The 51,204-nt window shown below is 72.4% G+C and carries 51 protein-coding genes; 19 read left to right on the top strand and 32 right to left on the bottom strand.

The window, feature by feature from the left end:
• Nucleotides 1-107 precede the first annotated feature (107 nt).
• Nucleotides 108-476, bottom strand: coding sequence for an ATP-binding protein (locus ACFVUH_RS35555; RefSeq protein ID WP_387917675.1), 369 nt, complete (start codon nt 474-476; stop codon nt 108-110).
• A 312-nt stretch (nt 477-788) separates the two neighbouring features.
• On the opposite strand from ACFVUH_RS35555, the gene ACFVUH_RS35550 reads away from it, so the two are divergent.
• The gene (locus ACFVUH_RS35550) at nt 789-1,649 is read left to right on the top strand and encodes a helix-turn-helix domain-containing protein (RefSeq protein WP_387917674.1); all 861 of its coding nucleotides are present in this window, start codon (nt 789-791) and stop codon (nt 1,647-1,649) included.
• Nucleotides 1,650-1,660: 11 nt separating this feature from the next.
• Nucleotides 1,661-1,855, top strand: a complete 195-nt coding sequence (locus tag ACFVUH_RS35545) for a DUF397 domain-containing protein (RefSeq protein ID WP_387917672.1) — start codon at nt 1,661-1,663, stop codon at nt 1,853-1,855.
• A gap of 158 nt (nt 1,856-2,013) precedes the next feature.
• On the opposite strand, the gene ACFVUH_RS35540 is transcribed toward ACFVUH_RS35545, so the two are convergent.
• Nucleotides 2,014-3,684, bottom strand: a complete 1,671-nt coding sequence (locus ACFVUH_RS35540) for an HtaA domain-containing protein (protein WP_387917671.1) — start codon at nt 3,682-3,684, stop codon at nt 2,014-2,016.
• Nucleotides 3,685-3,732: 48 nt separating this feature from the next.
• A complete protein-coding gene (locus tag ACFVUH_RS35535) occupies nt 3,733-5,283 on the bottom strand; it encodes an HtaA domain-containing protein (RefSeq protein ID WP_387917669.1) in 1,551 nt (516 codons plus the stop codon).
• Between the two features lie 87 nt (nt 5,284-5,370).
• Between ACFVUH_RS35535 and ACFVUH_RS35530 the strand changes: the two genes are divergently transcribed.
• The 3 genes from ACFVUH_RS35530 to ACFVUH_RS35520 are packed head-to-tail and all read left to right on the top strand — an operon-like array spanning nt 5,371 to nt 8,359.
• Complete coding sequence (locus tag ACFVUH_RS35530) at nt 5,371-6,468, top strand: hemin ABC transporter substrate-binding protein (RefSeq protein ID WP_387917667.1); 1,098 nt, start codon at nt 5,371-5,373, stop codon at nt 6,466-6,468.
• Nucleotides 6,465-7,535, top strand: coding sequence for a FecCD family ABC transporter permease (locus ACFVUH_RS35525; RefSeq protein WP_387917665.1), 1,071 nt, complete (start codon nt 6,465-6,467; stop codon nt 7,533-7,535). The genes ACFVUH_RS35530 and ACFVUH_RS35525 overlap by 4 nt, the downstream gene beginning before the upstream one ends.
• Nucleotides 7,532-8,359, top strand: coding sequence for a heme ABC transporter ATP-binding protein (locus ACFVUH_RS35520; protein ID WP_355357434.1), 828 nt, complete (start codon nt 7,532-7,534; stop codon nt 8,357-8,359). The genes ACFVUH_RS35525 and ACFVUH_RS35520 overlap by 4 nt, the downstream gene beginning before the upstream one ends.
• Here the strand turns inward: ACFVUH_RS35520 and ACFVUH_RS35515 are convergent.
• From ACFVUH_RS35515 to ACFVUH_RS35505, 3 genes are all read right to left on the bottom strand, one after another.
• Nucleotides 8,356-8,574, bottom strand: coding sequence for a dodecin (locus tag ACFVUH_RS35515; protein ID WP_387917663.1), 219 nt, complete (start codon nt 8,572-8,574; stop codon nt 8,356-8,358). The genes ACFVUH_RS35520 and ACFVUH_RS35515 overlap by 4 nt on opposite strands.
• A gap of 92 nt (nt 8,575-8,666) precedes the next feature.
• On the bottom strand, nt 8,667-9,626 hold the full coding sequence (locus tag ACFVUH_RS35510) for an asparaginase (protein WP_355357428.1): 960 nt from the start codon (nt 9,624-9,626) through the stop codon (nt 8,667-8,669).
• A gap of 78 nt (nt 9,627-9,704) precedes the next feature.
• Nucleotides 9,705-10,295 carry an ABC transporter substrate-binding protein gene (locus tag ACFVUH_RS35505; RefSeq protein WP_355357425.1) on the bottom strand — a complete coding sequence of 197 codons (591 nt, stop codon included), beginning with the start codon at nt 10,293-10,295 and terminating at the stop codon, nt 9,705-9,707.
• A 521-nt stretch (nt 10,296-10,816) separates the two neighbouring features.
• On the opposite strand from ACFVUH_RS35505, the gene dtd reads away from it, so the two are divergent.
• Both dtd and ACFVUH_RS35495 read left to right on the top strand, forming a co-directional pair.
• On the top strand, nt 10,817-11,257 hold the full coding sequence (gene dtd, locus ACFVUH_RS35500; RefSeq protein WP_355357422.1) for a D-aminoacyl-tRNA deacylase: 441 nt from the start codon (nt 10,817-10,819) through the stop codon (nt 11,255-11,257).
• A gap of 267 nt (nt 11,258-11,524) precedes the next feature.
• Nucleotides 11,525-12,703 carry a Cmx/CmrA family chloramphenicol efflux MFS transporter gene (locus ACFVUH_RS35495; protein ID WP_387917660.1) on the top strand — a complete coding sequence of 393 codons (1,179 nt, stop codon included), beginning with the start codon at nt 11,525-11,527 and terminating at the stop codon, nt 12,701-12,703.
• 272 nt (nt 12,704-12,975) lie between these two features.
• Here ACFVUH_RS35495 and ACFVUH_RS35490 read toward each other — a convergent pair whose 3' ends face one another.
• The 3 genes from ACFVUH_RS35490 to ACFVUH_RS35480 form a co-directional block, all read right to left on the bottom strand.
• Entirely contained in the window at nt 12,976-13,938 is a 963-nt protein-coding gene (locus ACFVUH_RS35490; RefSeq protein ID WP_355358854.1) for a folate-binding protein, read from the bottom strand.
• A 19-nt stretch (nt 13,939-13,957) separates the two neighbouring features.
• On the bottom strand, nt 13,958-14,422 hold the full coding sequence (locus ACFVUH_RS35485) for a Fur family transcriptional regulator (RefSeq protein ID WP_355357416.1): 465 nt from the start codon (nt 14,420-14,422) through the stop codon (nt 13,958-13,960).
• A 109-nt stretch (nt 14,423-14,531) separates the two neighbouring features.
• The gene (locus ACFVUH_RS35480) at nt 14,532-15,116 is read right to left on the bottom strand and encodes an FABP family protein (protein WP_387917658.1); all 585 of its coding nucleotides are present in this window, start codon (nt 15,114-15,116) and stop codon (nt 14,532-14,534) included.
• Nucleotides 15,117-15,390: 274 nt separating this feature from the next.
• Between ACFVUH_RS35480 and ACFVUH_RS35475 the strand changes: the two genes are divergently transcribed.
• The gene (locus tag ACFVUH_RS35475) at nt 15,391-15,756 is read left to right on the top strand and encodes a DsrE family protein (RefSeq protein WP_355357410.1); all 366 of its coding nucleotides are present in this window, start codon (nt 15,391-15,393) and stop codon (nt 15,754-15,756) included.
• Between the two features lie 3 nt (nt 15,757-15,759).
• Here ACFVUH_RS35475 and ACFVUH_RS35470 read toward each other — a convergent pair whose 3' ends face one another.
• The 7 genes from ACFVUH_RS35470 to ACFVUH_RS35440 all read right to left on the bottom strand — a co-directional run bounded on the left by ACFVUH_RS35470 (nt 15,760) and on the right by ACFVUH_RS35440 (nt 20,612).
• Complete coding sequence (locus ACFVUH_RS35470; RefSeq protein ID WP_355357407.1) at nt 15,760-16,032, bottom strand: DUF3099 domain-containing protein; 273 nt, start codon at nt 16,030-16,032, stop codon at nt 15,760-15,762.
• Between the two features lie 69 nt (nt 16,033-16,101).
• A complete protein-coding gene (locus ACFVUH_RS35465) occupies nt 16,102-16,392 on the bottom strand; it encodes a DUF1416 domain-containing protein (RefSeq protein WP_344343425.1) in 291 nt (96 codons plus the stop codon).
• A 40-nt stretch (nt 16,393-16,432) separates the two neighbouring features.
• Nucleotides 16,433-17,266, bottom strand: a complete 834-nt coding sequence (locus tag ACFVUH_RS35460; protein ID WP_380681995.1) for a sulfurtransferase — start codon at nt 17,264-17,266, stop codon at nt 16,433-16,435.
• Nucleotides 17,267-17,517: 251 nt separating this feature from the next.
• The gene (locus ACFVUH_RS35455; RefSeq protein ID WP_355358848.1) at nt 17,518-17,598 is read right to left on the bottom strand and encodes an Ms5788A family Cys-rich leader peptide; all 81 of its coding nucleotides are present in this window, start codon (nt 17,596-17,598) and stop codon (nt 17,518-17,520) included.
• Between the two features lie 236 nt (nt 17,599-17,834).
• Nucleotides 17,835-18,551, bottom strand: coding sequence for a DUF2993 domain-containing protein (locus ACFVUH_RS35450; RefSeq protein ID WP_387917656.1), 717 nt, complete (start codon nt 18,549-18,551; stop codon nt 17,835-17,837).
• A gap of 175 nt (nt 18,552-18,726) precedes the next feature.
• The gene (locus ACFVUH_RS35445; RefSeq protein ID WP_387917655.1) at nt 18,727-20,307 is read right to left on the bottom strand and encodes a hypothetical protein; all 1,581 of its coding nucleotides are present in this window, start codon (nt 20,305-20,307) and stop codon (nt 18,727-18,729) included.
• A gap of 5 nt (nt 20,308-20,312) precedes the next feature.
• Nucleotides 20,313-20,612, bottom strand: a complete 300-nt coding sequence (locus tag ACFVUH_RS35440) for a MoaD/ThiS family protein (RefSeq protein ID WP_355357397.1) — start codon at nt 20,610-20,612, stop codon at nt 20,313-20,315.
• 681 nt (nt 20,613-21,293) lie between these two features.
• Between ACFVUH_RS35440 and ACFVUH_RS35435 the strand changes: the two genes are divergently transcribed.
• The 5 genes from ACFVUH_RS35435 to ACFVUH_RS35415 all read left to right on the top strand — a co-directional run bounded on the left by ACFVUH_RS35435 (nt 21,294) and on the right by ACFVUH_RS35415 (nt 26,830).
• Nucleotides 21,294-22,037: a response regulator transcription factor gene (locus tag ACFVUH_RS35435; RefSeq protein ID WP_387917653.1), complete on the top strand. Its 744-nt coding sequence runs from the start codon at nt 21,294-21,296 to the stop codon at nt 22,035-22,037.
• A 146-nt stretch (nt 22,038-22,183) separates the two neighbouring features.
• Nucleotides 22,184-23,230, top strand: coding sequence for a LacI family DNA-binding transcriptional regulator (locus ACFVUH_RS35430; protein WP_355357391.1), 1,047 nt, complete (start codon nt 22,184-22,186; stop codon nt 23,228-23,230).
• A 94-nt stretch (nt 23,231-23,324) separates the two neighbouring features.
• On the top strand, nt 23,325-24,500 hold the full coding sequence (locus ACFVUH_RS35425) for a S1C family serine protease (RefSeq protein WP_387917651.1): 1,176 nt from the start codon (nt 23,325-23,327) through the stop codon (nt 24,498-24,500).
• A 57-nt stretch (nt 24,501-24,557) separates the two neighbouring features.
• The gene (locus ACFVUH_RS35420) at nt 24,558-25,334 is read left to right on the top strand and encodes a response regulator transcription factor (protein ID WP_380681986.1); all 777 of its coding nucleotides are present in this window, start codon (nt 24,558-24,560) and stop codon (nt 25,332-25,334) included.
• On the top strand, nt 25,331-26,830 hold the full coding sequence (locus ACFVUH_RS35415; RefSeq protein ID WP_387917649.1) for a sensor histidine kinase: 1,500 nt from the start codon (nt 25,331-25,333) through the stop codon (nt 26,828-26,830). The genes ACFVUH_RS35420 and ACFVUH_RS35415 overlap by 4 nt, the downstream gene beginning before the upstream one ends.
• Nucleotides 26,831-26,896: 66 nt before the next feature.
• Here ACFVUH_RS35415 and ACFVUH_RS35410 read toward each other — a convergent pair whose 3' ends face one another.
• The 6 genes from ACFVUH_RS35410 to ACFVUH_RS35385 all read right to left on the bottom strand — a co-directional run bounded on the left by ACFVUH_RS35410 (nt 26,897) and on the right by ACFVUH_RS35385 (nt 34,601).
• Nucleotides 26,897-28,687 carry a bifunctional metallophosphatase/5'-nucleotidase gene (locus ACFVUH_RS35410; protein ID WP_355357379.1) on the bottom strand — a complete coding sequence of 597 codons (1,791 nt, stop codon included), beginning with the start codon at nt 28,685-28,687 and terminating at the stop codon, nt 26,897-26,899.
• A 179-nt stretch (nt 28,688-28,866) separates the two neighbouring features.
• On the bottom strand, nt 28,867-30,216 hold the full coding sequence (locus ACFVUH_RS35405) for an ATP-binding protein (RefSeq protein WP_355357376.1): 1,350 nt from the start codon (nt 30,214-30,216) through the stop codon (nt 28,867-28,869).
• Between the two features lie 38 nt (nt 30,217-30,254).
• A complete protein-coding gene (locus ACFVUH_RS35400; RefSeq protein ID WP_355357373.1) occupies nt 30,255-31,829 on the bottom strand; it encodes an SCO6880 family protein in 1,575 nt (524 codons plus the stop codon).
• Between the two features lie 7 nt (nt 31,830-31,836).
• Nucleotides 31,837-33,186 carry a hypothetical protein gene (locus ACFVUH_RS35395; RefSeq protein ID WP_387917646.1) on the bottom strand — a complete coding sequence of 450 codons (1,350 nt, stop codon included), beginning with the start codon at nt 33,184-33,186 and terminating at the stop codon, nt 31,837-31,839.
• 1 nt (nt 33,187) lies between these two features.
• Nucleotides 33,188-33,991, bottom strand: coding sequence for a hypothetical protein (locus ACFVUH_RS35390; protein ID WP_355357367.1), 804 nt, complete (start codon nt 33,989-33,991; stop codon nt 33,188-33,190).
• Nucleotides 33,992-34,250: 259 nt separating this feature from the next.
• Nucleotides 34,251-34,601, bottom strand: coding sequence for a hypothetical protein (locus ACFVUH_RS35385; protein WP_355357364.1), 351 nt, complete (start codon nt 34,599-34,601; stop codon nt 34,251-34,253).
• Between the two features lie 248 nt (nt 34,602-34,849).
• Here ACFVUH_RS35385 and ACFVUH_RS35380 point away from each other — a divergent pair, with 248 nt between their 5' ends.
• Both ACFVUH_RS35380 and ACFVUH_RS35375 read left to right on the top strand, forming a co-directional pair.
• Entirely contained in the window at nt 34,850-36,058 is a 1,209-nt protein-coding gene (locus tag ACFVUH_RS35380) for an NlpC/P60 family protein (RefSeq protein WP_387917644.1), read from the top strand.
• Nucleotides 36,059-36,254: 196 nt separating this feature from the next.
• Nucleotides 36,255-36,974, top strand: a complete 720-nt coding sequence (locus tag ACFVUH_RS35375; RefSeq protein WP_355357361.1) for a phosphatase PAP2 family protein — start codon at nt 36,255-36,257, stop codon at nt 36,972-36,974.
• Between the two features lie 71 nt (nt 36,975-37,045).
• Here the strand turns inward: ACFVUH_RS35375 and ACFVUH_RS35370 are convergent, their stop codons facing one another.
• Nucleotides 37,046-37,237 (bottom strand): hypothetical protein, encoded by a 192-nt coding sequence (locus ACFVUH_RS35370; RefSeq protein WP_355357358.1) that lies wholly within the window; start codon nt 37,235-37,237, stop codon nt 37,046-37,048.
• 165 nt (nt 37,238-37,402) lie between these two features.
• Here ACFVUH_RS35370 and ACFVUH_RS35365 point away from each other — a divergent pair, with 165 nt between their 5' ends.
• Both ACFVUH_RS35365 and ACFVUH_RS35360 read left to right on the top strand, forming a co-directional pair.
• Nucleotides 37,403-38,335: a hypothetical protein gene (locus ACFVUH_RS35365; protein WP_387917642.1), complete on the top strand. Its 933-nt coding sequence runs from the start codon at nt 37,403-37,405 to the stop codon at nt 38,333-38,335.
• Between the two features lie 182 nt (nt 38,336-38,517).
• Nucleotides 38,518-38,730 (top strand): hypothetical protein, encoded by a 213-nt coding sequence (locus tag ACFVUH_RS35360; RefSeq protein ID WP_355357352.1) that lies wholly within the window; start codon nt 38,518-38,520, stop codon nt 38,728-38,730.
• A gap of 28 nt (nt 38,731-38,758) precedes the next feature.
• Here the strand turns inward: ACFVUH_RS35360 and ACFVUH_RS35355 are convergent, their stop codons facing one another.
• Complete coding sequence (locus tag ACFVUH_RS35355) at nt 38,759-39,157, bottom strand: metal-sensitive transcriptional regulator (protein WP_387917638.1); 399 nt, start codon at nt 39,155-39,157, stop codon at nt 38,759-38,761.
• Between the two features lie 348 nt (nt 39,158-39,505).
• Between ACFVUH_RS35355 and ACFVUH_RS35350 the strand changes: the two genes are divergently transcribed.
• Complete coding sequence (locus tag ACFVUH_RS35350; RefSeq protein WP_030312623.1) at nt 39,506-40,126, top strand: DUF47 domain-containing protein; 621 nt, start codon at nt 39,506-39,508, stop codon at nt 40,124-40,126.
• 5 nt (nt 40,127-40,131) lie between these two features.
• Nucleotides 40,132-41,130, top strand: a complete 999-nt coding sequence (locus ACFVUH_RS35345) for an inorganic phosphate transporter (RefSeq protein ID WP_355357346.1) — start codon at nt 40,132-40,134, stop codon at nt 41,128-41,130.
• 177 nt (nt 41,131-41,307) lie between these two features.
• Here ACFVUH_RS35345 and pstB read toward each other — a convergent pair whose 3' ends face one another.
• From pstB to mshD, 8 genes are all read right to left on the bottom strand, one after another.
• Nucleotides 41,308-42,084 (bottom strand): phosphate ABC transporter ATP-binding protein PstB, encoded by a 777-nt coding sequence (gene pstB, locus ACFVUH_RS35340; protein ID WP_355357343.1) that lies wholly within the window; start codon nt 42,082-42,084, stop codon nt 41,308-41,310.
• A gap of 45 nt (nt 42,085-42,129) precedes the next feature.
• On the bottom strand, nt 42,130-43,206 hold the full coding sequence (gene pstA, locus ACFVUH_RS35335; RefSeq protein WP_355357341.1) for a phosphate ABC transporter permease PstA: 1,077 nt from the start codon (nt 43,204-43,206) through the stop codon (nt 42,130-42,132).
• The gene (pstC, locus tag ACFVUH_RS35330) at nt 43,203-44,174 is read right to left on the bottom strand and encodes a phosphate ABC transporter permease subunit PstC (protein WP_355357339.1); all 972 of its coding nucleotides are present in this window, start codon (nt 44,172-44,174) and stop codon (nt 43,203-43,205) included. The genes pstA and pstC overlap by 4 nt, the downstream gene beginning before the upstream one ends.
• Nucleotides 44,175-44,321: 147 nt before the next feature.
• Nucleotides 44,322-45,461, bottom strand: a complete 1,140-nt coding sequence (pstS, locus tag ACFVUH_RS35325) for a phosphate ABC transporter substrate-binding protein PstS (protein ID WP_355357337.1) — start codon at nt 45,459-45,461, stop codon at nt 44,322-44,324.
• A gap of 244 nt (nt 45,462-45,705) precedes the next feature.
• Nucleotides 45,706-46,164, bottom strand: coding sequence for an NUDIX hydrolase (locus ACFVUH_RS35320; RefSeq protein ID WP_387917635.1), 459 nt, complete (start codon nt 46,162-46,164; stop codon nt 45,706-45,708).
• A gap of 64 nt (nt 46,165-46,228) precedes the next feature.
• Complete coding sequence (locus tag ACFVUH_RS35315) at nt 46,229-47,314, bottom strand: CHAD domain-containing protein (protein ID WP_387917634.1); 1,086 nt, start codon at nt 47,312-47,314, stop codon at nt 46,229-46,231.
• 255 nt (nt 47,315-47,569) lie between these two features.
• Entirely contained in the window at nt 47,570-49,747 is a 2,178-nt protein-coding gene (locus tag ACFVUH_RS35310; protein ID WP_387917632.1) for an RNA degradosome polyphosphate kinase, read from the bottom strand.
• Nucleotides 49,748-50,083: 336 nt separating this feature from the next.
• The gene (gene mshD, locus ACFVUH_RS35305) at nt 50,084-51,091 is read right to left on the bottom strand and encodes a mycothiol synthase (RefSeq protein WP_387917630.1); all 1,008 of its coding nucleotides are present in this window, start codon (nt 51,089-51,091) and stop codon (nt 50,084-50,086) included.
• Between the last annotated feature and the right edge of the window lie 113 nt (nt 51,092-51,204).

Raw genomic sequence — 51,204 nt, 5'->3', positions numbered from 1 at the left:
CCGGATGCCGAAGGGCTCGCCGCGCTCGTGGAGTTCGCGGAGGAGGGAGGCGATCTCGGGTTCGGTGTAGGTGCGGAGGTACGGGTCGTGCGGGGGGATGGGGAGGTTCACGCGGCGGCGTCCAGCTCGAACCAGATGACCTTGCCGGTCTTGGTGGGGTGGGCGCCGAAGCGGTGGGTGAGGGCGCGGATGAGGTGGAGGCCGCGCCCGGAGGTCGCGTAGGGGTCGGTGCTCGTGCGGGGTTCGGGCGGCAGGTCGGGGCTGTCGTCGCAGACGGCGACGCGGAGGGTGGCGGGCCGGAGGAAGACGAGGACGGACGGCGCCGGGGAGCCCGCGTGCTGCCAGGCGTTGATGTACAGCTCGTGGAAGGCGAGTTCGGCGTCGGCGATGATGTCCGGCGGCCAGCCGGCGGAGCGGAGGTTGGCGCGCAGTTCGGCGCGGAAGGTGGAGCAGTCGGGCGGGTTGAGGGCACGCATGGGAGACCTCCATGGGGAGAGGCAGGGAGGGAGGGGAGGAGAGAACGTCGACGGATGCGTCGCCGTGAACGAGGCCAGCCCGGACCTGGCTGCTCTGCGGTGCGAAATGGGCAGCATGCGCCTACTGCCCTGGAAATTGGCATTACTGACGATCCGCCATGTGATCGACGCAACACTGACGTTAGGTCATTAGGTTCCACGCGTGCAACACGATCCGGGAAGATGAGCCGGTAGGGGCGAGAGGCCTCACCCGCGCGAGTGGCATCCCGAGCCCTTACAGCGGGAGACTGCTCCGACACGGAAGGACACCCCTTGGCACTCAGGACCCACATCAGTGAGAGGCAGCGGCGCTTCGGTGCTGAACTGAGGCGCCTCCGCGAGGGCGCCGGGCTGGCAGTCAAAGATGCCGGCGCACTCGTCGGCATGGGAGGCCCGCAACTCAGCCACATCGAGGCCGGTCGCACGGGGCTGGATCCGGATCGGTTGACCGTTCTGCTGGATGCCTATGGCCACACGGATGAGACCTATGCCGCGGCTCTGCACAGGATGGGACTCAGCAACGGGAAGGGCTGGTGGAGTGCCTTCAAGGGGTTCGTTCACACCTCGGCCCTCGATCTGGCCGAGTCCGAGTCGACCGCTGTTTCTCTCTCCAGCTACGAAACTCTGCTGATCCCCGGGCTGCTTCAGGTCCCGCACTACAGCGAGGTCATCCTCAGCGGCGATGAGAAGAAGATGGAATTCCGTCGCAGCCGCCAGCAGACCATAAGCAGCGACGGGTCCCTCCCCCTTCACGCTGTGATCCACGAAGCGGCCCTACATTCCCGGTTCGGCGGCCCCAGGGTCATGAGGGAACAGCTCGACTATCTGGTCGAGGTGAGCGAACTCCCCCACGTCACGATCCAGATCCTGCCCTTCCGCTGTACCGAGTACGTCTCCACGGACACGTCTTTCATGATTGTGCACGGTCCGCACTCCGACCTGGACACCGTGCTGATGGAGCACCCCGGCGGCTCCACCTACCATGGCGATCCAGAGTCGCTCGTCGCCTATCACTCAAAGTTCGAACGCCTCAAGTCCCTTGCGCTTCCGGAACTGGAAGCATCTCGCGCTCTACGATCCCGAGCCGACCACGACTCCTGGGGACTGATTCAGCACATCCGCTACGCCCTCTAAGGAAAGCGCACATGTCACAGCTCGATTGGCAGAAGTCCAGCTTCAGTGGCGACCAAGCCAACTGCGTCGAGATCCGCACAGGGGCCGCCGGCCTGGTCGAACTCCGGGAATCCGACGACGGCGGCATCGTCCTCCCTACAAACCCGGCCGCCTTCGCCGATCTCCTCAACGCCATCAAGACCGGCGAACTCGACCACCACGCATAGCCTCGGCCTTCCCGTCGCGCAGGAAGTCGGCGGGCCCGACTTCCTGCGCAACCACAGTGGCCCTCGCTCTGATCGAGCGAGGGCCACCGGATGACGTTGTTCAGCGTGCCGGAGTAGGAAGTCGGATCCGCCGACTTCCTACTCCACAGCCTTCCGCATCAGACCTCGGTGGACTTGCGGTGGCGGGCCAGGGCGGTGGCGCCGCCGCCGAGGAGGAGCAGGCCGCCGGCGGTGGCCAGGAGGGGGGCCACCGGGGTGGAGGAACCGGTGGAGGCCAGCACGCCGGTGCTGCCACCGGTGGTGGTCAGGGAGGCGCCGCCGACGGTCCCGGATCCGGTGCCGGTGGAGCCGGTCGTACCGGTCGTGCCGGTGGTGGTACCGCCCGCAGTTCCGTTGCTCGGCTGGGTGGTGGGCAGCTGGGCGTTCTTGTCGAAGGCCAGCGAAACGGTGACCGGGTCGAGGGCGTCACCCTCCTTGTAGTTGACGAAGGCCGGGACGCCCTCGGCGGTCAGCGTGGCCGGGACGGCGTTGAGCGTGACGACACCGTTCACCGGGGTGAGGTTCGCCTTCGACACGTCCAGCTTGGCGATCCGCGCGCCGGACAGCGACGTCGTCTTCCCGTCCAGGGACTTGGCGTTGACGTCGGCCGTCAGGTAGGCGCCGTCCTTGGAGATGCTCAGGCCGAGCTTGGAGAGGGCGGTGTCGAGCTGGTAGCCACCCCCCGCGGCCGGGTGGCCGAGGAAGCGCACCGAACCGGCGAAGCCCGCCGACAGGGTGTGGCTCTTGGTGTTGTAGCTGCCGTTCGCCCCGCCGAAGCGGTAGTCGGCCGCACCGCCGCCGAACTCGACCTTGCCGTTGGCCACCGGGCTCTGCAGGTATTTGCGGAAGCTCTCCTTGACCGACCAGTCCAGCGTGCCGTTGACGACGGCGAGTTCACCGTTGCCGCTCGGCGCGGCGGACAGGGTACCGGTGGCGGACGGGGACGAGGTCGCGGACGGCGAGGAGGTGGCCGTCGGGGTCTGGGTGGCGGACGGCGAAGCGGTGGCGGTGGCGGTGGCGGTGGCCGTGGGCTCGGCGGTCGCGGTGGCCGACGGGGAGGCGGTGGCCGTGGTGGACGGCTCGGCGGTCGGGGTCGGAGTCGCCGTCGCCGTCGCCGTCGCCGTCGGGGTGGCCGTAGACGTGGCCGTAGCAGTCGGCGTCGCCGTCGGGGACGGGGTGGCCGGGCTCTGCTGGAGCAGCAGCGCCAGCGGGTCCATGTCCGCGCCGGCCTGGTAGAAGCCCGCGAACGCCTTCGCGCCCTCCTCCGTCAGCTTCGCCGCCGTCGGCACGCCCGTCGTGGTGTCCCGGCCGACGGTGAACGTCACCAGCGGCACATCGTCCCGCTTGGTGACCTCCGCCGCGCCCATCGACTCCTTGGAGGCGGTGTCGGCCGTGAGCGTGCCGGCCGTCCCCGACGTGGTGATCTTCAGGTCGCTGAGTGCCACGTCCAGCGCCCCGTGGTGGGCCGTGAAGTGCACGCCGCCGGTGAAGGAGGAGCTGAGCGCGTGGGTGGTGAGGTCGTACTTGGCGCTCGCCAGGCCGAAGTGGAAGGTGCCGTCGGCGTTGCGGGTCGCACCGTCGGTCAGCTCGATCGCGCCGCCCTGAGAGGCCGGGCTCTCGATGTAGTTGCGGAAGCTGGCCTTCACGCCCCAGTCCAGCGCGCCGGTGTCGTAGGTGACGCTGCTCGGCGCGCCGGCGCCGAAGGCCAGGGCCGGGGCGCCGAAGGCGGTCAGGCCGAGGCCGGCGGTGACGGCGGCCAGGGCGGCCAGCCGGGTGCGGTTGCGGGACATGGGGGGAACTCCGATCGATGAACGGGGGAAGGAGGTGGGGAGGGGGGGTCAGGCGCGACGGCGGCGGAAGAGAACCACCCCACCGGCCGCGGCCAGCGCAGCGGCGAGCAGGCCGCCGGCCACCACGGCCGCCGTCGGCACACCGTCCGAGCCACCGCCGTCGACCGTGGCCGCGACCGGCGTGACGGACGGGCTCGGCGCGACGGCCGGGGCGCTGCCGATGTCCGGCAGCGGCGGGAGGGCGGCGGCCGGGTCGAGGGCGACGGCGAAGCTCAGCGGGTCCATCACGGTGCCCGCCGGGTACAGCCCGCCGAAGGCCTTGCCGCCCGGCTCGGTGAGCGTGAGCGGGAGTTCGACGGCCTTGAGCAGCCCGCCCTCGGAGGTGAGGCCGGCCGGGTCGAAGGTCGCCAGCTCGACGCCGGTGAGCTGCTGGGCGGCGCCGTCCGGCGTACGGCCGGAGACGTCGGCGCGCAGCACGCCCTTGCCGTCGGCGACGGCGATGCCCGGGTTGGCCAGGGTGAGGTCCAGGGCGTAGGCGTCGCCGCTCTTCAGGCCGGTGAAGCGGACGCTGCCGGTGAACGCGGCGCTCAGCGCGCCGCTCGCCGGGTCGTAGCTGCCCTTGGCGGGCGTCCAGCGGAAGAACGCGCCGCCGTCCGCCGCGCCGCCGGTGGTCTCCCAACGGCCCTGGGCGATGGCGCCGGTGACGTAGTCGCGGAAGGTGCGACGCACCCCCCAGTCGAGCGCGCCGTTGCCGAACTCGGTGGCGGCGGCGGCCGGAGCGGTGGTCGGGGCCGGGGTGTCGGCCGGGGCCGGGGTGTCGGCCGGGGCCGGGGTGTCGGCCGGGGCCGCCGGGGCGGCCGACGACGGCGCGGCGCTCGGCGAAGCGGTGGCGGAGGCGGAGGCGGTGGCAGTGGCGCTTGGAGTAGCGGTCGCGGTGGCACTCGGCGCCGCCGAGGTCGGCTGAGCCGCCGGGAGGTTGACCGACAGGTTGACCGGGTCGAGCGCCGTCCCGGCGGTGTAGAACCCGCTGAAGGCCTTGGCCCCCGCGTCGGTCAGCGTCGCCGGGACGTTGTTGAGCGTCAGGGTGCCGGCCGCGCCGCGCAGGTCGACGCCGGCCAGCGAGAGGTCGGCGATCTTGGCCTGGCTCGCGTTGCTGACCTGACCGGTCTCCCGGGACTTGCTGCTGACGTCCGCGTACAGCCCGGCCGAACCGCCCGGGGCGGCCCGGAAGGTGAGCCGTCCGATGCTCAGGTCGAGTGCGTTGGCGCCGCTCTCCTGGTGCCCGGTGAACCGGACCCCGCCGGAAAACGAGGCGCTCAGCGCGCCGCTCGCCGGGTCGTACGTGCCGGTGGCGGAGTGGAACCGGAAGCCGCTGCCGGCGACCGTGGCCGCGCCGCCGGTGAGCGCCCAACTCCCCTGGGCGATGGGCCCGGTGACGTACGTCAGGAAGGACTGCTTGATCCCCCAGTCGAGCCGCCCGCCGGACACCCGCCCCTCGGCCGCGACCGCCTGTCCGGGCAGCAGGGCGACCGTCAACAGGGCCGCCAGGGCGGCCACCAGGCCGGCGGTCAGACGGCGGAGCCGATGGGGCAGAGGCACGCGGATCACTCCTCGGCGCGACAGGGGAAAGCGGGGTCGGCACATCACCGACCCCCTTGCGAGTTTTAGGTAAGGCTAACCTAATATATGAGTCAAGAGCCCCGCCGGGCACCCCCGCACCCCACCCACCGGCGGCGACAACTCCCGACGAAGGGAACGACGTTGAGCAGCAGTACCACCCGACATCGGGCCGCGCGCGGCCCCGCGATCCTGCTGCTCCTCCTCGGCCTGCTGTTCGCCCTGACGGCCTGCGGCTTCTCGACCAGCACGGGCGAGGCCACCGGCACCGGCACACAGGCCCCGGACACCGTCGAGCCGCTGCCCGACGCGCCCGCCCCGCAGCTCCCCGCCACCGCGGCCTCCGCCGACGGCCGGACCACCACCGTCACCAGCGCCGAACGGATCATCCCGCTCAACGGCAGCCTGGCCGAGATCGTCTTCAGCCTCGGCCTCGGCCCCAAGGTCGTCGCCCGGGACGTCTCCACCACCTTCGAGCAGGCCACCGCCCTGCCCGTGATCACCCAGGCCCACGACGTCTCCGCCGAAGGCGTGCTCTCCCTGCACCCGACCGTCGTGCTCGCCGACCGCTCCACCGGCCCGGCCGAGGCGATCGCGCAGATCCGCGCGGCCGGCGTCCCGCTGCTCGTCCTGGACGACGCCAAGCGGCTGGAGGACGTCGGCCCGCGCATCGACACCGTCGCCGCCGCCCTCGGAGTCCCCGACGCCGGGCGGCAGTTGAAGGAGCGCACCGAGCAGCGGATCACCGAGGCGACGGCCGCCCTGCCCGCCGTCGGACAGCGCCCCAAGGTCGCCTTCCTCTACCTTCGCGGCAGCGCCTCCGTCTATCTGCTCGGCGGCCCCGCCTCCGGCGCCGGCTCGCTGATCGAGGCGGTCGGCGGCGAGGACGCCGGCACCGCCGCCGGGCTCAGCGGCGACTTCACCCCGCTCACCAGCGAGGCCCTGGTCAAGGCCGCCCCCGACGCGATCCTGGTGATGAGCAAGGGGCTCGACTCCGTCGGCGGCGTCGACGGCCTGCTCAAGCTGCCCGGCGTCGCCCAGACCCCGGCCGGGCTCGACCGCCGGATCGTCTCCGTCGAGGACGGCCAGCTGCTCAGCTACGGGCCGCGCACCCCGCAGGTGATCCGCGAGATCGCCGAACAGCTCTACCCGAAGGCCGCCCGATGACCGCCGCCGTCACCGGCAAGAGCCTTCCCGTGGCCAGGCGCACCAGCCGCACCGCCCTGCTCACCACCGGCCTCGCCGTCGCCCTGCTGCTGTTCGCCCTGCTCGCGGCCGGCATCGGCGCCTACCGCATCCCGCTCGGCGACATCCTCGCCTCCTTCGGCCACCGGCTCGGCCTCGGCGGCCACGCCCTCGACCGCGTCCCCGAGTCGGTGCTCTGGAACGTCCGGCTCCCCCGGGTGGTGCTCGCCCTGCTGGTCGGCGGCTCGCTCGGCTGCGCGGGCGCGCTGATGCAGGGCGTCTTCGGCAACCCGCTCGCCGAACCGGCCGTCATCGGCGTCTCCTCCGGCGGCGCGGTCGGCGCGGTCGGCTGCATCGTGCTCGGCCTGGACGCGCTCGGCACCTGGACGGTGACCGCCTCCGCCTTCGCCACCGGCCTGCTGACCGTCTTCGCGGTCTACGCGATGTCCCGCTCCGGCGGCCGCACCGAGGTGGTCACCCTGATCCTCACCGGCGTCGCGGTGAACGCCTTCTGCGGCGCCCTGATCGGCCTGTTCCTGTTCACCGCCGACTCCGCGGCGATCAGCCAGGTCACCTTCTGGCAGCTCGGCTCGCTCTCCCAGGCCACCTGGGGCAAGGTGCTCGCCGTCCTCCCGTTCGCCCTGGTCGGCCTCGCCGTCGCGCCCCGCTACGCGCGCTCGCTGGACCTGCTGGCGCTCGGCGAACGGCCGGCCCGGCACCTCGGCGTGGACGTCGAGCGGATGCGGCTGGTGCTGATCACCGTGGTCGCCCTGCTCACCGCCGCCGCCGTCGCGGTCAGCGGCATCATCGGCTTCGTCGGCCTGGTCGTCCCGCACCTGCTGCGGATGGTCGCCGGCCCCGGCCACCGCTTCCTGCTGCCCGCCTCCGCGCTCGGCGGCGCCCTCGTGCTGGTCGCCGCCGACCTCGCCGCGCGCACCCTGGCCGAACCGGCCGAACTCCCGCTCGGCGTGCTCACCGCGCTGATCGGCAGCCCGTTCTTCTTCTGGCTGCTGCGCCGCACCAGGACCAAGCAGGGAGGCTGGGCATGAGGATCGGCGCCCTGCGCAACCGGCCCGAGGTACCCGCACGGCCCGCCCCGGGCACCGAACTGCTCACCGCCGAGGCCGTCCGGCTGACCGTCGGCGGGCGCGAGCTGCTGGCCGGGGCCGACGTCCGGGTCACCGCCGGCGAGGTGGTCGCCCTGCTCGGACCGAACGGTGCCGGCAAGTCCACCCTGCTCTCCGTGCTGGCCGGCGACCTCACGCCGACCGCCGGCGAGGTCCGGCTGGACGGCCGCCCGCTGGCCGGCTACCGGCCCGCCGACCTCGCCCGCCGCCGCGCGCTGCTGCCGCAGGCGGCCGCGCTGTCCTTCCCGTTCCCCGCCGACGAGGTGGTCCGGATGGGCCGCGCCCCCTGGGCCGGCACCGCGGCCGCCGCCGAGGACGGGCGGGTGGTCGACGAGGCGATGGCCGCGACCGAGTCCGCCGCCTTCGCCGGGCGGCCGTTCACCGCGCTCTCCGGCGGCGAACGGGCCCGGGTGGCGCTGGCCCGGGTGCTCGCCCAGCGCACCGCCCTGCTGCTGCTCGACGAACCCACCGCCGCGCTCGACCTGCGCCACCAGGAACTGGTGCTGCGCCTGGCCCGCACCCGGGCCGCCGCGGGGGACGGCGTGGTCGTCGTCCTGCACGACCTGTCGCTCGCCGCGGCCTACGCCGACCGGGTGGTGCTGCTGACCGACGGCGCGACGGTCGCCGACGGGCCGGTGGCCGAGGTGCTGCGCGCGCCGCTGCTCAGCGAGGTGTACGGGCACCCGGTCGAGGTGCTGCCGCACCCGCGCACGGGGGTGCCGCTGGTGCTGCCGGAGCGTGCCTAAGCGTCGTCGTCCTCCAGCCGGAAGCCGACTTTCATGCACACCTGGTAGTGCTTGATCCGCCCCTCGGCGAGGTGGCCGCGGACCTGCGAGACCTCGAACCAGTCGAGGTGGCGCAGCGTCCGGGAGGCACGCTCGATGCCGTTGCGGATCGCGGCGTCGACGCTCTCCGTCGAGGACCCGACGATCTCGGTCACCCGGTACACGTGCTCGCTCATGGCGGACTCCTCAGCTGTGCGACGGCCCCCGGTCCACCGTGCACCGGGGGCCGTCGCTCCGCATGCGGAGGAGGGCGGACCGCTGGAACCCGCTAGAACGCGGCGCGCACCTCGCCGACCGGGACGCCGCCGCCGAGCAGCGGGGCGGCGGCGATCCGCTCCAGCGTGGAATCGCCGGTGGTCACCCCGAGGCGGCGCAGCGCGGCGGCCAGGACGGGGCCGCGGGCGCGCTCGGCGCCGTCCTCGATCTTGAAGGCGAGCGCCCGGCCGTCCGGCAGCGCCACCACCTGGACGGCCTCCGCGCCCATCTTGGCGAGCGCGCCGGGCACCGCCCGCATCAGCCGGGTGTCGGCCCGGCGGGTGCCGGCCACGTACTCGGGGTGCGCGCGCATCGCGTCGGCGACCCGGCGCTGCGGGGTGCCGGGCTCGGCCAGCAGCAGGGCGCGGTAGCCGCGGGCCAGGGCGGTCAGGCCGACGGCCAGCAGCGGCGCGCCGCAGCCGTCCACCCCGGCGTGCGCGGCCGGCTCGCCGACGGCCTCCTCCAGGGCCTCGCGGGCCAGTCGCTGGATCGGGTGCTCCGGGTCGAGGTAGCTGTCGGTGGGCCAGCCGTTGGCCGCGCAGGCGGCGAGCCAGCCGGCGTGCTTGCCGGAGCAGTCCATCAGGATCGGCTCGCGGTCACCGCCCCAGCGCAGGTGCAGTTCGGCCTCCAGGTCGTCGAGCGGGAGGTCGGCCGGGGTGCGCAGGGCGGACTCGTCCAGTCCGGCACCGGCGAGGATCCGCCGCACGCCGTCGAGGTGAAACGATTCGGCGGAGTGGCTGGAAGCCGCCAGCGCCAGCAGCTCCCCCTCGATCGCGAGCCCGGCCCGCAGCGTGGCCACGGCCTGGAACGGCTTGGCGCAGGAGCGCGGGAAGACCGGCGCGTCCGGCTCGCCCAGCGCGAACTCGACGGAGCCGTCAGCGGCCAGCAGCACCAGCGAACCTCGGTGCCGGCCCTCGGTGAAACCCGAGCGGACGACTTCGGCGAGCACGGGCAGGGAGACGGAATTGGACATGGCGAAAGCCTTCCGGAGGTGAGGGTGAACCGGGGGCGAGCCGGGCCCGTCCCCCACCCCCGGCGCCCCCCGCACCTGTCAGAGCGGACCGCCTGCGAGCAGGTCGTCGACCCGTGCTTCCCCATCACGGTACCTGCGGGTGATTTCGGCGTTGCAGCCGTCCGCCGTCCGCAGCAGCCGCTGCCGTCGCCCGGACACCTCCCGCTCGTGCGCCCGCAGCCGCTCCAGCGCCGCCAGCAGTTCCTCGGCCGGGTGCGCGGCCAGGTCGGCCAGCTGGACGTCGCCCATCAGCGCGTCCGCCTCCAGCTGGGACTGCTGCCCGCGCGGCGGCCCCAGCGTGACGTGCCGGGCCGAGCGGCGGACGGTGGACGGGGCGTCGGTCAGGATCGCCGGCAGCAGCTCCAGCAGGGCGCCGGCCTGCTCCGCCGCGTCCGTGGGCCGGGCCGGGCCGCCGGCTCCGGGCCGGCGGTCCAACTCGGCCAGCAGGATGTCCATCCGGCCGTGCAGCAGCCGCCGCAGGTAGGAGAGGTCGGCCTCCTGGTCCAGGGTCTCCCGGCGCAGGGTCCGCAGCTGATCCAGGCCCAGGCGTCCGAGGTCCGGCTCGGGGCCGGCCCCGGGCCCCTCGGGCAGCCGCCCGTACCGGTCCTGCGCCGTGCTGATCGCGTCCATCAACCAACCACCTGCCGTCGTCCCGATCCCACCCGCTCGCGGCGCCCCGTCGCCTGCCGCCGGTCCGGCCCGCCAACCCCCGCGCGCGCCGCCGGCGCGTTCCCGTCCGGAGGCACGCCCGGACGACCGCGAAGGTCCCCGCCCCCCGGCCGTGGCCACCCGGCGGGGCGACACGACCGGAACGCCTGACCCACCGGCTCGGCCGCCCGGCCGAACCGGGCCCGGCGCGGCGGACCTCGGCGCCCCGGACCTCGGGCGCGGCCGGCTCCCCGCCCAGGTGCGGCGGAGCGGCGGACACGCCCTCGTACGGTCCCCCAGCGTGCCACCCCGCCCGGCGCCGCCGCACCGCCCGTGCACCCGAACGGCCCCCTGGCGAAGAGGGGTGGCTGATACGACCGAAGCTTTTCGCCGGGAGAACGCTGCCATGGCGCACGCAGGCGCACGCAACCCGGCGTGCGCCAGGCCTTCGAGCGCCCATGGGGGCCTGCTCACGCCCCGGACGGCTCCGGCAGAATGGCGGCATGCGAGCAGTGGTGCAGCGAGTGACCGAGGCCAGGGTGACGGTGGCCGGGGAGACCGTCGGCGCGATCGAGGAGCCCGGACTCTGCGTCCTGGTCGGCGTCACCCATGACGACACCCCCGCCAAGGCGGCCCAACTGGCCCGCAAGCTCTGGACGCTGCGGCTGCTGCCGGCCGACGACGAGGGCGTGGAGCGGTCCTGCTCCGACGTCGGGGCACCGCTGCTGGTGATCAGCCAGTTCACGCTCTACGGCGACGCCCGCAAGGGCCGCCGCCCCACCTGGAACGCCGCCGCACCCGGCCCGGTCGCCGAGCCGCTGGTGGACGAGGTGGTCGCCCAGCTGCGCGCGCTCGGCGCCAAGGTCGAGACCGGCCGCTTCGGCGCCGACATGAAGGTCGCCCTGGTGAACGACGGCCCGTTCACCGTCCTCGTCGAGGTCTAGCCAGGTGTTGCGGGTCATGCCGTCGATGACACACCGGCGGCTGTGAAACCGATGGCCTCGACGGGCATCGGTCAGGTACCGTGCGGGCCATGCCGAGTCCTGAGTCAGACAGGGTGGGGGCTTTCGGTCACGCCGTCAGCCCCCTGAACCACTGAGTTCGTAGTCTGCCGTCCCGCCGCGTTCTGCGGCCGGACGAGTGCGCCCCTGGGTGCTGACCGCGGTGACGAGACGACCTTCTCGTGCTTCTCCTCACCTCGGAGCCACTCGATGCCCCTCCCGCTGTATCTGCTCGCCGTGGCGGTCTTCGCCATGGGCACCTCGGAATTCATGCTCGCCGGCCTCCTGCCGGACATCGCCTCGGACCTCGACGTGACAGTCGGGACAGCAGGCATCCTCACCTCGGCATTCGCGATCGGAATGACCGTCGGCGCCCCGCTCATGGCCGGGCTCGCCCGCAACCGGCCCGGACGGTCCAGCCTTCCGGGGTTCGTCCTCGCGTTCCTGGCAGCCCACGTCGTGGGCGCTGCCACCTCGAGCTTCCCGGTCCTGGTCGCGACCCGGGTGGCCGCAGCACTCGCGTACGCGGGGTTCCTCGCCGTGGCTCTGACGGCTGCCACCACGCTGGTCCCGCCCGACAGGAAGGGACGCGCGCTCGCCGTACTGTTGTCGGGCACCACGGTGGCCACGGTCGCCGGTGTCCCAGCGGGGTCGGTGCTCGGCACATTGTTCGGCTGGCGGGCCACCTTCTGGGCCATCGCCGCTCTCTGTCTGCCCGCGGCCATCGGCATCGTCCGAGGGATCCCGGCGCGACGTGTGCAGAAGGTCGCTGCCGACGGGCCGGCCCTGCGATCGGAACTCGCGCAGCTCAAGAGGCCGCGGTTGCTCCTGATCATGCTGCTCGGCGCCATGGTGAACGCGGCGACCTTCGCCGGCTTCACCTTCCTCGCCCCCGTCGTGACCGACACCGCCGGGCTGGGCGAGCTGTGGATCTCCGTCGTCCTGGTGCTCTTCGGTGCGGGTTCCTTCGCCGGGGTCACCGTTGCCGGCCGATTGTCCGACCAGCACCCCGGTCCGGTCGTCGCGGTCGGCGGTCCGCTGCTGCTCGTCGGCTGGCCGGCCCTGGCCCTGCTGGCCGACAGGCCGGTTGCTCTGCTCGCCCTCGTGTTCGTCCAGGGCGCGCTGTCGTTCGCGCTGGGTAGCACGCTGATCACGCGGGTGCTCTACGAGGCGGCAGCAGCACCCACCATGGCCGGCTCCTACGCGACCGCCGCGCTCAACGTGGGCGCTGTTGTCGGACCCCTCGTCGCCGCGACGACCCTCAGCACGGCGGCCGGGGACCTCGGGCCGCTCTGGGCGAGCGGACTCCTCGTCCTGGTTGCGCTACCTGTCGCGTTCCCCCTGCGCGGTGTGATCGCAGCGGATCGGAGCAGCGAGGTGCTCCCGTGACGCACGCGAACGCCCCGTTGAGCATCGAGGGACGGCGAAGGCTCGTCGAACGCTGCCGTACCCGGCCGACCGCCCACATCGCCACCGGGGCCGGCGTCTCCCGGGCTTGCCCGTCCACGTGGAAGAACCCCGCAGGATCGCGCTCGAACCGGCGAAGGCCGGACGCGTCCCCGACGGCGGAAACCGTCCTCCCGTCCCACGCCTCCGCGCGAGCGTCACCGACGTCATGAACGTCATGAACGTCATGGCCGGCAACGGCCAGGACCTCCGCTTCACTGCGGGACGATCACGTCCTGCGTCCCCGGCACCGTGCCGGCCAGCAGCACCGCGTCCACCGGAACGTTGCGCTTCACGACGGCCAGCGCGATCGGCCCCAGCTCGTGGTGGCGCGCCGAGGAGGTGACGATGCCGAGCGCCCGCCCCTCCGGGTCGGAGGCGAGCCGCACCTGCGTCCCGTGCGGGGGCAGCACCTCCTCGGTGCCGTCCAGGTGCAGGAAGACCAGCCGGCGCGGGGGCCGACCCAGGTTGTGCACCCGGGCCACCGTCTCCTGGCCCCGGTAGCAGCCCTTCTGCAGGTGGACGGCGGTGCTCAGCCAGTCCACCTCGTGCGGGATGGTCCGGTGGTCGGTCTCGAAGCCGAGCCGCGGCCGGTGGCCCTCGATCCGCAGCGCCTCGTACGCCCAGACGCCCGCCGCCGGACCGTAGCCCGCGGTCAGCTCCGCCAGCCGGGCGCGGGGCAGGAAGAGGTCCCGCCCGTACGGCAGTTCGCGGACGGCCGCCGCGCCCTCGGCGGAGGCGGTGGAGCCGGCCGGCAGGTGGACCACCGCGTAGTCGGCGGTCGCGTCGGCCACCTCGACCCGGTAGAGGAACTTCATGCTCTCCAGGTAGCCGACCAGCGCCTGCTGGGTGCCCGGCTCGACGTGTGCCCAGATGGTGGTGCCGTCGTCGACCAGGTAGAGGGCGTGCTCGACGTGCCCGTTGGGCGAGAGCACCAGCGCCTCGGTGGCCTGCTGCGGCGGCAGCGCGCTGACGTGCTGGGTGACCAGCAGGTGCAGCCAGCTCAGCCGGTCCGCGCCGGTCACGGTGATCACGCCGCGGTGCGAGAGGTCCACGAAACCGCTGCCCTGGGAGAGGTTCCGTTGTTCACGGAAGAGGTCGCCGTAGTGGGCGGCGACACCCTCGTCGGTTCCCTCGGCGGGGACGGCTCCGGACAGCGCAAGCAGCGGGCTCTTCAGACCGGTCATACCGGCTAGCTTACGACCGCTCCGCGGCGGGCCCGGCGGCGCAGTCGGCGCAGCGGCCGAAGATGGCGAAATGCTTGAGGTCGGTGTCGAAGCCGTGCTGGGCGCGGAGGCTGTCGATCAGCGGCTGGGCGATCTCGGTGCCGGTCTCGGTGACCTTCTCGCAGTCCCGGCAGACCAGGTGCAGATGGTGGTGGCGGCCGGCCAGGTGGTAGGTCGGGGCGCCGTGGCCGAGGTGGGCGTGCGAGACCAGGCCCAGCTCCTCCAACAGCTCCAGGGTCCGGTAGACGGTGGAGATGTTGACGCCGCTGGCGGTCTGCCGGACGTGGCAGAGGATGTCGTCCGGGGTGGCGTGGTCGAGCGCGTCGACCGCCTCCAGCACGAGCTGGCGCTGCGGGGTGAGCCGGTACCCGCGCTCGCGCAGGTCGGCCTTCCAGTCGCCGGAGAGCTGCCAGTCGGTGGTGCCGGTGTCCGCCACGGTCCTGTCCCTGCCAAACGTCGGGGGTCCTGAACCAAGTGTAGGGACCGGCCGGGGGCCGGTCCCTACCCGTGCGCGCCCCTGCGGGCGGCCGTGCCTGCTCGAAGGGCTACTTGAAGAAGGCGATGCCGTCGTCCGGCAGGTCGTTGATGTCCTTGATCAGCTGGGCCGGCGAGAGCACCTTCCGCAGCTGGGCCGACATGTACGGGCGCAGCGGGACGTTCGGGGCGGCCTTCTCACCCACCCAGAGCAGCTCCTCGTTGACGAAGCCGTAGAGCCGCTTGCCGCCCGAGTACTCCGGCGAGCCCTCGATCCGGGCCACCGCGTCGGTGGAGACGTCGATCTGCGGCTTGCCGTCGGCCAGCTCGCCGTACCAGATCTCCACCGTGCCGTCGTCACGGACGGACGAGATCTCGACCCCGCGGGCGCCGCTGGTGCCGTGCTGGTTGCTGGTGATGCGCCAGAAGGCGTGCTCGTTCTCCAGCGGACGGACCTTCTCGCCCTCGCTGTTCAGCACCCAGGTGCGGGAACGGAACTCCAGGAAGGGCCGTCCGTCGTGGCGGATGACGATCTCCTGGCCGAAGTTGCACTTCTCGGTGCCGGGGAAGTCATGGACGCCCGCGCCCTCCCAGGTGCCGAGGAGGAAGGCGAGCGGGACGACGTCCTTGTGGAGGTCAGAGGGGATCTCGATCATGTTCCTGGTCGCTGTCGTCGGTGCGGGAGTACTTCAACCGTACGGCAGCGGGGTCAGCGCTGGCCCTGGTAGAGCTTCATCACGGAGAAGATGGCGAACCAGGTGATCAGCACGGCCATGAGGGCCAGCAGACCGTCGAAGAAGATTTCCAGACCGGACACGGGTGGCTCCCATTGCGGCGACAGTGTGGTGGATTTTGCTGCCGCTCACTCTATCCGGCGGGTGGGGGAGGGTCTCGGTGAGCCCCACCACGTCGGCGATCTAGGGTGTCGGCATGTCTTCGAAGAAGCTCGTCATCAAGGTCACCGCGGGGGCCGACGCCCCCGAGCGGTGCTCGCAGGCGTTCACGGTGGCGGCGGTCGCCGTCGCCAGTGGCGTCGAGGTGTCGCTCTGGCTGACCGGGGAGTCGTCCTGGTTCGCCCTGCCCGGGCGGGCGGCGGAGTTCGAGCTGCCGCACGCGGCGCCGCTGCCCGACCTGCTGGAGTCGGTGCTGGCCGGGGGCACGCTCACGCTCTGCACCCAGTGCGCGGCGCGGCGCGGGATCGAGGAGAAGGACCTCATCGAGGGTGCCCGGATCGCGGGCGCGCAGGTCTTCGTCAGCGAGATCATGGCCGACGGCGTGCAGGCGCTCGTCTACTAGGCCCTAAGGGCTGTCCTCGTGGTCGGGGCGGTCCCGGTCGTGGCCGGGCTCGTCCCACTTCGGGTCCTCCCAGCGCGGGTCGTCCCACCAGTCGTCCTCGGGGTCGCGCCGGTTGGCGAACACCGCCGCCGCCGGCGGGATGACCATCGCGACCACGCACAGGGCCACGGCCGCCGGGACGGAGACGAACCGGACCGCTCCCCAGGCCAGCACGAAGAGGCCCAGGCAGACGGCCATCATGACGTAGTAGTAGCGGCGCCGCCGACGGGACTGCACGCTTCCACGGTATGCCCGAGGGCCCCCGCTCGGCAGGGGCCCTCGGTACTGCTGTTCCGGCGTCGCCGGTCAGACGGCGATGGCGACCTCGGTCAGGTTGCCCTGGGAGGCGACCACCTGGCGGTCCACGGTCTGGCCCGGGATGAGCGCGCGCAGGGTCCACTTGCCCGGGCGGGCGAAGAACCGGAACTGGCCGGTCGCCGAGGTGGGGACCTCGGCCGTGAACTCGTTGTTCTCGTCGAGCAGTCGGACGTAGCCGTTGACCGGCTCGCCGTCGCGGGTCACCGAACCCTGGATGATCGTCTCGTTCGCCACGTCAACTCCTGCCAGGTCCGGGCCGCCGGCCTTCGCACCGCACATTGTCTTGTTTCCCTTCTGCCTTACGGGTGGAGCCGGTGGCTCAGTTGCCGAGCTCGATCGGCACGCCGACGAGGCTGCCGTACTCGGTCCACGAGCCGTCGTAGTTCTTCACGTTCTCCTGGCCGAGCAGCTCGTGCAGGACGAACCAGGTGAGCGCGGAGCGCTCGCCGATGCGGCAGTAGGCGATGGTGTCCGTCGCCAGGTCGACGCCCTCGGCCTCGTACAGGGCCTTGAGCTCGTCGTCGCTCTTGAAGGTGCCGTCGTCGTTGGCGTTCTTGGCCCACGGGATGTTGCGCGCGGTCGGCACGTGGCCGGGGCGCTGCGACTGCTCCTGCGGGAGGTGGGCCGGGGCGAGCAGCTTGCCGGAGAACTCGTCGGGCGAGCGGACGTCGACCAGGTTGAGGTTCCCGATGGCGGCGATCACGTCGTCGCGGAAGGCGCGGATCGAGGAGTCGGCGGCCTGCGCCGTGTACTCGGTCGCGGCGCGCTGCGGCACCTCGGCGACCAGGTCGCGGGAGTCCAGCTCCCACTTCTTGCGGCCGCCGTCGAGCAGGCGGACGTCGCCGTGGCCGTACAGCTTGAAGTACCAGTAGGCGTAGGAGGCGAACCAGTTGTTGTTGCCGCCGTAGAGGACGACGGTGTCGTCGTTGGCGATGCCCTTGGCGCTGAGCAGCGCCTCGAAGCCGGCCTGGTCGATGAAGTCGCGGCGGACCGGGTCCTGGAGGTCGTCCTTCCAGTCGATCCGGACCGCGTTGCGGATGTGGTTCTTGTCGTACGCGGAGGTGTCCTCGTCGACCTCGACGATCACGACCTTCGGGTCGTCCAGGTGGGCCTGGACCCAGTCGGCGTCGACCAGGACGTCGCTGCGGCTCATGGTGATGTTCTCCATCCGGGGGCGGTTGGCGGAAGGTGCTCGCTGCTTCGGGGTGCTGCTGCTCAGCGGTGGTGCGGGTCGCCCGTCGGCCATCGGTCCGAATTCCTGTCCGAATAATGGGACAGGAGCCGGTGTGCGGCGCGACCGGGCGGTGTGTGGCGGAGTACGGCGGGAACGCCCGGCCAGAGGGGCCGGCTGCGGTCACCGGAAGAAATCGGCGGCGGGGGCAACTGCCCTGCCTGGACGCCGAGTTAAGGCATTCGACACAGACAGGCGGCCACGCGGCACAGGTCTACCGCCCGCCGCTTGGTGAGGTCCGTCTGTCGCTTCATGCGAACGATGCTAGGGACACCCGACGCCCGCTGTCACCAGCGTATCGAATGGCGAGACCAGGTGGCTCACATCATGGGATTTGACCATTTCATGGGCGTCGGGAACCGGCCGGGACCCGGGCCGTGGGCGCCCGGAGGGGGGCCGGGAGGCGGGAACGACACCGCTCCGCGGCCGACGCTGGACAGCGCGTCTCGCGGAGCGGAACGACGGAACGGTTGGCGGGGAGGTGTTCGGGTCAGCCGATGAGCTTGATGCCCTTGCCGTCGAAGCCCAGCCGGAGGCCGTCCTCCTGCGGCGTGACCGAGGACAGGTTCAGCCCGGCGGGCAGCGTGGAGAGGGTGAAGCTGATCAGGGCGAGGGTCTGGTCGGACACCCCGGCCAGCAGCGAGGCCATCGAACTCAGCTTGAACCCGTCCACCGTCACGGTGTCGCCCTTGCTGTGCACCGCGGCGTCGCCGATCGGGAACGGCCCCAGCGAGGCCTTGACCTTGCCCGGACCGCCGTAGGAGAGGCTCAGCCGGGTGCCGGCGCCCAGCGAGAGCCGGCCCGCGTTCGGCACCAGCTCCGAGGCCGGCGGCAGCAGACCGGACAGGTCCGCGTAGGTGATCAGCGCGGAGCCGGTCCCGCTGTCCACGGTGGCGCTGCTCATGTTGCCGCTCACCTCGACACCGGAGAGCTCGGCCCGGAACGCGTGCAGGGACACCTTGTCCTTGCCCTCGCCGACGGTCAGCGCGTCCGAGGAGATCCGCACGTCGTCCAGCTTCTTCGAGACGACCTGGGTGAGGAACGGGAAGCCCTCGATCGAGACGTCCGGCTTCCGGCTCATCCGGCCGCTCTTCAGGATCTGGTCGGCCGCCTCGTCCTCGGCGACGCCGACGGCGATCCGGTCGGCGCCCACCAGCACGCCGGAGAGCACCACCACGCCGATCGTCGCCTTCAGCCAGCCGCGCATCGCTCTCCCCCGTCGTCGCCGGTCGCTGTCGTCCGTCGTTGTCGTTCGTGGTTCGTGGTTCGTGGTGCTCATCGCGGCCGGCCGTGCGGATCGGGCCGTTCCGGTGCGGCCGCTCCCGCACGACCGTACGACGTCCCGCCCCGGAGCATGGTTCCGGGACGGGACGTCGCGGCGGTCAGCCGAGCAGCGCGGTGGCGATCCAGACCAGCGGTGCGGACACCGCCAGCGGCAGGGCCACGCCCGCCGTCATGTGCACGAACCTGGACGGGAAGTCGTACGCGGCCACCCGGCGTCCGATCAGCGCACCGAGACCGGCCGCCACGCCCAGGAACGGCGGCGCGCCGACCGCGAAGCCCAGACCGACCGCCGCGGCCAGGCCCAGCAGCGGGCCCAGCCAGCGCGGTCCCGGCAGCGGCGCAGCCGCCAGCAGGGTCGCCAGCGCGACCGCGCCGACCGCCGCCGGCACCCAGTCCGCCAGCAGCAGCGCGGTGCAGAGCACCGTCACCACGGTGGCGGAGCCGAGCACGGTGAGCGCGTAGAAGCGCTCCTTCGGATCGGCCGGCCGGAACGTCTGCAGCACCAGGACCAGCAGGAAGAACCCGCCGAGCGTGCCCACCACCGCGGCCGTGCCGCCGTCCGCGTCGGCCAGCAGCACCGAGACGTCGGCCACCACACCGGACAGCGCGGCCAGCGCGATGCCCTGGCGGGCCGGCCACATGCCGTTCAGCCGGAACCAGCCGGCCGCCGTCAGGCCCTGGAGCAGGACGAGCACCAGGGCGAGCGGCACCTGGCCGAGCGCCGCGCCGCCGGCCAGCAGGGCGGCGGCGCCGGCGGTGATCAGGGCCGGCTGGAGGCCCGGGTCGTGGATCGGCGAACCGGTCCGCACGGGCGCGGCCGGGGCCGCCGCCTGAACCGGGGACGGCTGGGCGACGGGGGCCATGGGGGTCGCGGGCGGGAACGGCGGCGTGCCCAGGGACGGCGCCGGGCCGGGGAACGGCGCGGCGGGACCGGCGGGCGCCGCGTGCGCGTTCTGCGCCGCCCGGGCGGCCCGCGCGGCGCGGGCCGCGGCCGGGTCGGTCAGCACGGGGGCCGGGGGCTCCGGGCGCTTGAGCGTCATGGTCGGCTGGTCCAGGCCCTGTCCGTGGTCCGGGGACTGGACCGGCGGGTAGGCCTGGGCCTGGGCTTGCGCCGGCGCGGACGCGGGCGCCGGGGGATCCGTCCGACGGTGCGACCGGCCGCGCCGCGGCCCGGTGTAGGGCCGCGCCGGCCCCTGGACCGCATCCGGGGCCGGAGCCTGGGCCGGGGCGTGTGCCTGGGCCTGGGCCGGCGGCATCGGGCCCGACGCCGACACGGGCGGGAGCAGCGCGGTGGGAGCGTCGTCCAGCGACGGCACCGGCGGGAGCAGCGTCGTCGCGGCGTCGTCCGTACCCGGTCCGGCGCCGTACGGCGGCTGCCCGTACGCCTGCCCGCCGTACGCCTGCCCGCCGTACGGCGCCTGGCCCGCGCCGGGGGCGTACGGCTGCGCCGCGTGCCCCTGCTGCGCATAGGGATCCGGCGCGTACGCCTGCTGCGGGGCGTACGGATACGGCGGCTGCCCGGGCTGGTAACCCTGCGGCGGCTGCTGAGGCTGCTGCTGCGGCTGGTACGGCGGCTGCCCGTACGGGTACTGCGGCGGGTACGGCGGCTGCGGCTGCTGGGCCTGCTGGGGCTGGGCCTGCTGGGGCTGCCCCTCGGGGGTTCCGTTCATCCCGGTCATGCCGCTCACCCGCCCGCGAACGGGGGGAGGACCTCGATCGTCCCGCCCTCGGTGAGCGCCACGGTCGCGCGGTCACGGCCGCCCACCGGCGAGCCGTCCACCAGGTAGGAGCAGTGACCGAGCAGCCGGACCAGCTTCGGCCGGTCCGCGTGCCGCTCCTCGGCCCGCGCCAGCGCCTCGGCCAGGGTCGCCGCCAGGTACGGCTCCTCGGCCAGCCCGGCCTCCGACTTCGCCGCCGCCCAGTAGCGGATCGTCCCGCTCACCCGAACGGCGGCCGCCGGGTCGTGCCCGGTGGTCGCGCCCATGGCAACCCCTTCTCGTCGTCCTCGCCCGGGCCCGGGTGTCCCGGCCGGGTCCACCACCGGTGCGCCCGCGCCTCGCCCGAAAGGTGTACGCGCGCGGTGCCGCCGATGTGTCCCCCATGATGTCGTGTTCGCCCGCGCGAGCGGCAATCGCCCTGGCCCGGCGCCCGGCGGCGCCGTCGCGAAGCTGTGGCCGGGCTCACCCGGGGCGCGCCCGAAAAGGCCGGACCGCCGGATTCGAGCCCTCCCGGCGCGGTGGGCCGGTCGGCTATCCTCGATCCGTGAGGGATCCGGGCAGAGTCGCCCCCGGATCCTTTTGTGCTTTCAGGACGCCAGTACGGACGTCCGTGCGAATCGTCGGCCCACCCCCGGCGTGCCGCAGGGACCGCCCCGCCACACACGGCACAACGAGGTGCCGGGACGAGGCCGGGGCGTCGGACAACCCCGGCTCCGGGCCGCCGCCCGGGACGGGCCAGGACCGGAAGGTTCGCGGATGAGCAGGGCAGAAACGGTGCACCGGGGGTCACAGGACCCCCTGGGCGTGCGCCGTCCGGCCGCGCGCGCCGCCGGATCCCCCGCGTCCCCCCTGGCCTCCGTCTCCTCCCCCTCATCAGCACCTGCGCCATCCGGCCGTGGCGGCGACCGGAACGCGACCGCGACGACCCGGAAAGGGGACTACCGGGTATGAGTTCTCTGCTCCTCCTCACCAACGCGCTGCAGCCCTCCGCGGAGGTCCTGCCCGCGCTCGGCCTGCTGCTGCACAACGTCCGGGTGGCCCCCGCCGAGGGCGCCGCCCTGGTCGACACGCCCAGCGCCGACGTCATCCTGGTGGACGGCAGGCGTGACCTGCCGCAGATCCGCAGCCTCTGCCAGCTGCTGCGCTCCACCGGCATCGGCTGCCCGCTGATCCTGGTGGTCACCGAGGGCGGCCTGGCCGCCGTCACCGCCGAATGGGGCATCGACGACGTCCTGCTCGACACCGCCGGCCCCGCCGAGGTCGAGGCCCGGCTGCGGCTCGCCCTCGGCCGGCTCCAGGTGTCCACCGACGACAGCCCGATGGAGATCCGCAACGGCGACCTCTCGGTCGACGAGGCCACCTACTCGGCCAAGCTCAAGGGCCGGGTGCTCGACCTCACCTTCAAGGAGTTCGAGCTGCTCAAGTACCTCGCCCAGCACCCCGGCCGGGTCTTCACCCGGGCGCAGCTGCTCCAGGAGGTCTGGGGCTACGACTACTTCGGCGGCACCCGGACGGTCGACGTGCACGTCCGTCGGCTGCGCGCCAAGCTCGGCGTCGAGCACGAGGGCCTGATCGGCACCGTGCGCAACGTCGGCTACCGCTTCGTCGTCCCCGACAAGGGGGACAAGGGCGAGCGGGCCGAGCGGAACGATCCGCCGGCCCGGCGCTCCCCGGCCGCCCTGGAGGCCTGACCGGTCGGCCGGACGGGGCCGCGCCGCCCCGCCCCGCCCGGCCTGTCCGGGTTCGTCCCGACCCGTCCGGGGTGCCCCGCGCGCCACGCCCGCCCGACGCGGGTCCCCCGCTGCCCGGCCGCATGCCACACGCGTAGACTCCCCCCGTGGCCAAAGTGACGCGCGACGACGTAGCCCGACTGGCTGGTACCTCGACCGCGGTCGTCAGCTACGTGATCAACAACGGACCGCGCCCGGTCGCGCCCGCCACCCGGGAGAAGGTGCTCGCCGCGATCGAGCAGCTCGGCTACCGGCCGAACAGCGTCGCGCAGGCGATGGCCTCCCGCCGCACCAACCTGATCGGCATGGTCGTCCCGGACGCCCGCCAGCCGTTCTTCGCCGAGATGGCGCACGCCGTCGAACGGGCCGCCTCCGAACGCGGCAAGCTCGTCCTGATCGGCAACTCCGACTACGTCGACGACCGCGAGGTCCACTACGTCCGCGCCTTCCTCGGCATGCGGGTCTCCGGCCTGATCCTGGTCAGCCAGGGCCCCTCCCAGCGGGCCGCCGAGGAGTTCGCCGCCATGGAGGGCGCCAAGGTGGTGCTGCTGCACCGCCGGCCCGAGGCGATCGACGACGTCGCGGTGGTCACCGACGACGTGGCCGGCGCCGAGACGGTCGTCCGCCACCTGCTGGAGGTGCACGGGCACCCGTACGTGGCCTGCTTCGGCGGCCCGGTGGAGTCCCCCGCGCCCGGCGACCCGGTCATCGACCACGTCGAGGGCTGGCAGCGCGCCATGGACGCGCACGGCCTGCCCACCGAACCGCACCTGATCGACGCGCCGTTCCACCGCTACGGCGCCTTCGACGTCGCGCTCGACCTGCTGCGCTCCGGGAACCGCCCGCCGGCGATCTTCTGCTCCACCGACGACCAGGCCATCGGCGTGCTGCGGGCCGCCCGCGAACTGGGCCTGCGGGTGCCGGAGGACCTCGCGGTGGCCGGGTTCGACGACGTGCCGGAGGCCGCGCTCGCCGACCCGCCGCTGACCACCGTCGCCTCCGACCGCGACGCGATGGCCCGGGCCGCGGTGGACCTGGTGCTGGACGACTCGCTGATGGTGCCCGGCTCGGACACCGAACGGGTCCGCACCTTCCCGTCGCGCCTGGTCGTACGGCGTTCCTGCGGCTGCTCGCCGGACGGCGCCGACTCGTAGCCTGACCAGGCTTTATGAGAAGTCAACGGGCTTCTCGGGGCGTTCTGAGCGGACTCTCATCGGATTCTCATCCACCGGGCGGACGTTGGTCGCCATGAGCGATCACCAGCAGTGGCAGCACCGCACCGACGGCGAGCAGTACGACGGCCCGTACGGGTACCCGCAGCCCCGGATCATCCCGGGCACCGTCCTCGACAGCACCACGCAGGACCGCACCGCGCAGGACCACGCCGGGTACGACGGCACCGGGTACGACGGCACCGGGTTCGGCACCGCCGCCCACCCCGCCGCCGGCACCCCGCCCCCTCCCCCGGCCCCGCCGGTCCCGCCCGAGGCGGGCACGGCACCCACTCCCGGCAGCCCCGGCCACCGCGCCCGGCGCGGCCTGCTGCGCGGCCGGCTCGCCCTGGTCACCGCCGTCGCCGCGATCGCCGCCGTCCTCGGCGGCGTCACCGGCGGCCTCGTCGCCGCCCGGGACCACGACTCCACCGCCCGCACCGGCACCATCGCCAGCCCGGTCGCCGCCCGCTCCGACGGCAGCGCCGACGTCGCCGCCGTCGCGGCTGCCGTCTCCCCCAGCGTCGTCCAGATCACCGTGAAGACCGCGAACGGCACCGCCACCGGCACCGGCGTGGTACTCACGGCGGACGGGCAGATCCTCACCAACTACCACGTGGTCTCCGGCGCGGCCGGCGGCGGCCAGATCACCGTCACCTTCCACGACGGCTCCACCGCCCGGGCCGCGCTCACCGGCACCGACAAGGGCCTGGACGCCGCCGTGATCACCGCCGGCGGCTCCCACAAGCTCACCCCCGCCGTCCTCGGCAATTCCTCCGCCGTCGCGGTCGGCGACCCCGTCGTCGCCATCGGCAACCCCGAGGGCCTCACCGGCACCGTCACCTCCGGCATCATCAGCGCCGAGCACCGCGAGGTCACCGTCCAGCTCGACGAGGGCACCACCGGCGGCAACGGCGGCTTCGGCCTCCCCAACCTGCCCGGACTGCGCGGCACCGCCCCGCAGGGCGGCGGCGAGACCGCCACCTACCAGGCCTTCCAGACCGACGCCGCGCTCAACCCCGGCAACTCCGGCGGCCCGCTCATCAACGCGAGCGGGCAGGTCATCGCCGTCAACTCGGCCATGTACTCGCCGAGCGGGTCCAGCGCCACGGCCGGCGGCAGCGGAGCCGGCAGCGTCGGCCTCGGCTTCGCCATCCCGATCGACGACATCAAGCAGGTGCTGCCGAAGCTGCAGTCCGGCCAGAACATCTGACCACGTCCGACAATTGACCCGAGCAGGCCCTCCCGCCACCAGAAAGGGCAACCGCCGATGACCCCGTCCGCCGACGACCGCACCCCCGCCGAGCCCGGGCACCAGACCAGCGCCCGGCTCCTCGTGGTCGACGACGAACCCGCGCTCCGGGACGCCCTGGAGAGCAGCCTCGCCTTCGAGGGCTACGAGGTCGCCACCGCCACCGACGGCTACGAGGCGCTGGAGTCCGTCGAACGCGAACGGCCGGACCTCGTCCTGCTCGACATCATGATGCCCAGGATGGACGGCCTCACCGCCGTCCGCCGGATGCGCTCGCGCGGCGACACCGTCCCGGTGCTGATGCTCACCGCCCGGGACGCCGTCGGCGACCGGGTCACCGGCCTCGACGTCGGCGCCGACGACTACCTCGCCAAGCCCTTCGAACTCGACGAGCTGCTCGCCCGGGTGCGCGCCCTGCTGCGGCGCAACGCGCTCGCCACCGAGGCCGCCGCCCGGGCGGCCGCCGTCGAGGAGGAGACCGACGTCCTCGCCTTCGCGGACCTGCGGATGAACACCGCCACCCGCGAGGTCACCCGGGCCGGCCGCCCTGTCGAACTGACCCGCACCGAGTTCATGCTGCTGGAGATGTTCCTCGCCCACCCCCGCCAGGTGCTCACCCGCGAGCAGATCCTCAAGGCGGTCTGGGGCTTCGACTTCGAGCCCTCGTCCAACTCGCTGGACGTGTACGTGATGTACCTGCGCCGCAAGACCGAGCAGGGCGGCCTGCCCCGGCTCATCCAGACCGTCCGCGGAGTCGGCTACGCGCTCCGCCCCGCCGCCGGCACCACCGCGTGAGCCCCACCGTCCCGCCGCCCCCGCTCACCCCGCCCCGCATCCCGCGCCGCGGCCGCCTCACCACCTGGTACCGCGCCCGCTCGCTGCGCACCCGCCTCACCTTCCTCACGGCGGCGGCGGTGGCGGTGGCGATCGCGCTCTCGGCGCTGGCGTGCTGGTTCATCGTGGAGCGCAAGCAGTACGACCTGGTCAAGCAGGACCTCGCTGGAGCACCTCCGCTGCCGCCGGTTCCGCCGCCGCTCACCAAACCGATTTGCGCCAAAACCCCCCGGGAGGCGCTGGCCAAGGTGGCGGCCACGCCGGCCGTCACCGCCGACCCGCCCCGTTTCGACTCCCAGGTGGTCACCACCGACTGGAGCACGGTCTGTCTGCGGATCAACTCGACCAGGGCCATCGAACTGCGCCCGAGCGACCGGGCCATCCTCACCCTCGACGCCGGCGAGTCCCGTACCCGCACGGGCAACTACACCGATGGCACCCCCGCGATGGTCAAGGTCGCCTGGTACTACGACCGCGACACCGGCCAGCCTGTCGTGGTGATGAACGCCCTCTCCACGAAGCCCGTCGAGCAGTCCCTGAACCAGCTCGCCTTCATCCTCGGCGGCGTCGCGCTCGGCGGCATCATCCTCGCCGGTGTCGCCGGCCGGCTCGTCGCCCGCTCCGCGCTCAAGCCCGTCGACCAGCTGACCGACGCCGTCGAGCACATCGCCCGCACCGAGGAGGTCGGCACCACCATCCCCGTGCAGGGCGAGGACGAGATCGCCCGGCTCTCCACCTCGTTCAACTCCATGAGCACCGCGCTCGCCAACTCCCGCGAACGGCAGACCCGCCTGATCGCCGACGCCGGACACGAGCTGCGCACCCCGCTCACCTCCCTGCGCACCAACGTCGACCTGCTGATCCGCAGCGACGACACCGGCCGTCCGCTCCCGCCCGCCACCCGCACCAAGCTGCTCGGCAACATGAAGGCCCAGATGCAGGAGCTCACCGTCCTGATCGGCGACCTGCTCCAGCTGTCCCGCCCGGACTCCCCCAAACCGGTCCGCACGCTCGCCGTGGTCGCCCTGCACGAGATCGCCGAACGGGCCGTGGAGCGCGCCAAGCTGCGCGGTCCGGGGCTGGTCTTCGAGACGGCCACCGCGCCCTGGTACGTGCACGCCGACGCGGCCGCCCTGGAGCGCGCGGTGATCAACCTGCTGGACAACGCGGTGAAGTACAGCCCGCCCGGCGGCACCGTCGAGGTCCGGCTCGACGCGGGCGTGCTGACCGTCCGCGACCACGGTCCCGGCATCCCCCCGGACGAGCTCCCGTACGTCTTCGACCGCTTCTGGCGCTCCCCCTCCTCGCGCCAGCTCCCGGGCTCGGGCCTCGGGCTGTCGATCGTGGCGCAGAGCGTCCGGGAGGCCGGCGGCGAGGTGTCGCTCGGCCCCGCCCGGGACGGCGGCCCGGGCACCCTCGCCACCGTCCGTCTGCCCGGCGGCCCCGCCCCCGCATAACCGGAAGGGGCGGGGCGCCCCGACAGCGCCCCGCCCCTGGTCGGCTCACGGCCGGCGACCCTCGGCTCAGCCGGTGGTGCCGCCCGCGGTGATGATCTTGATCCGGTCCTGCGCCGGGGCCTTCAGCGGCGCGGCGGCCGAGCTGTTGGCACCCAGGTAGGCGGCGAAGACGTCCAGGTCGGAGGCGCCGACGAGCTTGTCGGTGCCGGCCGCGAAGGCCGGGAAGCCGTCGCCGCCGCCGGCCAGGAACTCGTTGGCCGCGACCCGGTACTTGGCGGCCGGGTCGACCGGCGCGCCGTTGAGGCGGATCGAGTCGACGACGATCCGGTCCGCGCCCTTGTTGCGCATGTCCAGCGTGTAGCTGAGCGACTTGGACGGCTGGAGGATCTTCGGCGAGGCCTCGTTGGAGCCGCTGACCTGCTGCTGCAGCAGCTGGATCAGCTGGGCACCGGTCAGCGTCTTGACCTGCATCATGTTGGTGAACGGCTGGACGGTGAACGCCTCGCCGTAGGTCACCACGCCGTCGCCCTCGGCGCCGCTCGCCTTGTAGACGAGGTCGGCGCGGATGCCGCCGGGGTTCATGAAGGCGACCTGCGCGCCGCCCTTGTCGGCGGGCGCGAGGCCGACCTGCTGGGCGTCGGCGATGACGTCGCCGAGCGGCTTCTCCAGGTCGCTGTTGCCACGGCCGTTGATGTCCGAGGCGATGTAGCCGATCGGGCGGTTGGCGATCGGCGCGGCCAGCTTCGAGTAGTGGTCGATCAGCTGGGTCAGGTCCGGGGCCTTCTCGACCGTCCGGCGCACGATGTGGTTCTCCGCCTTGACCGACGGGCGCACGATGGTGCCGCTGGCCTTGTCGAGCTTCAGGTCGATCTCGGTGTACAGCCGGCCGAAGGAGGCGGCGCTGGTCACCGAGCGCGGCACGCCCTGCGGGTCCGGGATGGTGCAGGCGTACGCGTTGTGGGTGTGGCCGGTGACGATGGCGCCGACCGCCGGGTCGATCTTCTTGGCGATGTCGACGATCGGGCCGGAGATGCCCTGGCCGGCCGCGCCGCAGTCGTAGTTGTAGGTGCTGCTGGCCGGCAGGCCGCCCTCGTGGATCAGCGCGACGATCGAGTTGACGCCCTTGGCCTTCAGCTCGGCCGCGTACTTGTTGATCGTGTCGACCTCGCCCGCGAACTTCAGGCCCTTGACGCCCTCGGCGGTGACGATGTTCGGCGTGCCCTCCAGGGTGACGCCGATGAAGCCGATCTTGACGCCCTGGGACTTGGTCACCCAGTACGGGGCCAGCACCGGCTTGCCGGTCTTCTCGCTGGTGACGTTGGCCGACAGGTAGTTGAAGTTGGCGCCCGCGAACTTGCGCCCCTCCTCGTAGCAGCCGTCGGTCGGGTGGCAGCCGCCGTTCTGCAGGCGCAGCAGCTCGGCCGAGCCCTCGTCGAACTCGTGGTTGCCGACCGAGGAGACGTCCAGGCCGAGCTTGTCCAGCGCCTCGATGGTGGGCTCGTCGTGGAAGAGCGCCGAGGTCAGCGGCGAGGCGCCGACCAGGTCGCCGGCGGCGACGGTGATCGAGTCGTCGGCGGGGATGCGGGCCTGGCGCAGCGCGGTGGCGAGGTACTCGACGCCGCCGGCCGGGGTGCTGACCGGCTGGCCGGTGGCCGGGTCGATCTCGCGGATGGTCCCGGACGAACCGGCCGGGGGCTCCAGATTGCCGTGCAGGTCGTTGATGGCCAGCAACTGGAGGTTGACGGTCTTGGGCTTGGCGGTCGCGGCCTGGGCCGCGGACGGCATGGCCACCGTGCCGACGAGGCCGGCCGCGGCGACGACGGCCAGCGCCGACCGTCGAGTTCTGACGGAGAGCATGTAGGGGGTCCCCTGCACCTGTGAGAGCGCCCAGCTGTGGACAGGCCCGGGCGCGCGAGACGAGTGTCGTTGCGCGAGTGCAGCCTAGAGTCAACGCGCGTAGCTGTCAGGCCCCCGGACGTAACGACAGGGTTACCTACTGACGAATCGTCGTCGGACTTTCTCCGCCGGGCCGGGCCTCAGACACCCGGCTCGGCCGCCAACTGCCGGTCGGCCCGCACCCGTTCGGCCACCGCGTCCTCGGTCATCGCGCGGTCGGTGTAGACCAGCGGGCGTTCCGCATCGGTGATGATGTGCTTCACCACCTGGACGTTGCCGTTGACGTCCCAGACCGCGATGCCCGGCGAGAGCGTGGGGATGATCTCCACCGCCCAGCGCGGCAGGCCGAGCACCCGCCCGGTGGCGCGCGCCTCCTCGGCCTTCTGCATGTAGATGGTCCGGGTGGAGGCCATCTTGAGGATCGCCGAAGCCTCCTTGGCCGCCGCCCCGTCCACCACGTCCGACAGGTGGTGCACCACGGCGACGAAGGACAGGCCCAGCCGGCGGCCGAACTTCAGCAGCCGCTGGAACAGCTGTGCCACGAAGGGGCTGTTGATGATGTGCCAGGCCTCCTCGACCAGGAAGATCCGCTTCTTGCGGTCCGGCCTGATCCAGGTGTGCTCCAGCCAGACCCCGACGATCGCCATCAGGATCGGCATCGCGATCGAGTTGCGGTCGATGTGCGAGAGGTCGAAGACGATCAGCGGCGCGTCCAGGTCGATGCCGTCGGTGGTCGACCCGTCGAACATGCCCCGCAGGTCGCCGTCGACCAGCCGGTCCAGCACCAGCGCGACGTCCAGGCCCCAGGACTGCACGTCCTTCACCGCCACGCCCAGCGACTCCACCGAGGACAGCTCGGGGTTGCGCAGGGTGTCGATGATGTCGTTCAGCACCGGCTGCCGGTCCCGGACCGTCGCCACCACGTGCGCGTGCGCGGCCTTCAGCGCGAAGCCCGCCCGCTCCTCCAGCCCGCGCCCCATCGCCACCTCGATGATGGTGCGCAGCAGCGACAGCTGCCCCGTCTGGGTGATCGCCGGGTCCAGCGGGTTCAGCTTCACCCCGCCGTCCCGGGCCGCCATCGGGTCCAGCCGGATCGACTTTATGCCCAGCGCATTGGCGATCAGGTTCCACTCGCCGACCCCGTCCTCGCCCTGCGCGTCCAGCACCACCACCTGCCGGTCCCGGAAGCGCAGTTGGCGCAGCACATAGGTCTTCTCCAGCGCCGACTTGCCGTTGCCGGACTCCCCCAGCACCAGCCAGTGCGGGGCCGGCAGCTGCTGGCCGTACAGCTGGAACGGGTCGTAGACGTACCCCTTCCCGCTGTACACCTCCCGTCCGATGATCACCCCGGAGTCGCCCAGCCCCGGCGCGGCGGTCGGCAGGTAGACCGCCTGCGCCTGGCCGGTGGAGGTGCGCACCGGCAGCCGGGTGGTCTCCACCTTGCCGAACATCAGGGTGGTGAACGCGTCGGTGAGGTTGCCGATCGCCATACGGGGGCCTCCAGATCAGTCGCTCGGCCGGTGCCCGCTCAGCGGCGGATACCGGTGGCGAACGGCAGGGTGTTGACGAACGCGCGGTGGTGCTCGCGGTCGCACCACTCCAGCTTCAGGTAGCTCTTGCCCGCCGACGCCCGGATCGTCCGCTTGTCCCGGGCCAGCGCGTCGGGGTTGCGCGAGGAGACCGTGATGTAACCGACCAGGTTGACGCCGGCCGCGCCGGACGCCAGGTCGTCACCGCGCTGGTCCACCCGGCCGGTGTGGGCCAGGTCGCGCGGGTCGATCGTCCGGTTCATCTTGGCGGCCCGGCTGGCCTCCGCCTCGTCGTTGGTCTTCTCGGTGAGCATCCGCTCGATCGCGACGTCCGTGGGCTCCAGATCCATCGTCACCGCCACCGTCCGGATCACGTCCGGGGTGTGCACCAGCAGCGGCGCCAGGAAGTTGACGCCGACCGGGGTCAGCGGCCACTCCTTGATCCACGCGGTGGCGTGGCACCACGGCTCCCGGGTCGCCGACTCGCGGGTCTTCGCCTCCAGGTACTGCGGGTGGGTCGCGTCCAGCTCGGCCGGCCAGGCGTTCCGCTTGGACATCGCCTGGATGTGGTCGATCGGGTGGTCCGGGTCGTACATCGAGTGCAGCAGCGAGGAGAGCCGGGCCTGGCCCAGCGGCTGCCGCACCCGGATGTCCGCCTCCGCCAGCCGCGCGCAGATGTCGGTCAGCTCGCGCGCCATCACCGCGGCCAGCCCCTCGTCGTCCCGGGCCCGCCGCCCGGTCGCGGTGCGGCCCATCGCGTGCGCCTCGGCCGCGAGGTCCCGGGTGTAGTGCATGCACGCCACCAGGTACGCCCGGTGCTGCTCCGACGAGGTCGACACCATCGACTGCAGCTGGTCGTACGAGTCCATCAGCCAGCGCGGCGCACCCGGGTCGCCGCGCCGCTCCACGTCCTTGGCGTGCGCGTCCGGGTCGGCCGGCAGGGTGCGGGCCAGGATCTGCAGCCGGGTCACGAAGCCGTCCCCGTTCGCGACGTGCTTCAGCAGCGTCCCGAACCGGTCGACCAGCGCCTCCTGGTCCTCCGAGTCGCGCAACCCGACACCCGGACCCTCGATCTCGATCGCCGCCGTCACCGTGCGCCGCTCCAGGTGCATCAGCACCCCGACCTCGTCCGGCCCGAACGGCGCCGACAGCCAGCGCAGCCGCCCCACCCCCGGCGGCGGCCCGATCTCCACCTCACGGCCGTCCAACCGCGTCCCGGCGTCCATCGCGTCCGACTTCCACACCGCCCGGCCGCTGCGGACCGTCCGGCGGTAGGTGCGGTTGATCTCCACCCACTTGTAGAACGTCCGGCGCCGGTACGGCACGTACACCGCCGCGATCGCCAGCACGGGCAGGCCCACCAGCCCGGCGATGCGCAACGGCAGGATCGGCATCATCAGGCCCCAGACCATGCCGAGGAAGGCCCCGAAGATGATCAGCACGATCTCCCCGGACTCCCGGTTCCGGCCGATCGGCGCGTTCGGGCGGGCCTTGCCGATCAGGTAGGTACGGCGCTGGTGCACGTACGGCTGGGCGTACTGGGCGCCGTACTGGCCGAGTGGTTCGCTGCTCACTTACCCGTCACCCTCCCTTCGCTGGATTGCTGTCGCGGACCGCACCCGAGGACTGGGCCGGCGGCCCGGCCTGCGCCGGCGGCGCGGGCGTGCGCGCCGCGTGGGCGGCGATGCCCGGGGCGACCGAACCGCCGCCCGCGCCCGAACCGCCCCCGCCGCCACCCGCCTGCGGGCCGCGGTCGCCGTGCGTGCTGATGCCCTGTCGCATGAAGTTCGCGGTCCCGTTGATCATCGCCGATCCGGCCGACACCGCACTCGCCCGGGCCCGGCGCATGTTCATCATCTCGTCCCCGAAGCCCGGCACGAACCGGTACACGGAGGCGCTCGCGAAGATCGACAGGAACAGGATCGCCAGCCCCGACAGCACCCGCGCGAAGTCGTCGCTCGCGCCCGCCCCGGCCGACACCGCACCGGCCAGCCCGAGGATGATCACGATGATCGGCTTCGCCAGGTCCACCGCCACCATCACCCCCGCCCAGCGGCGCACGTGCTTCCACAACTGCTTGTCCACCAGCCCCGCGTACACCGCCGTCCCCAGCAGCGCACCCACGTACAACATCGCCGCCCGGATCAGCAGCTCGATCCAGAGCACCGCCGCCGCCAGCACCGCCACCAGCGAGGTGATGATCAGGATCAGCGGCCCGCCGCCGATGTCACCCTTCTCCAGGGTGTCCGCGAACCCGCCCAGGTACGTCCCGGTGTCCGACTTCGTCCCCACCGCGATCGCCTTGGTCAGCCCGTCGGTCGCGCTCACCACCGTGTACAGGATCAACGGCGTGAACGCCGACGCGATCACCGTCAGCCACAGGAACCCGATCGCCTCCGAGATCGCCGTCGCCAACGGCGCCCCGCGCACCGCCCGCTTGGTCACCGCGAGCAGCCAGAGCACCAGCGTGATGATCGTCGACGCCGCGAACACCACCGCGTACTGCTGCAGGAACGACGCATTGGTGAAGTCCACCTCCGTCGTCCCGTCGATCGACCCCGACAGCTTCCGCACCACCCACGCCGCCGCCTGCGCACACCCCTTCGCCAACGACCCCAACGGATCCGTCACCGACCCCACCGTCCCACTCCCGGGGATGACCACGGCGCCGTTCGGGGCACAGCCCGCGTCGCTGCCGGGAATCGGGAGGTCCACCTTCTGGCAGGTCGCCGTCGGGGACGGGGAGGCGGACGGCGAGCCCGTCGGGGACGGCTCGGCGAAGACCCGCTGGGCCGCGAGGAGTGCGCCGAGCTGGAGGGTCGCCAACGCGCCCGCCAGCGTCCCGGCGCGGCGGACGGCGGTCCGCGGGGCGCCCCCGGCCGCGGTGCCGCGGCGTGGGCCGCGGCGGGCCGCCGGCGGGGCGACGGTCATCTCAACGGGCATAGCGGAAACCCCCGAACTGCTGGACGGCGCCGGTGATCTCCTCGGCGGTGGCGGCCTGTTCATCTCCCGGCATGGGGGCGGGCCCCTGCCGGCTCGTGTAGTCCGTGAGCTTCCAGTCGCTGCCCGTCCAGCGCAGGGAGAGGGTGAGCGTGAACCAGCTCGTCACCACCGGCAGCATGGAGCGCTCGCCGGCGAGGCCGGTCAGGCCGGTGCACCAGACCTCGGCCTTGGTCTCCGCATCGGTGTAGCCGACTGACTTGGTACCCACCGGAATGGTGCGGCTGACGAAGGTGAGGCCCTTGGGCGCCCGGCCCTGGGCGTCCAGGCCGTAGCGGGCCACCGTGTCGCCGCCGAACCCCTGGTCCAGGCGGGACTGGAGGGTCGGGGCGGTGGCCGGGTCGGCGATGGTGGTGATGATGGTGTGGCGGGTGTCGGTGCGGAACATGTCGGCGGAGCCGATGGCCACCGCGTAGTTGGCGGCGGCGGACTGGGCACCCTGGTCGGTGTGCGGGAAGCCGGAGGCGATGCCGTTGGCGGTGGTGGTGACGGGCTGTTCGCCGCTGGAGGCCGCGGTGGCGGCGGCCCGGTCGGCGGAGCGGCCGGTGTTGCCGGTGCCGGGGTCGGGCTTGCCCCGGTTGGCCACCGAGATCGCCAGCACGAGCAGGGCGACGACGAGGAGCGCGGTCAGCAGGGTGCGCAGCGGTCGCGCCTGAAGGGCGCCCGGCTGGGAGGAGGGCTGTTCGCCGACCGGCAGCCGCGTACGGGTGTGCGGCTGGTCGTCGGACAACGGCACGGCGGCCCTCCTGGTGCGGGGAGCCGGCTGGCGGCTCCGGGGGCCCCTCCGGCCGTGGGCGGGCGCGGAGGGAAGGGGTGATGGATGGATTCCCGGCGGGGCTCCGAGCATTCACGGATGCCCGGACAGACGTACAGACGGTCGGACGATCGGACAGGCCGGTCGGCGCCGCAGGCGCCGCCGTCACGTCACGACGGCCCGAAGGATCCGAAGAGTCCGAACCGCCGCTTCCGTCCCGACTGTCCGATCTGCCTGTTCGTCAGATCGCCATGCCGTACACAATGGTGAACAGAGTGCCGAGTGATCCAATGATGAACACGCCGGTCAGCCCCGCGATGATCAGCCCCTTGCCCTGTTCGGCGCCGAAGCTGTCGCGCATCGCGGTGGCGCCGATCCGCTGCTTGGCCGCGCCCCAGACGGCGAGGCCCAGGCAGGCCAGGATGGCAACGGCCATGACGACCTCGACCATCACCCGGGCCTCCGACCCGAGGCTCGCGAACGGGCCCCAGTCCGGGGCGATCCCGCCGATGATGGTGTCGATATTCGGCTTCTTTGGAGGGTCCTCGGCCAGGTGGCCGATCGCGATGCTCTGCACGCTGCTCTGGTTCATTTCCATCTCACCGCCCGATCAGGCAAATTCAAGGGCCCAGACCCCGCCCGCGCGAAGGGTCGGTACCTATTCTTGGCCAGATCTGATGTCGACTTGGCTACTTCTCGCGGATTGGTCGTGAGGCATCGGACACGTACGCGAGGATGTCCACCGTACGAAGGATAGCGCTCACTCTTTGTATCTCTGATGATTGCGGTGAGCAACGCCTTCCGGGACACTTCGACTGACGATTCGTCGGGATGGTGCTGATGGTACTCCGGAAAGGCGGTACGGCCGCCGCTGCTGCGGGAGTTGTCCTCGCCGGCTTCGTCGGCCTGGTGACGCTCGGGACGTATGCGGCGAGCGGGACGCCACAGCAGCAGGGCAATGCCGCCGGGCTCTCCCCGGGGACCGTTCCGGCCGCCTTCCAGGCGCAGATCGAACAGTGGGGCCGGCTCTGCCCCGATCTCTCCCCCCCGTTGCTCGCGGCGCAGTTGTACCAGGAAAGCGGTTTCGACCCGCGGGCCCGTTCCGGTGTGGGTGCGGAGGGCCTGGCGCAGTTCATGCCGGGCACCTGGGCGTCGTACGGCACGGACGGCAACAACGACGGCCGACGGGACCCCTGGGACCCGCTGGACGCCATCGCCTCGGCGGCCACCTTCGACTGCGCGCTCGCCCGGGACGTCTCCAAGGTCCCGGGCGACCGTCAGTCCAACATGCTGGCCGCCTACAACGCCGGGCCGGGCGCGGTGACGAAGTACCAGGGAGTGCCGCCGTACCGGGAGACCCAGGGGTACGTGCGGAACATCCTGGCGACGGCCCGCAGCTTCGCCGCCCCGGTCACCCCGTCCGCCCCGGTGGAGGTCTCGGCGCAGTCGGCGGGCGCCATCTACTTCGCCCAGACCAAGCTCGGCACCCCGTACCTGTGGGGCGGCGACGGAAAAGCGTGGCAGAACGGAAGGTTCGACTGCTCCGGGCTCACCAAGGCCGCGTTCGAGAGCGTGGGCATCACCCTGCCCCGCGTGGCCAACGACCAGTGGTACGCCGGTCCGCACCCCTCGCGCGACCAGCTGCGCCCGGGGGACCTGGTGTTCTGGGCGACCGATCTGACCGATCCGCGGAGCATCCACCACGTCGGCATCTACGTGGGCGGCGGGTACATGATCAACGCTCCGCACACCAACGCGGTGATCCGCTACGACAAGATCGACACCCGGGAGTACATCGGCGCCACCCGGGTCACCTCGGACGGCGCTCAGGCCCTGCCGGACCGCAACGACGACGGCGGGGTGATCGCCCCCAGCCGCCCCGGCGACCCGGCCCAGACGCCGGCCCCGACACCCACGCCGGCCCCGCCCGCCCCGGCCGCGCAGCCGACGGCCCCGGCCGTACCGCCCGGCCGGTCCGGTGCCGCTGCGGCCGCCGGGGCACCCGGCGCCGGGGCGGCAGGTTCAGGTCAACTCCCCGCAAAGAACTGAACCCCGCCCACCCGCCGGGTGTGCGCGCGGTGTGGACGCTGAGTCAAGTTTCCATAACTGCGTGTTTCCGTGGAACGCTGTATGCCAGTGATGACGTTGTGTCCGGTGGCCGACCGTCAACCGCCGCGCACCAGGCGGCGGCAGGTGGGCCACGGTGCGAACGACCAGGTGCAGCGGACCCAGAAGGAGGTGCGGCGTGTCGACGCCGCTTGCCGACACGACCAACCCCGACCTCGGGCTGCTCTACGCCGTCAACGGCCTGGCCAGACACGCCCCGGCCGCCCTGGACCACCTGGTCTCCTGGGTCGGCGAGTACGGCATCCTGATCGGCCTGGCCCTGCTGGGCCTGGTGGGCTGGCTGCGGGCCCGGCGGCGTCCGGACGCCCCGGTGGCGGTCGCCGGGCTGCTCTGGGCCCCGCTGGCGGTCGCCATCGCCGAGCTGGCCAACCTGCCGATCTCGGCGATCGTGGACCGCCCCCGGCCCTTCGTGGACCACCCCGGGCTGGAGGTGCTGGTCGAGGGCAAGGCCGGCACCTACTCCTTCGTCAGCGACCACTCCACGATGTCGATGGGCATCGCGGTGGCGCTGTTCCTGGTCAACCGGCGGCTCGGCTGGATCGCCGGCGGCCTGGCCCTGCTGCAGGGCTTCTGCCGGATGTACATGGGCGTCCACTACCCGACCGACGTGATCGGCGGCTTCGCGCTCGCCACCGCGGTGGTGCTGCTGCTGGCGCCGATCGCGATGGCCGTGCTCGTGCCGCTCTGCCACGCGATCGCGCGCACGCCGCTGGCCCCGCTGATCCGCGCCGGACGGGGCGCCGAGCGGGGTCCGGGCCGGCCGGGCCGGCGTGGCGGCGGGACTCGGGGCACCGTCCGTGCCGAGGAGCAGTCGCGGGAGTCCGACCTCGCCGCCTGAGACGACCGCCCAGGACGACTGCCCGGGACGGCCGCCCGGGACGGCCGCCCGGAACGGTCCCCCGGGACGGCCTACCCCGGGACCGCCCCGCTGTCGGCGAGGTGGGCGTCCGCCTCGCGCCGGGAGAGGTCGCGCGAGCGCCGGGCCGGCGAGAACCAGCCGCAACTGCAGGTCGCTAAGGAGAAGGAGCCGCGTTCGCTGATCGCGACGCAGTGCTCGGGCGTCGGGGTGGTGCCGGGTACCGCCGGCAGCTCACTGTGCACGTGGTTCACGGTAACGCGCCGGGGCTCCGGTGCGCGACGCCTGTGACACGCGGGACATCGCGTAACCCCTCGCGCCCCAACTCGTTTGCCCGGCAAGAGCTCTGCCCACCCGCGACGGTGGCCGGCGGGGCAGTCGGGCCCGAAGGGGTTGTCGCGAGGATGAAGATGACCGACCAGCAGCGCACCGCCGGCCCGACGGCCGGCCGCACCGGGCGGCGGGTGCGTCCGGCGGCGGGAGCCGCCCTGCTCGCCGTCGTCCTGGCCGGGGCGGCCGCCCTGGCCGGCTGCTCGCCGGACGGTGTGGGCGGCGCGGACGCCGCGGACGCCGCCCCGGCCGACCAGCGGGCGAGCGGCGCCCCCGACCAGCTCGCGACCGACCCGCTGGGCGCGGTCCGCGGCGCCGCCGACATCACCGGCCGGGCGGGCTCCGCGCACGCCGTCACCGAGCTGGTGACCGAGTCCGCGGAGAAGAAGGCCGTCTTCACCGGCAGCGGCGGCTACGACTACGTGAAGCGGATCGGCCGGCTGGAGGTGCAGGTCCCGCCGGGCGCCGCGACCACCGGCAAGATCGTCGAGGTGCTCCTGCCCGGCACGGTCTACCTGCAGAACAGCGGGGCCAAGGTGCCGGAGGGCAAGTGGGTCAAGCTGGACGTCCGCCAGCTGCCGGACGGCAACCTGGTCAGCGGCGGGGCCACCGACCCGGCGGCCGCCGCCGGCGCGCTGCGCGGGGCCCAGAAGGCCGAGCTGATCGGCACCGAGCCGGTCGACGGGGTGCCCCTGAAGCACTACCGCGGCACCCTGGACCTCGCCAAGGCGGCCGACGCCACCGGCGGCCGGGCCGGGGACGGCCTGCGGATGGGGGCGCAGACCTTCACCGTCAAGGAGGTCCCCTACGACGCCTGGCTGGACGACGAGGGCCGGCTGCACAAGGTGGTCGAGGTGTTCACCTTCGCCGGGGTGGCCGGTTCCAAGGAGGCGAAGGACCAGGTCAGGGTGGTCTCGACCACCACGCTGAGCGAGTTCGGCGCACCGGTGGAGGCGGCCGAGCCGCCGGCCGCGGACATCTTCGCGATGAAGCCCACCGAGAGCCCGAAGTAGCGCGTTCCGGGAGCGCGGGCGCGGGCGCCGCCGGTCCGGGTGGGCCCGGAACCCCCCGGGCCCACCCGTTTCGGCGGCGCCGAGATGGCCCGTCCGTGCCATGTGGACGGGCTCCGAAGTGCCTAGGCTGGACGCCGGGTGGCTGCCGCCCGGGCTGGCGAGGCGCTGAAGGGGTGGTGCAGGTGATGTCGTCCACGGGCGGCCGCAGCGGCGGCCACGACGACGCGGCCCTCGACGAGATCGAGTTGGCCGGTGAGCTGATGATCGCCGCCACGGCCAGCAGCGGTGACCGGCTGCCGACCGAGCGGATCGACGAGGTGCTGCTCGACCGGCCCGACGGCGGTCCGGCCGCCGGCCCGACAGCCGGACCGGCGCGGGATCCGCGGGGCGACTAGGGCTGGCCGACGCGCCCGACGGCCGGGGTCAGCTGCGCAGCAGCCGGCCGATCGCCGCGGTGGCCTCGGCGACCTTGGCGTCCAGCTCGGTGCCGCCCTCCTCGGCGGCGGCCGCGACGCAGTGCCGCAGGTGCTCCTCCAGCAGCGAGAGCGCGAAGGACTGCAGGGCCTTGGTGCTGGCCGAGACCTGGGTGAGCACGTCGATGCAGTAGACGTCCTCGTCGACCATCCGCTGCAGGCCGCGGATCTGGCCCTCGATCCGGCGCAGCCGCTTGAGGTGCGCGTCCTTCTGCCCGCTGTACCCGTGCGGACCGTGGGCGGTGTGGGCGTCGTGGGCGTCCGGCGTCTTCTGGGGAGCAGCGTGCTCGCCGTGCGGTTCCGCCCCGGGCGCCTGCTCCGGCTCGGTGCGCGCTTGCGTGGTGGTCATCGGCCCGCCTTCGTCTGAGTGCCTGGTGGCTGCGTCGGCCTCCAGTGTCCAACACCCGGGCCCGTCGTGGTGTTCCTCCGGCACGGGCGACCGTCCGCGGGTGCCTGCGGCGGGGTTCCCCCGTCCGGGGAACACCCCGCTGTTCCCGCCGCACGACAGGGGCGATCCGGGCGAGGTTCCGTCAGACTGGGGGCTCATGCCCGCACCTGTGGTGCGGATCGGGTCCACTGCTGCGGCAGCCGAACGGAAGGGGAGGTTCCGGCTCCGCTTCGAGCACCCCGTTTGTGCCGTGGTGCTCGGTTGCACCTAGCATCGTTCAGTCCCCTACCCCGCACATCGGAGATTTCCGTGCGTTTTAGCCTGACCCCGAAGGAGACGAGTTTCTACGACATGTTCGCCGCCGCCGCGGAGAACCTGGTCGTCGGCTCGAAGCTCCTGCTGGAACTGCTGGGATCAGACGTGTCGGCCCGCGCGGAGATCGTCGAGCGCATGCGCGCCGCCGAGCACGCCGGAGACGACACCACCCATGCGATCTTCCACCAGCTGAACTCGTCCTTCATCACGCCCTTCGACCGCGAGGACATCTACAACCTCGCCTCGTCGCTGGACGACATCATGGACTTCATGGAGGAGGCCGTCGACCTGGTCGTCCTCTACGACATCCAGACCCTGCCGAAGGGGATCGAGCAGCAGATCGAGGTCCTGGCCCGCGCCGCCGAGCTGACCGCCGAGGCGATGCCCAACCTGCGGAGCATGTCCAACCTGACCGAGTACTGGATCGAGGTCAACCGGCTGGAGAACCAGGCCGACCAGATCCACCGCAAGCTGCTCGCCCACCTCTTCTCCGGCCAGTACGAGGCCATCGAGGTGCTCAAGCTGAAGCAGGTCGTGGACGTCCTCGAACAGGCCGCGGACGCCTTCGAGCACGTCGCCAACACGGTGGAGACCATCGCGGTCAAGGAGTCCTGACCCCCGTGGACATGGCAGCACTCATCGCCGTCGTCGGCGTTGCCTTCTTCTTCACCTACACCAACGGCTTCCACGACTCGGCCAACGCGATCGCCACCTCGGTCTCCACCCGGGCGCTGACGCCCCGGGCGGCACTGGCGATGGCCGCGGTGATGAACCTGGCGGGCGCCTTCCTGGGCAGCGGGGTGGCGCACACCGTCTCGCAGGGCATCATCGAGACCCCGACCGGCGACCAGGGCATGGTGATCCTGTTCGCCGCGCTGGTCGGCGCCATCGCCTGGAACCTGGTGACCTGGTACTTCGGTCTCCCGTCCTCCTCCTCGCACGCGCTGTTCGGCGGCATGGTGGGCGCGGCGCTGGCCGGCGGCACCGAGGTGATCTGGAGCGGGGTCATCGACAAGATCATCATTCCGATGATCGTCTCGCCCGTGGTCGGCCTGGTCGGCGGCTTCCTGGTGATGCTGGCGATCCTCTGGCTCTTCCGGCGGGCCAACCCGCACCGGGCCAAGCGCAACTTCCGGGTCGCCCAGACGGCCTCGGCCGCCGCGATGGCGCTCGCGCACGGTCTGCAGGACGCGCAGAAGACCATGGGCATCGTGGTGCTGGCCCTGGTGATCTCGGGCCACCAGAGCGCGGGGGACCCGATCCCGGTCTGGGTGAAGATCTCCTGCGCCACCATGCTCTCGCTGGGCACCTACGCCGGCGGCTGGCGGATCATGCGGACCCTGGGCCGGAAGATCATCGAGCTGGACCCGCCACAGGGCTTCGCCGCCGAGGCCACCGCCTCGGCCGTCATGTACATCACCTCGTTCGTCTTCAAGGCGCCGATCTCCACCACCCATGTGATCACCTCGGCGATCATGGGTGCCGGAGCCACCAAGCGGATCCGCGCGGTGCGCTGGGGCGTCGCGAAGAACATCGTGCTCGGCTGGTTCATCACGATGCCGGCGGCCGCCATCGTCGCAGCGCTGGTGTACTGGTTCGCCCACCTGTTCTGGGGATGACCCGGCGGACCGGACCGGACACCACCGGACGCCACCGGACCGGAAACGACAGGGCCCGCCCCCCACATCTCGGGGGGCGGGCCCTTTCATGCTCCGCGGCGGCACCGCCATGCAGCACCACGAAGCAGCCTGTGAAGCGCCGCTGGGGCGCCGCCCGCGCATCGGCGGGCGGGCCGATCAGCCGAAGCGGCCGGAGATGTAGTCCTCGGTCGCCTGCACCGACGGGTTGGAGAAGATCCGCTGGGTGTCGTCGAGCTCGATCAGCTTGCCCGGCTGGCCGACGCCGGCCAGGTTGAAGAAGGCGGTGCGGTCGCTGACGCGGGCCGCCTGCTGCATGTTGTGCGTCACGATGACGATGGTGAACTCGGACTTCAGCTCACCGATCAGGTCCTCGATGGCGAGGGTGGAGATCGGGTCGAGGGCGGAGCAGGGCTCGTCCATCAGCAGGACCTCCGGCTCGACCGCGATGGCGCGGGCGATGCACAGACGCTGCTGCTGACCGCCGGAGAGGCCGGCGCCCGGCTTGTTCAGGCGGTCCTTGACCTCGTTCCAGAGGTTGGCGCCCTTGAGCGACTTCTCCACCACGCCGTCCAGCACGGACTTCTTGCGCACACCCGCGAGCTTCAGCCCGGCGACCACGTTGTCGTAGATCGACATGGTCGGGAACGGGTTCGGGCGCTGGAAGACCATGCCGACCGAGCGGCGGACGGCGACCGGGTCGACGCTGGCGCCGTACAGGTTCTCGTCGTCCAGGAGCACCTTGCCCTCGACGCGGGCGTTGGGGATCACCTCGTGCATCCGGTTGAGGGTCCGCAGGAAGGTGGACTTGCCGCAGCCGGAGGGGCCGATGAAGGCCGTCACCGAGCGGGGTTCGACGGACATCGAGATGTCCTCGATGGCCTTGGTGGAGCCGTAGTAGGCGGACAGTCCGCTGACGTCGATGCGCTTGGCCATGATCGTTCGTCTTCTCTCAGTCTTCGTCGTACGTCAGTCGGTCGCTCAGTGTCCGGCCTTGGGCGAGCGCCACCGGGCGATGCCCCGGGCGATGAGGTTGAGCCCCATCACGAAGGCGATCAGCACCAGCGCGGCACCCCAGGCACGGGCGTAGCCGTAGTCGTTGTTCACCACGGCGTACTGCTGCCAGATGTACATCGGCAGCGACTGCTGCGGTCCGTCGAACGGGTTGTTGTTGATGTAGGCGGCACCGAAGACCAGCATCATCACCGGGGCGGTCTCACCCGTGATGCGGGCGACCGCGAGCATCACACCGGTGGTGATGCCGCCGATGGCGGTGGGGAGGACGATCCGCAGGATGGTCTTCCACTTCGGCACGCCGAGCGCGTACGACGCCTCGCGCAGCTCGTTCGGGACGAGCTTGAGCATCTCCTCGGTGGAGCGGACCACGACCGGCATCATCAGGATCGCCAGCGCGAGGCTGCCCGAGAAGCCGGAGTAGTTGAAGCCGAGGGCGATGTTCCACAAGGACAGGATGAACAGACCGGCGACGATCGACGGGACACCCGTCATGACGTCGACGAAGAAGGTGACCGCCTTGGCGAGCGTGCCGCGGCCGTACTCGACCAGGTAGACGGCGGTCAGCAGACCGATCGGGGCGGCCATCAGGGTGGCCAGGCCGACCTGCTCCAGGGTGCCGATCAGCGCGTGGTAGATGCCGCCGCCGGGGCCCGCTGAACGCACGCCCATCATGGAGTGGGTCAGGAAGTTGCCGTCCACCACACTGGCACCCTGCTGGATGGTGTAGACGGTCAGCGAGAGCAGCGGGACGACCGCCAGGATGAAGGCCACCCAGACCAGCGAGGTGGCGAGGCGGTCCTTGGCCTGGCGCCGGCCCTCGACCTGGGCCGAGAGCACGTAGCTGATGACCACGAAGAGGATCGCGGCGATCAGGCCCCACTGGAGCTTGCTCTTCAGGTCTCCGACCAGGCCGATGCCGCAGCCGAGGACGATCGAGCCGGCGGCGACGGCGCCCGGGGCCCACTTGGGCAGCCGGTTGGCCGTCAGCAGGCGGCTCACCGGACGGGCGTCCGCCGGAACGGAAGTGGTCGCGGCGCTCATGCGGAGTACTCCTTGCGGCGGGCGACGATCAGCCGCGCGGCACCGTTCACCAGCAGGGTGATCACGAACAGGACGAGGCCGGAGGCCATCAGCGCGTCCCGGCCGAAGGGCTGGGCCTCGTTGAACTTCAGCGCGATGTTCTGCGCGAAGGTGCCGCCGCCCGGGTCGAGCAGGTGCAGCGAGAGCACGTTGCTGGAGGAGAGCACGACGGCGACCGCGATGGTCTCGCCGAGCGCGCGGCCGAGGCCGAGCATCGAGGCCGAGATGATCCCGGGGCGGCCGAACGGCAGCACCGCGGTGCGGATCATCTCCCAGCGGGTCGCGCCGAGGGCGAGCGCCGCCTCCTCGTGCATCCGCGGGGCCTGCCGGAAGACCTCACGGCTGACCGCCGTGATGATCGGCAGGATCATGATCGCCAGCAGGATGCCGACGGTGAACAGGTTCCGCGGGGTGGTGCCGGCCCGGGACTGGTCGAAGATGTACGTCCAGCCGAGGTACTGGTCCAGCCAGCTGTTCAGGCCGCCCAGGTGCGGCACCAGGAAGAGCGCGCCCCACAGGCCGTAGATGATGCTGGGCACGGCCGCCAGCAGGTCCACCAGGTAGGCGAACGGCTGGGCGATCCGGCGCGGCGCGTAGTGGGAGATGAACAGGGCGATCCCGATGGCGACCGGGACAGCGATCAGCATCGCGATCAGCGCGCTGACGATGGTGCCGAACGCGAGGACGGCGATGCCGAAGACCGGCGTCGGGGCGTCCGGCGTCCACTCGAAGGTGGTGAGGAAGTTGCCCTCGTTCTTGCTCAGTGCGATGACCGAGCGCCAGGTCAGGAAGCCCGCGATGGCGGCCATGACCACCAGCAGCAGGATGCCCGACCCGCGGGACAGGTTCATGAAGATCTTGTCGCCGACCCGGCTGTCGCGCTGGCGGCGTTCCCTGCCTCGCGGGGCGGCAGGGGTGGATGAAGTCATTGGTCTACTCCGGTCTGGTGGTGCGGCCCCGAGGGGGCGGCACCCTGGCGGCGGTGCCCCGGACGTGTTGCGTTGGTCGGTACTGACCGCGGGGGCGGCCCCGGCCCCCCTCGTTCACGAGGCCGCCCCAGCGGAGGTCCTACTGCGTCAGGCGAGCGAGCCGATGGCCGTGTTGACCTTGTCGGTCAGCGACTTCGGCAGCGGCACGTAGCCGCCGTCGCCGATCGCCTTCTGGCCCGCGTCACTGGCGGAGTACGCCAGGAAGGCCTTCAGGGTGTCGAGGGTGTCGGCCTTGTTGCCCTTGTCGCAGGCGATCTCGTAGGTGACCAGGACCAGCGGGTAGGAGCCCTCGTCCTTAGTCGCGTAGTCGAGGGTCAGCGCCAGGTCGCTGCCGGTGCCGGCGATCTGCGCCTTGGCGAAGGTGTTGGCGGCGTTGGCGGCGGTGGCCTCGACCGGCTTGGAGGCGCCGGTGCTGATCGCGGCGCTCTTCAGGTTGTTGGTCTGCGCGTAGGAGAGCTCGGCGTAGCTGATCGAGTTCTTGACCTGCTTCACCTGGGCCGAGACACCGGCCGAACCGTTGGCACCCTGGCCGTTCTTGCCCGCCCAGGCCTTGCTGGGCGGGTAGGACCAGGCGCCGCCCGAGGTCTTGGCGAGGTACTTGGTCAGGTTCTCGTTGGTGCCCGAGTCGTCGGTGCGGTGGAAGGTCTGGATGTCGGCGTCCGGCAGCTTGGCGCTCGGGTTCAGCGCGACGATCGCCGGGTCGTTCCACTTGGTGATCTGCGAGTCGAAGATCTTCGCGATCGTCGGGCCGTCCAGGACCAGGTTGTCGACGCCGTCCACGTTGTAGACGATCGAGATCAGGCCCGCGACGAGCGGCAGGTTGATGCCCTGGCCACCGGTGCAGACGGCCTTGCTGGCGTCGACCTCGGCCGGCTTCAGCGCCGAGTCCGAACCGGCGAACTGGATCTTGCCCTGGTTGAACTGCTGGATACCGGCGCCGGAGCCGCCGCCACCGTAGTTGATGGTGGCGCCCTTGCAGGCCGCCTCGAAGTTGTTCTTCAGGATGTCGATCGCGTTGCCCTGGGCGGTGGAACCGGCGGCAACGAGCGCGGTGGGCTTCGAGCCACAGTTGATCGCGGCGGGGGCGGCGGCACCGCTGGAGCCCGACGGGGCGGCGGCGTTGTTGTTGTTATCGTCCGAGCCGCAGGCGGCGAGCGACAGCGAGCTGACGAGCGCCATGGCACCGATCGCGAGGGCCTTGGAGCGGCCGTTCCGCTGGAGCTTCACAGGGTGTCCCTTTCTGTGGCATTGCCCGACGCGCAGGCCCTGCCGAGCAGGGCGAAGCGCGGGTTTTGCTGAGGTCCGGGGCCCGTTCGGCCCGCCGGTGGTACCGAAGTTAGGCCGGGGAGGTGACGCGTCAGCCGGTCGCAAGTGAACGGCGAGTGAACCTCGAACGGATGACAGGAAACTACGTCAGGTAGTAACGGTTGCGTCACGGCAAGAGCGCAGGGAGATCACTTCCACTGTTCCTTCACGTCTCCGGACCGTGCAACCGCACCGGCCTGGCCCCCAGCAGCTCCAGCAGCGCGTCCACCAGCCGCCGGTCCTGCTCCCGGGAGAGCCGCGCCCTCGCCTTCCCGGCCGGCAGCCACTCCAGACGGTCCACTTCCCGGTTCGGCCGGAACTCCCCTTCCGTGGGCACCGCCGCCCAGTACCGGACCTCCTTCGGCCGGCCCTGCGCCAGGTAGTGCTGGGTCGGCAGCTCCGCCCCCAGCACACAGGAGAACCCCGTCTCCTCCCGCACCTCCCGCAGCGCCGCCTCGACCACGCCCTCACCGGGGTGCAGCTTCCCCTTCGGCAGACTCCAGTCGTCGTACTTCGGCCGGTGGATCACCGCGATCCTCGGCCGGCCGAGCCGGCCGCTCTTCTTCGGACGGCCGGGCAGCCAGAGCACCGCCCCCGCCGCCAGCACCACCCGCCCGCCGGACACCGTCCGCTCGGACGACGGCCTCCCGGACGCGGGCCGTCCGGACGACGACGGCCGCCCGCCCACCTCAGGCCGTCCGCGATTCCGCCGCCGACCCCCAGCCCCCGGCCGGCGGCAGCTCCAGCCACGCCTCCGCCCCCGGCGGCAGCTCCGGCCACCGCCGCCCGAAGGCGTACCGGGCCGCCTCCACCTCCAGCCGCTGGTCGGCGTGCACCACGCCCAGCACGTACGCCGTCGCCGGGGTGATCCGCGGCGTGCGCGCCGCCGTCGCCGCCGTGACCGCCGCCTCGGACGCCTCCTGGTGCCGCAGCAGCACCCGGTCCAGCTCGTCCAGCACCGCCGACGGCTGCCCGCACACCTCCAGCGCGTACCGGGCCCGCTTCACCAGCACCCGCGTCCGGTGCCACGGCGCGTCGTCCGCCGCCAGCGCCGCGTCCGCGTCCAGCACGCCCCGCGCGCTCGGCACCGACCCCAGCCGGCGCAGCCCGTCCCCGCCGTACGGCGTCGCCGAGCGCTGCAGCGGCAGCTGCTGGGCGCTCGCCGCCAGTGCCCCGAACGCCGCCGCCGCCTGCGGCACCAGCACCGCGCCCGCCCGGCCCTCCGCCGACGCCGCCAACGGCGCATCCGCCACCAGCAGCGTCATCCGGTCCGCCAGGGCGTGCAGCCGCGCCGAGCGCAGCTCCTGCAGCACCGTGGAGTGCGCCCGGGTACGGGCCAGGGTCAGCTGCCGGTCCAGCAGCGCCCGGGCCTTGGGCGCCCCCGCGTGGCCGGCCAGCATGCCCGGCCCCTCCGCCTCGCTGCCGCTCAGCCCGTCCAACGCGCCCAGCAGCCGGGCCGACCGCCGTACGTACCCCGGCTCCAGCGCCAGCAGGTTCAGCAGCCAGGCCAGCTCGGTGCGCGACTCCTGTGCCCAGCCCGGATCGAAGGAGGCGGCGAAGGTGGTCAGCAGCCCGTTGATCCGCCGCACCGCCCGCAGCAGGTCCGCCGTGCCCTCCGACGGGACGACGGACGCACCCGGTCTCGCACCAACCTCGCCCACCGCCAGCGGCAGAGCGCGCAGGAACGCGCCCGCCAGGGCGGTGAGATGGCTGGAGAGGATGTCCCCGGCGGTCGCGGTGGAGGCCGCCTGGGCCGTCATCGGCGCATCGGTCATGGCTAGGTAGATCCCCGTTCCCCCGGGGCCGTCCCCGGGGCTGGTGGCCGACCGCTCAGCGGGTCCCTACCGCTCAGCGGCTCGCGTCGGTGGGTCACGCGGTCGCGTCGTCGAACCTCGTGCCGTCGTGTCTCGTGCCGTCGTGCCGTCCGATGGAGCGGCCCGCACCGTTCGGTCCGGTGCGGGCCGCTCCGCGCGGCGTCGCGGCTCACGTCGTCACGTCTGCGTCAGCGGGGTCGTGGCGGCGACCTGCGGTCATCGGGCGGTGGCGGCCCGACGACGCTGACGCGAGTCGATGAGCAGGTCCTGGACGTGCCGCAGCGGCTTGCCGTCGGCGTCCTGGGCGTACCGGGTCCAGGACCCGTCCGCCCCCAGGTGCCAGGACTCCGTCTCGTCCGACATCCCGAGGTCGAGCAGCCCGGACAGCTCGGCCCGGTGCGCCGGGTCGGTGATCCGCAGCAGCGCCTCGATCCGGCGGTCCAGGTTGCGGTGCATCATGTCGGCGCTGCCGATCCACACCTCGGGATCGCCGTTGTTGCCGAAGACGAAGACCCGCGAGTGCTCCAGGAAGCGCCCCAGGATGCTGCGCACCCGGACGTTCTCGCTCAGCCCCGGCACGCCCGGCCGGATCGCGCAGATGCCGCGCACCCACACGTCCACCGGCACACCGGCCTGCGAGGCCCGGTACAGCGCGTCGATCACGGCCTCGTCGACGATCGAGTTGACCTTGAGCCGCACGTGCGCCGGACGGCCGGCCCGGTGGTTGGCGATCTCGTTGTGGATCCGCGCCACCAGGCCGTCGCGCAGTCCGCGCGGGGCGGTCAGCAGCCGGCGGTACGACTCGCGGCGCGAGTAGCCGGAGAGCCGGTTGAAGAGGTCCGAGAGGTCCGCGCCGACCTGCGGGTCCGAGGTCAGCAGACCGAGGTCCTCGTACAGCCGGGCCGTCTTCGGGTGGTAGTTGCCGGTGCCGACGTGCGAGTACCGGCGCAGGGTGTCGCCCTCCTGCCGGACCACCAGCGACAGCTTGCAGTGCGTCTTCAGCCCGACCAGGCCGTAGACCACGTGGCAGCCGGCCTCCTCCAGCTTGCGGGCCCACTTGATGTTGGCCTGCTCGTCGAAGCGCGCCTTGATCTCGACCAGCACCAGCACCTGCTTGCCGGACTCCGCCGCGTCGATCAGCGCGTCGACGATCGGCGAGTCACCCGAGGTCCGGTACAGCGTCTGCTTGATGGCCAGCACGTCCGGGTCGGCCGCGGCCTGCTCCAGGAAGGCCTGCACCGAGGTGGAGAAGCTGTCGTACGGGTGGTGCAGCAGCACGTCCCGCTCGCGCATCGCGGCGAAGATGTCCGGCTGCGACGCCGACTCGACGTCGGTCAGGCCCCGTGCGGTGCCCGCCACGAACTTCGGGTACTTCAGCTCCGGCCGGTCCAGCCCGGCGATCCCGAACAGCCCGGTCAGGTCCAGCGGGCCGGGCAGCGGGAAGACCTCCGCCTCGGTGATGTTGAGCTCCCGCACCAGCAGGTCCAGGATGTAGGGGTCGATCGACTCCTCGACCTCCAGCCGCACCGGCGGGCCGAAGCGCCGCCGCATCAGCTCCTTCTCCAGGGCCTTGAGGATGTTCTCGGTGTCGTCCTCCTCCACCTCCAGGTCCTCGTTGCGGGTGACCCGGAAGGCGTGGTGGGCAAGCACCTCCATGCCCGGGAAGAGCTCCTCCAGATGCGCCCCCATGACGTCCTCCAGCGGCACGTACCGCTGCGGGGAGGCCTCCAGGAAGCGCGCCAGCGACTGCGGCACCTTCACCCGGGCGAAGTGCTTGTGCCCGGAGACCGGGTTGCGCACGACGACCGCCAGGTTGAGCGAGAGCCCCGATATGTAGGGGAAGGGGTGCGCCGGGTCCACCGCCAGCGGGGTGAGGACCGGGAAGATCTTCTGCCGGAACAGGGTGTGCAGCCGCGCCTGCTCCTTCTCCGCCAGCTCGGACCAGCGGACCACCTCGATCCCCTCGGCGGCGAGGTCGGGCAGCACCTCCTGCTGGAACGCGGCGGCGTGTCGGGCCATCAGCTCGCGCGAGCGGGTCCAGATGAGGTCCAGCACCTCGCGCGGCTGAAGGCCGGAGGCACTGCGCTGGGCGACGCCCGTGGCGATCCGGCGCTTGAGGCCGGCCACCCGGACCATGAAGAACTCGTCGAGGTTGCTCGCGAAGATCGCCAGGAACTTGGTGCGCTCCAGCAGCGGGATCCCCGGATCCTCCGCCAGCTCCAGCACTCGCTCGTTGAACGCGAGCCAGCTGCGCTCGCGGTCCAGGAAGCGGCCCTGCGGCAGTTCCTCCAGGTCCTGCTCGTCGGTGACCGTCAGCTCCGGCGGTATCGCGAGCGCGCTGGAAAGCCGCGCGGGCGGGGACAGCGGGGCAGGGACGGGGCGGGGGATGCTCATTGGCTCCAGCTCCTCCAGCAGGACGGCGTCCGGACACGAAATGCTCTTCGGGCCGTCGCCCTCGCCCGTCACCGACGCCAACCCACCCGGCGCGGTCGTCACAGAACCGGTCGGCGAGTGCCGGCCGATGCTGCACGAGCGAGACACTACGGACTTCATCCTGTGATCTTCGCGGCATTAATTGAATCCACGGTAAACACCGCATGGCCAGGAGGAAAGCTGAGGCGGTCAGGGCTGCGGCGACGAGCGCACGCCCGTTGCCGCAGCCCCGTTGTCTCCGCTAGGCACCGCCGGAACGCCCCGCTCAATCGGTCACTCTCGGTGACCGGATCGCGGTCACCGGGAATTCGGGTGCGCGACCCCGGCGCGATACATCAGATCGACTTCGTGGACGGTGAATCCGAGCCTTTCGTACACCCGCACCGCCGCCGGATTGTCCGCGTCGACGTACAGCAGGACGGTGTCCAGAGCCCGCTCCCCGGCCTCGGCGTCACTGCCGGTCAGGTGACGGAGACCGGCTGCGGTCAGCGCCCGGCCGAGGCCGCTGCCCTGCTCCGCCGGATCGACACCGACCACGTAGACCTCGCCGAGCGCGGGCTCGGTCGCGGTCGCCGGGTGCACCTTCGTCCAGTGGAAGCCGACCGGCTTGCCCTCCCGGGTGGCGATGAAGAAGCCGGCCGGGTCGAACCACGGCTCGGCGAGCCGGTCGGCCAGGTCCCGCTCGGTCCACGAGCCCTGTTCCGGGTGGTGGGCGAAGGCCAGGGCGTTCAGGCGGAGCCACTCGGCGTCGTCCTCGCCGGGCCGGAACGTCCGCAGCCCGATCCCGTCCGGGAGCGGAACGGCCTCGGTCTGCGGCCCGGTGCGGCGCATCTGCCGCAGCTCGCGGACCAGCTCGGCACCGTACCGTCCGGCCAGGTGCCGGGCCGCCGGGTGTCCGCCGTGCACCCAGAAGTCGACGTACCCACGACCCGCCCGCCCCGCTTCCGCGAGCACGGCGTCCACCAGGGGGCGCCCGAAGCCGCGGCCGCGCGCGGCCGGGGCCACGACGAGCTCGGCGGCCGGGTTGGCGGTACCGCTCTCGGGGACCTCCAGCTGGCCGTAGCCGACGAACTCGGCGTCGGCGTCGGTCCCGGCGCCGACGGTTTCGAGGAAGTGGGTCACTCCGGTCCGCGGCGTCTCCGAGGAGCGCAACCGCAGGCGCCCCTGCTCGGACACGGCCTCCCGGCCGTCCTCGACCTGGGCGTCCGCCAGGACCTTCAGGGCCGCGTCCCGCTGTGCCGGCCGCAGTACGTCGGAGGCGAGGACCGTGGTCGAGTCGCCCGTTGTTGCCGTTCCATCGTCCATGTCCTGACGATACGTCAACGGGAAACGCAAAGAACCCCCGCCGGATAACCGGCGGGGGTTCTTCTCAAAATTTGTTCGGCGGCGTCCTACTCTCCCACAGGGTCCCCCCTGCA

Source organism: Kitasatospora sp. NPDC058032, assembly GCF_042885845.1.
In the GTDB taxonomy this organism is placed as follows: Bacteria; Actinomycetota; Actinomycetes; order Streptomycetales; family Streptomycetaceae; genus Kitasatospora.
This window is presented reverse-complemented; position numbering and strand designations above follow the sequence as displayed.

Coding starts and splice junctions, on each gene's coding strand:
- ACFVUH_RS35555 (WP_387917675.1), bottom strand. CDS start 476: ATGCGTGCCCTCAACCCGCCCGACTGCTCCACCTTCCGCGCCGAACTG.
- ACFVUH_RS35545 (WP_387917672.1), top strand. CDS start 1,661: ATGTCACAGCTCGATTGGCAGAAGTCCAGCTTCAGTGGCGACCAAGCC.
- ACFVUH_RS35540 (WP_387917671.1), bottom strand. CDS start 3,684: ATGTCCCGCAACCGCACCCGGCTGGCCGCCCTGGCCGCCGTCACCGCC.
- ACFVUH_RS35530 (WP_387917667.1), top strand. CDS start 5,371: ATGAGTCAAGAGCCCCGCCGGGCACCCCCGCACCCCACCCACCGGCGG.
- ACFVUH_RS35525 (WP_387917665.1), top strand. CDS start 6,465: ATGACCGCCGCCGTCACCGGCAAGAGCCTTCCCGTGGCCAGGCGCACC.
- ACFVUH_RS35520 (WP_355357434.1), top strand. CDS start 7,532: ATGAGGATCGGCGCCCTGCGCAACCGGCCCGAGGTACCCGCACGGCCC.
- ACFVUH_RS35515 (WP_387917663.1), bottom strand. CDS start 8,574: ATGAGCGAGCACGTGTACCGGGTGACCGAGATCGTCGGGTCCTCGACG.
- ACFVUH_RS35510 (WP_355357428.1), bottom strand. CDS start 9,626: ATGTCCAATTCCGTCTCCCTGCCCGTGCTCGCCGAAGTCGTCCGCTCG.
- ACFVUH_RS35505 (WP_355357425.1), bottom strand. CDS start 10,295: ATGGACGCGATCAGCACGGCGCAGGACCGGTACGGGCGGCTGCCCGAG.
- dtd (WP_355357422.1), top strand. CDS start 10,817: ATGCGAGCAGTGGTGCAGCGAGTGACCGAGGCCAGGGTGACGGTGGCC.
- ACFVUH_RS35495 (WP_387917660.1), top strand. CDS start 11,525: ATGCCCCTCCCGCTGTATCTGCTCGCCGTGGCGGTCTTCGCCATGGGC.
- ACFVUH_RS35480 (WP_387917658.1), bottom strand. CDS start 15,116: ATGATCGAGATCCCCTCTGACCTCCACAAGGACGTCGTCCCGCTCGCC.
- ACFVUH_RS35475 (WP_355357410.1), top strand. CDS start 15,391: ATGTCTTCGAAGAAGCTCGTCATCAAGGTCACCGCGGGGGCCGACGCC.
- ACFVUH_RS35465 (WP_344343425.1), bottom strand. CDS start 16,392: ATGTGCGGTGCGAAGGCCGGCGGCCCGGACCTGGCAGGAGTTGACGTG.
- ACFVUH_RS35460 (WP_380681995.1), bottom strand. CDS start 17,266: ATGAGCCGCAGCGACGTCCTGGTCGACGCCGACTGGGTCCAGGCCCAC.
- ACFVUH_RS35455 (WP_355358848.1), bottom strand. CDS start 17,598: ATGAAGCGACAGACGGACCTCACCAAGCGGCGGGCGGTAGACCTGTGC.
- ACFVUH_RS35450 (WP_387917656.1), bottom strand. CDS start 18,551: ATGCGCGGCTGGCTGAAGGCGACGATCGGCGTGGTGGTGCTCTCCGGC.
- ACFVUH_RS35445 (WP_387917655.1), bottom strand. CDS start 20,307: ATGACCGGGATGAACGGAACCCCCGAGGGGCAGCCCCAGCAGGCCCAG.
- ACFVUH_RS35440 (WP_355357397.1), bottom strand. CDS start 20,612: ATGGGCGCGACCACCGGGCACGACCCGGCGGCCGCCGTTCGGGTGAGC.
- ACFVUH_RS35435 (WP_387917653.1), top strand. CDS start 21,294: ATGAGTTCTCTGCTCCTCCTCACCAACGCGCTGCAGCCCTCCGCGGAG.
- ACFVUH_RS35425 (WP_387917651.1), top strand. CDS start 23,325: ATGAGCGATCACCAGCAGTGGCAGCACCGCACCGACGGCGAGCAGTAC.
- ACFVUH_RS35420 (WP_380681986.1), top strand. CDS start 24,558: ATGACCCCGTCCGCCGACGACCGCACCCCCGCCGAGCCCGGGCACCAG.
- ACFVUH_RS35410 (WP_355357379.1), bottom strand. CDS start 28,687: ATGCTCTCCGTCAGAACTCGACGGTCGGCGCTGGCCGTCGTCGCCGCG.
- ACFVUH_RS35405 (WP_355357376.1), bottom strand. CDS start 30,216: ATGGCGATCGGCAACCTCACCGACGCGTTCACCACCCTGATGTTCGGC.
- ACFVUH_RS35395 (WP_387917646.1), bottom strand. CDS start 33,186: ATGACCGTCGCCCCGCCGGCGGCCCGCCGCGGCCCACGCCGCGGCACC.
- ACFVUH_RS35385 (WP_355357364.1), bottom strand. CDS start 34,601: ATGAACCAGAGCAGCGTGCAGAGCATCGCGATCGGCCACCTGGCCGAG.
- ACFVUH_RS35380 (WP_387917644.1), top strand. CDS start 34,850: ATGGTACTCCGGAAAGGCGGTACGGCCGCCGCTGCTGCGGGAGTTGTC.
- ACFVUH_RS35365 (WP_387917642.1), top strand. CDS start 37,403: ATGACCGACCAGCAGCGCACCGCCGGCCCGACGGCCGGCCGCACCGGG.
- ACFVUH_RS35355 (WP_387917638.1), bottom strand. CDS start 39,157: ATGACCACCACGCAAGCGCGCACCGAGCCGGAGCAGGCGCCCGGGGCG.
- pstB (WP_355357343.1), bottom strand. CDS start 42,084: ATGGCCAAGCGCATCGACGTCAGCGGACTGTCCGCCTACTACGGCTCC.
- pstA (WP_355357341.1), bottom strand. CDS start 43,206: ATGAGCGCCGCGACCACTTCCGTTCCGGCGGACGCCCGTCCGGTGAGC.
- pstC (WP_355357339.1), bottom strand. CDS start 44,174: ATGACTTCATCCACCCCTGCCGCCCCGCGAGGCAGGGAACGCCGCCAG.
- ACFVUH_RS35315 (WP_387917634.1), bottom strand. CDS start 47,314: ATGACCGATGCGCCGATGACGGCCCAGGCGGCCTCCACCGCGACCGCC.
- ACFVUH_RS35310 (WP_387917632.1), bottom strand. CDS start 49,747: ATGAGCATCCCCCGCCCCGTCCCTGCCCCGCTGTCCCCGCCCGCGCGG.
- mshD (WP_387917630.1), bottom strand. CDS start 51,091: ATGGACGATGGAACGGCAACAACGGGCGACTCGACCACGGTCCTCGCC.